Source organism: Chryseobacterium sp. T20 (genome assembly GCF_047345655.1).
Taxonomy (GTDB): Bacteria; Bacteroidota; Bacteroidia; order Flavobacteriales; family Weeksellaceae; genus Chryseobacterium.
In genome coordinates, this window is record NZ_JBLFDU010000009.1 from 1 (window position 1) to 57,671 (window position 57,671).

Genomic DNA, 57,671 nt, shown 5'->3' on the forward strand with positions numbered 1-57,671 from the left:
GAAACCTCAAAAATTAAAAGACATGAAAAAGGCGCAAATAGTAATAGGACTTGGTTTTGGTGATGAAGGAAAAGGGATTACCACAGATTTTCTGGCTTCTCAGAATCCGGAGGCTGTTGTGATTAGATTTTCAGGAGGACAGCAGGCGGCCCATACCGTAATGATGGATGAAAGAAAGCATGTGCATTCCAGTTTTGCAAGTGGTGCACTTCGTGGTCTGCCTTCTTACTTTACCGAGCATTGTACCATTCATCCGGTTTTTTTACTCAATGAGAGAGAAGAATTAAAAGCAAAGAACGGAAACATTGAGCTTCATATTCATCCATTGGCAAAAGTTACCACTCCTTTTGATGTATGGCAGAACAGAACAAATGCCCGTAATCTGGAACACGGAACCTGCGGAAAAGGAGTAGGAGCTACGATGAAAAGAAACGAAAGTCCTTATAAGCTATTTGCCATAGACCTCATAGCACCTAAAGAAATGTTGATGGAAAAACTGAAAGGAATTGCCTATTACTATGGTTTTATAGATGAAAATGAGATCACAGAACTTTTGCAGCCTTTCTTAGATGCTATTGAAATGATTAATTGGAAAATAAATGATTATAACTACCTGGCTTCGTTTGATCACCTTATTTTCGAAGGAAGTCAGGGTATTTTACTCGATATGGATCATGGCATTTTTCCTAATGTGACCTATGCACATACGACTTCAAAAAATGCCTACGAAATCTGTAAGCTTTTAAAAATTGAAGATATTGAAATGTATTATGTAACCAGAAGTTACGCAACTCGCCACGGAAATGGGTGGATGAGCAATGAAAAGGAAATGAATCTGAAAAATAATGAAGAAGAAACCTGTACATTTAATGAATATCAGCAAGAATTAAGGGTTGGAGAAATAAATTATAAACTACTGAATTATGCTTTAAAGCTGGATGGAGCCTATGTATTCCCAACTAAAAAGAACCTTGTCATTACCTGTTTAGATCAGATTGATGAGCAATTTAAATTAGAAAATCTGGACGTTGAATTGAATACCGTTTATGGATCCTATTCTCCTTATTCAAAAGATTTTAAGCCAATTTTTAAATTTCAAAAAGAAGAAGAAAGGATAAGATAAAAGCATTAATTTTATATTTAATGATAGAATAGAAGAATGATAAATGATTGAAAATTAAGAACCATGAAAACGATACAATATTTGAAAGGAGATGCAACAGCGCCACAAGCCAAAGGAACAAAAATCATCGCCCATATCTGTAATGATATCGGAGGCTGGGGAAAAGGATTTGTACTGGCTGTTTCCAAAAGATGGGAAGAACCTGAAAAGAAATACAGAGACTGGCATCGCTTCAGAAGTAAAAATGATTTTGCATTAGGAAAAATTCAGTTGGTCCAGGTTGAAAAATACATATATGTAGCTAATATAATCGGACAAAAAGGAATAAAAACAGGAAGTCATGGAGTTCCTGTTCGATATGATGCTATTGAAAAAGCTCTCGAAAAACTTTCCAATGAAGCGTTGCTGCTGAATGCAAGCGTTCACATGCCGAGAATTGGATGTGGGCTGGCAGGAGGAAAATGGAAAGAAATAGAACCTATTATTGAAAGAACATTGCTTGCAAAAGAGGTGCAAGTATATGTATATGATTTTGAATAAAAAAGATTAGTAAAAAGCAAAGTTAAGCAAAACGATTAAATCCGTTGCTATACAATGTTTTATAAAGAAGTAGTCTTTATTTGGAACTCGGTGTCTGATAGGTTTTGGGCTTGAAATGACAAAGTTAAGTTACTAATTCGTTACCGATTAATAGAGGTTCCTTATTAGTTTAAACGGTTATATTTCAGTGTTTTGCACTTATTTTTATATTTCCTTGTAACTCAATGTAAATTAATTTTAAACATTAAACATTTGAGTTATGACGCAGACAAAAAAATCAACGTTCAAACTGCTTTTCTACTTGAAAAAGAACGAACTGAAAAAAAATGGTAATGCTCCGATTATGGCACGTATTACCATTGACGGAACACCTAAAACTTTCGGGACAAAGTTAGAAATTGACCCAAGCAATTGGGATCTAAAATATGGAAGAGTTGAGGGCAAAAGCGCAACAGCTTTAAATATTAATAAAAAGTTGGATAACATACGTGGGCGTATTGACAAAATTTATGAAGATATGCTGAAACACGAGGGCTTTGCTACTTCCCAAAAAGTAAAGCTCTCATTCTTGGGTGTTGGTGTAATGGATGATGCAATTCTAAAAGTCTTTAACGATAAAAATGAGGATTTTAAAAAATTAGTTGACAAGGAAGAACGTTCACAAAGCACCTACAACAAGTACATCACGGTTTATAATCATCTTACCGCTTTTATCAAAGAACGCTATCATCGTGATGATATGGCCTTTCGGGAATTGACTGGAGATTTTATTAGGGAATTTGATTTTTATCTTCGGTACGATTTACAGTCTACACATAATACGGTTTGGGTTTACACGATGCCTGTGCTAAGTCTGGTGGAATTGGCTATTAAAAAAAGTTTGATACGTGATAATCCGTTTCAATATTATGAAATTAATATGGAAGAAACCGACAGGGGTTATATTCTTAAAGAAGATGTAGAAAAACTGATGATGTGTGTACCGCCCCACCCACGGTATGAGCTTGTGAAAGATCTTTTTATTTTCAGTTGTTTTACCGGACTTGCTTATGCGGATATTAAAAAACTAACAAGGAACAATATTCAGTCTTTCTTCGATGGCCATCAATGGATCATCAGCAGAAGAAAAAAATCAGACATTGCTTCTAATGTTCGGTTAATGGAAATCCCAAAACGTATCATAGAAAAATACCTCGGTAGCACTCGTAACGAGTTTATCTTTCCAGTTCCAACTAATGTAACCTGCAATACTCACATTGGCAAATTAATTGAAAAAGCTGAAATTATTACAGAACAAAAAGTAACTTTTCACACCGCAAGACACACATTTGGAACGATGTTTTTGACCGAAGGCGTACCTCTTGAAAGCCTTAGCAAAATGATGGGACATAAAAACATTTCAACTACACAGATTTATGCTAAAATTACCAGCCAAAAGATTAGTAAGGATATGGATTTGGTAGCTCCTAAATTTAAGGAGATTGAAGAAGCGTTTTTACAGGTTATATAGTTAATCACAATTTGATAATTACTAGCAGAACTTAACGGTTCTGCTTTTTTTATGCCCATATTTTATAGCCAAAGCACATTTACTTCGCTCTGCTATTCCCTTTCTGTAAAAGAGCTTTTCGGCTACTTCTGGAACAGAAGATTAAAAAATGTTGCCATCTATGCCTCCCACACAAATACATTTTTCTAATCCTCTGTTAGTGTGGCTTTGATAGCCCCACCGCTTTAAAAAAGTGTTTTAAAAATTCAGCGAATTGGAAGTGTTATTTCAATTCACTTTAAACCATTTCTCAATGCCATCTTCTTGGCTTCCACATTCATTTTTATCCAAAGACCCGTATGCTTTTTTGTCCCATTTCAAGAGCAAAGGTATTTCCGTGTTCTTCACGCATCACAAAGGTCAAGCAAGTTTGGAAAATAATCTCCACCCGTTGGGTAGTATTTTTTTCCAAAACCTTGGTGATGCTAAACACGAACCTTTTATGCTCGTGAAACGAAACATAGCATACTCCGGCTCTTTAAACGAATAAAAAAAAATGTCAGATACGAAAATTAAAAACATTGGAAATGGTAATGAAACGAAACAGCACCTCCTCTCATTGCCGAATAAATCTAAAAAAAATCAAAATCAATAACTAAAAATTAAAGAATATGAACATCACAGGAAGACTGACAAGGGATGCGGAAGTACGCACAACGTCACAGGACAAACAAGTAGTAAATTTTTCAGTAGCGACCAACGACAGCTACCGTAACAAGCAAGGCGAACGCATAGAGCAAACAACCTATTTCGACTGCTCCTATTGGATAACCCCGAATGTAGCCAAGCTACTCACAAAAGGCACTTTGGTAGAACTATCGGGACGAGTAAGTACAAGAGCGTGGACAGGTAATGATGGAGAGCCAAGAGCAGGTCTGAATTTCCATACCTCACAAATCAAATTGCACGGAGGTAGTAAGAGAACCGAAAGCGTACAAGCTACTGCACAAACAGGAAACAACAGTACAGCAGGAAAAGGTACAGAAGACGACCTTCCATTTTAATCAAGAACATTCAATCCATTTTTTAATATCAAAATTTTAAGCATTATGGCACATAATATCAATTTCAACGAGAGAACAGGACGATATTCATTTTTCAGCGTTCAGCAAAAAGCGTGGCACGGTTTAGGGCAAATCGTGGAGCAATATCCAACAAGTGAGGAAGCTATCAAACACGCAGGATTAGATTACGAAGTCGTAAAATCCCCACTATTTACCAAAGGTTCGGGCATTATCGAAACCACCAACGGTATAGAGATAGGCAGTAGCGAATTGGAAGTACCTAACTATTTCGCCAACATTCGCACCGATAACAATAAAGTATTGGGAGTAGTCGGCAAGGATTACCACATCGTACAAAATCGAGAAGCCTTTAATTTCTTTGATGCCATTGTAGGCGGTGGCGAAGGCATTCTTTACGAAACCGCAGGAGCATTAGGCAACGGAGAACGCATTTTCATCACAGCCAAACTGCCTGACTATATTCGTGTGGGTAATGGCGATGATGTTACGGAAAAATACATTTTCTTAACCACATCGCACGATGGTAGCGGAAGTATCACAGCCGCATTTACACCAATCCGTATTGTTTGCCAAAATACCTTAAACGCTTCATTACGCAATATGACCAATGTTGTCCGTATCAAACACACTTCGGGAGCAAAAGGACGTATCGAGAATGCTCACAAGATTATGGGACTTGCCAACACATTGAGCAACCAATTAGAGGGAATTTTCAATGAATGGGCAAAAGTAAAGGTAACAGACCGAGAGGTTAAAAAGCTAATTCAATTGGCACTTTGCCCGAATAAGGAAACCTTTGATTTAATCAAAAAAGGTGCGGAAGATGAAATTTCAACCGTGTTCAAAAACACCGTTGAAGATGCTTTTGCATACGCAATGATAAGCGACACCCAACAAATGGATACGACAAAAGGAACATTGTTCGGAGCTTATAATGCGGTTACAGGTTACTATCAGAACGTAAGAAATTACAAGAATGATGAAGCCAAGTTGCAGAGCATTGTATTGGGTGGCACTGCTCAACTCAAATCACAGAAAGCATTTGAATTGTGTAATGGTTTTGCTTTAGATGGTGCAGAAACCCTAAACCTTAATTAAATAACAACAGGCTACCGCTTTAATCGGTGGTAGCCTACTAAAAACAAAAGTTATGGCAAATTGGTGCAGTAATACAGTTGTATTCGAGGGGAAACCCGAAACAATCACAGCAATACAGGAACTTTTTCAATCAATGAAGGAAAAGGAAGAAAAAACCGAAGAAGGGCAACTACCCGAATTTATTTCTAAAGATAATGGCGGTTATTTCTTCAATATCTATTGGAATGAAGGCGATGAAGGACAATTTCAGTATGAAACAAAGTGGTCGCCCAATATAGAAATCATTCAAAAGATAGCGGAACATTACGAAGTGAACTTTACACACGATTATGAAGAAATGGGCAATCTTGTATATGGCAGGGCAACATTTTATGATAAGCTACTCACAGATATTTATTTGGAAGACGTGGATTTTGAGCAATGCGAGTTTGATGAAGAAACCGATACCTACCATTTTGAGGGTAATGCTTACGAAAGCGATTACGAGATATTAGAAAACTTGTTGGAGCGAAAAATCAAAAATCAGCAACCTTAAAATCTACCGCAATGGAAATAGTAACAATAATAGCCACAAAGTTTGTACGCCACGATGTACCCGAATTGGCAACCCTGCAAAATGCAAAGGTTTACTTATTAAGGGAAAAACTGAACAAAGGCGAAAAATTGAACCGAGCCGAAAAAAAATGGCTTGCAGAAGCAGTAAACCGAAACGCCTATTTCAAAAGAGCTGTACCGCTTATGGGTTATCGCTTTGGATTTGAGGATGTTTTAAAATCCTATATCGTAAAGCAGTACGGTAGTTGGGCAGAATACAACGCTCCCGACAAAACAAGTCTTCGAAGTATCATCTATGGTAGGATTGACCAAATAGCAGAAATCAGTAAATAACACTTAAAGCCAAGTACGATGAAAATCATAGATAAAAAAGGGAATTGGGTTGAAATTACCGACCTCATAAAAGCTATCCAGCAAACTGGTTGGTATAAAGAATATCTGCACGCCCCACCAACAGAAACAGACAAGGAAAGACAGGAGTATTGGGCAGATATGCACGAGAAACTTAAAAAAGAAAAAAGTATTAACAATTAAAATTTTAGAACGATGAACACCAATTTTTTCAATCAGATACAGCAGTTAGACTTTACAGGAGTATTACAACTGAACATTTCAAAAGGAATAGAAAGCAACCTAATTGTAACAGTATTGCTCAATAACGAACAATGCGGAGATAGTGCAAAAAATCTAATTCCACCATTGACCTTTAACGCCACACCCCAGGAGTTTGACGAGGGATTTTTTGAGCAGATAACCACACCTATACAAAAGGTATCGGGCTTAATGGTGGATATGGAGAAATTTCAAAAGCAACTTGATGAAGCCAAAGCACAATCGGCAATCGAGAAAGCAAAAACCGAAAAAGAGAAAAAAGAAAAAGAAGTCAAAGACAAGAAGTTTAAAGATGCAATGGCAAAGGCGGACGAGTTGGAGAAAGAGGGCAAATTCCGTGAAGCGTGGATAAAAGTTCCCGATATAACGGAGTTTCCCGAAAAAGCAGACGAGATACGCAAACGCAAAACAGCATTATCCGACAAATTCGCAACACCGAGCCTTTTCGGAGCAATGGACGAAGCAAAACCCGAACCACCAATAGAGCAAGAAATTACTGCCGATTATCCTATTGATGAAACAGACGAAGATGAAAAGAATAGTAATCATTAAAACAGAACATTATGTTATTAGCAACGCAATTAGAAAGAGTTTTTATACTCAAAGATAAAGGACAGGACATAAGACTGACCGACCCCGAACCACGTTGGAGCGTGGAAGCCGTAATGAATTTTTACGCCAATATGTACCCGATTTTGACTACGGCAAAAGCATCTGCACCGCAGATAAAAGACGATGCAGTCGAGTACAAATTTGAGAGCGTAATGGGAACGAAAGGTTAAACCAAAATTTTAAAACAATGAATTATGCAACGCAACATCATATCGGGAACTATCAGCATACCCGAACAGAAACGACAAAGGCAATTGCACCGACAGTTGGGCGAGTTCGCCAATTGGCTACAAAGACCAAAGGACGCAAACCAAGTGCAGAAAGACAAGCAGAAATCCGTACCGATAGCAATGCTACCAATGGTATTCTAAAGTGTACGTTTCTGCCTAAACTGAAAGCGGAACAATCCGTACAGGCTTGTAAGAAAACAGCAAAAATGGAGAGGGATTTTTATAAGTCCCTTTCCACACTTGCCGAGCATTACAACATTGAGCCGATGCAAACCACAGAATTTGGTTTCCCTTACAATATCGTATTGGGTATGTGGGATATGGAAACCAAACTAAAACGCAACCATATCAATTGGGATGGTTTCAAATTGATACAGGATAGCGGTAAAACCTATTTTTTGAGCGAGGAACGATACCGCACAGGAACAACTTTGTATTATATTCCTATTGCTCCACTCTTTAAAATGCTCAAAGACCCGAAGCATAAAATGACTGCACAGCTTCTACTATCGGTGTATAGTTATCTGTACCACATTGCCCAAATTCCATATTACAGACAGGAAGAAAGCTATTTGTATTGGCTCTACGAAATGATGAACGATTGGGTGGAACAGGACGAGGAAACGGAAGAAACTGAAAGCTATAAAAGTGAATTGAAAAATGCCGAATACATTGGCGATAGAATAGAACAAAAGCTATTTAATCGAACTAATCTAAAGGTATTTGAACAGCGTTTGAACCGATTTAAAAGTGTTGATATGTTCGACAAGGAATGTTGGCAAGTGGCTCACAATGCGTTTGCTCTTTTTACGGAATATCCAAACGTAACCATTTTCAGAAACGCCACATTGCCCGAAAAAGACCCTTACAATGATGATTACGAGAATGAAATAATCGGAATGGAAAAATACATTTCATTTATCGCAGATACTAAAGGCTGGTTGTACGAAAGTCTTTCAGATACCATCAACAATGAATTTAACGAGTACGGAGCAATGGAAGAACCTACTATTTCCAAGCGATTTAACGGAAGTGAAATATCAACAGTCAATCTTGATTTTGAGAAGCGTTTGTTTGGTTTATTGAATGATTTGAGTGGAATATTATACGAATACAAAACGATAGAAAAATGAATACAACAAAAGATATAACAGACCATTTTGGAACCTTGTACTATGCAAAATCCGCTTTGGTTTTCTATGAAACCAAAGGAACAGAAAACGATATGTACGTGGAGCATTTTGATATGGACAGCAACGGAATGCCTATCAATGCCCATCCATTAACCGTAAAGGAAGCCAATATTTTAGCAAAGTCCTTACAGACCGATGAAGAAAAGAACCAAGCCTTTTTAAAACCAAAGGGAATTTTGCCTACCAATATTCTGCATATCAATCCAAATGCGGAAAAAGGTACGGTACTTTGGTACACCAAAACACAGCAACGGAAACTGTATTTTGTGGATAGTTTGGGCATATCCAATGGAAAAGCACAAGTACCACCAATGCTTTGGTTAGCGAGCAAAAGCAATCTTACGGTATTTGTTTTGGCAAGCGACAGAAGACCAACCGAGAAAGCACCTTTGCACTATGCACCTTTTTTCAATATTTATGAAAACGGCAATGTATGTATGGGTACGGTAAGCATAGACATTAAAAATTCGGCTTCGGTTGAGGAATTTATTCGCGCGTGGGAGCATTATTTTTTCAATTCCTATTTCAGCCATTCATTATGCGAAAACTTAACCAAAACAAACATTGTAAACCTTTGGAAAGACCTTGTTGGTACTAATAAACCCTTTCCTAAAGAGGTATTGAAAAAGAATAATAAAACCCTTAAAAATCTATTGTGATGAATACACAAAAAAAAGTAGTTCATTTTACGGATAATTACCTGCTCAGTCCGACAAACCCTATTTCGGTAAACCTTATCGGAGCAGGTGGCACAGGCTCAAAAGTATTGACCGCCTTAATGGAAATAAACGAAAGTTTGATAGCATTAGGACACGCAGGGTTCCAAGTCCACCTTTGGGATGATGATGTTATCACGAGTGCTAATTTAGGCAGACAGCGATTTGCAGAAAGTGAAACAGGATTGTACAAATCCGTTGCTTTAATCAACCGTTGCAACCGTTGGGCAGGAACAAATTGGAAAGCCGAAACGGTAAAGTTTGAAAAGGACAATTTTGGCAGATTGCCCGAAAAAGCAAGGGCAACAATTACCATTACATGTGTGGACAATGTACAGGCGAGATTTGGTGTTGCTGAAATTCTAAAAGAAATAAGCTACCGCAGACACTACCAAGATGAGCCAAAATATTGGCTGGATTTTGGCAACAGCCAAGATACAGGACAAGTGTTACTATCTACCATCGGAGAGATAAAGCAACCCAATTCAGAGAAATACCAAACGGAGGCAAGCCTGCCATTTGTTACCGATGAATTTGGCGAACTATTGAAGCAATCCGAACAAGAGGACAGCACGCCAAGTTGCTCACTTGCCGAAGCGTTGGAACACCAAGATTTGTTTATCAATTCATCGCTTACACAAATGGGTTGTTCTTTGTTATGGAACTTGTTTCGCAGGGGAATGACTGAATACAAAGGATTTTTTCACAATCTGAAAGATTTCCGCACCCACCCGATAAAAGTTGCCTAAAAGCCGAAATCGGCGGGCAAAAATGCAATTCCTTCCTACGGTCGGAAACGCATTTTTGCGGTTTAAAGCGGATGCAATCACTTTGCAAAAATGCACCGGCCCACAATTCCCTTTCCTTACATTTTACCAAACAGGTTGCGAGTTTTTTGCGTGGGATATTCAGTATCCCATTTTTTGTATTTGGTAATGACTTCTTTTCTTTTCACACAGCGACCAAAGAAAAGAAGCAAAAGAACGTCGCCTGATTAATGATGGTTTATAATAGAATATTTGCCATAACCCTAGCATCTAATTCATTAAATTTGTCCTTAAAACAAATAGACTAATTCCTATACAAAATACCCAAATTTTCTAAATTATGGGGTTAGCGGTAAAGCTATAATACAGGTCATAAAAGATGAAATACTTAGTAAAGGACGAGGAACTCGAATTGAAATATGAAGCAGGTAAAGGTGCTTGGACATATCACATCCAAGTACCTAACACTAAACATATCGTAGGAAAATGGGGTTCATTGAAAGTATCTGGTACAATTGACAACTACACAATTGACAGTATTAATTTGTTTACGATTGGAGGACAAGACAAGCTAATTTCAATTAATGACAAAATCAGGAAAGCAATCAGCAAAAGTGGTGGCGACACTGTAACTGTGACACTTTACTTATTGACTTCAAAGGAGCCGATTACAGAAAAAGAAATATTAGATACTTTTAGAAATTCGGGTGTTTTAAAATCGTTCAATAAATTACCAAAAGAAGATAGGATCAAAATTATTGAAAAAATATCCTCTACAAAATCCGAGGACAAACAAGTAAATCTAATTTTGAAATACATTGACCAATTGGGTGACGACAATGATTAAGCAGTCTTCACTTGATTTCCTTTCTACTCTCAAGCACAATGGTTTGAACAAAAAAATGGCATTACTTTAAAACTGTCAGTAAAAATAAATTTCAAAATGATTGAAACTGAAATCTCAATAACCGTAAACAGGAAATCCGATATTACCTTATTAGAGCAAACAATCGTCGGGAACAAGTTCCAATTTCCGGTTTACATTCGGGAATATGAATTTAGCTATCAAATAAATTTTACAAGTGATTATGAGGAATGGGAATTAGACACGGCTATTCTCAATTCTTTTCCTGGATATGAATTTACCACCGACCTCGAAAAAGGACGGAAGGAAATACGGATACAAATATCCCGATACCAATCTGAATTATCGACTGATGGCTGGGGAAGACGGATTGAAAATCCTTTGGATGAAACGAAATATCTTGTGAAAGCATCGGCAAATAAGTCTGAAAAATTCAACTCTAAAATCAAAGTTTTGTTCGAAGATAAAGAGCAGTTCTACTTTGTAAACATTGTGGATGGTGTTAACAGTACAACCGAAGAAAAAGGTTTTTTGCTTCTGGATCATTTTAAAGCCAATGAAACGGATGAAGCAACTTTTTTTAAAGATAGATTATACAAATCTCCATTAGAAGCTTTTCATTCAGGATACTATAAGTTATCTGAATTGGTTGACAAGGATTTTAGCACTTATCTTGAAAACAAAAAGAAAGAAATCAGAGAAATTCAAAAACAACCACGAAAAATCATCAGAGATTTTATAAACGCCTGTAACAGTTCCGATGAAAGTAGTATCCTGAAAAATCTTGACGAAAATATCATTTTTGAAGTTCGTAAAAACTGGAAAACATTATTTGAAATCGAAGGGCTTTCAAAATTCAAAGAGTATCTGAACTCATCCGATCAACAATTGTGTGGTAAGAATTTTAAAATCAGGTCATCTTGGAGTTTTAGTTTACCCAACGTGACTATTGGAATAAAATATTTTCCGCCAGCTACAGAACAGGATATGCACCCTATTCAAAAATATGAGCAGATAAGGTTTGTACTAAATGATAAAAAAATCGCTAGTATTTTGTATGAGAATTAGTGAATTTTATCCTAATTGATAACGGCTTCTATTACTTTTCTAAAATATTCCGCATCATTACCAATCAGCAAGTAACTTGAAAAACCAATATCTAAAAGATATTTACCCACTTTCGCATCATCAATATCACTATGTGCAATAAGTTTTATTGTTGGATATTTTGTTCTTAATTCTTGAAGTTCAACCAAAACATTCTTGTTGTAAAAATCAAGGTCGATAATACAAATTTTAGGGAGTTCATTTAATGAAGATAATTTTGATAGTCCATCTTCAATGCTTTCTGAACGAAATAAGACTTCAGTTCCTGAAGCAATGAGGTCTTTGCAAATTAAATCTAAAATTGGGCTTTTATCATTGATAAAGGCGAGTGTAATTTTTTGTTGGGATGTACCAGTTTTCATATCATCATACTTTTTTAAAGTTGATGTAGCCCTGCACAAAAAGAAAGCGCAGGCCACTACACTTACCGCACATTGAGGCACTGGTATACCCGACAACGAATAAGCGAGCGCCCACGCCTATGGCATGAGCGTTCTTCCTTATCGTCCCGTTGTCTAAAAATTACCAGTTTTCAATGTGGGACTTAAAGCAAAAACACTTTAAGTATTTCTATATTTTACATAGCAAAGATACTAAACTCTTGCTATTAGATGTATTAATGCAATAAAAAAGCTTAGTCTGAATTAGTTTTGTGATTGATATAATTCTGCTCCAATATTGTCATCAAATCTGTTTCCTTATAAATAATTTTGCCACCAATCTGAATATACGGCAGGATATTATCATCACGATATTGCTGTAAAGTGCGTTTGCTAATGTGTAACAGTTTGCATACATCTTCGCCCGACAAATAAATTTCTCCATTCATTACGGGACGATAGTTTTTTAATATGCTTTCAATACGGTCTCTCAATATCAAAATCATTTCTTGATGGGAAATGATTTCTTCATTATCATTCGTCAGTAAATCCATTATCATTGGTATTGTACGGCTGTCCAGCTTCGAGCAAAGCCCGTACGTCCGAGAGTTTATAATAATTCTTGCGGTTCAGTTTGGAATAAGGTAACAGCCCTTTATCCTTGTAGGTCTGCAAAGTCCGTTTGGTAATGTTCATCATCAAACACACTTCCTGGTTATCGAGCCATTTTTCTTCTTTGAAAATTGAAGTGTATTTCATTGTGGCATTTTCGGTCAATTCCAAAAGTGCTTTCAGTTCATTTGTCATTCCATCCAATGCGGATTTTTGTATTGCGATAACTTCCATTATTTGCTCAATTTTGCTGTGGAAGTCGAATTTATCAAGGATTTGTAAAGGCTTGGAAAATGTGGTATTGATTGTCGTTGAAAGGTAGTATTTGGCACTGGAACAACAATTTAGAAACGATTTATTTTGTAGATTTGGAGAAAATAATTTTGCCGTTAAACATACAAATTTTACATTTTGTATGTTTGAGAATTTAATAGCAAGTATAACCAAAAAATACCTAGCAAGAAACTATGAATAGAAAACTTACGACAAACTCAAGGTTAGTCAATGAATTATTTGCTAATTACATCAGCACATTCACTGCTTTTTGCGAACTATTAAACAACTCAATTCAAGCAAAGAGTAAAAACATTTGGATCGACATAGATTACACTTTAGAAACTGAAATACATCCTCTTTTAATCAAAAAAATATCAGTAAAAGATGATGGTAACGGAGTTCATATGTCTGATATCGAAAAAAAATTATTGGATATTGGAACAGCAAATAAAGATGGCGGAAAAGGAATTGGAAGATTTGCCAGTTTTCAAATTGGACAAGAAATCGAAATTGAAACTATTGGATATTCACAAGAAGAAAATACTTTTACTGAAACATACATTCCGTTATCATTTAATAGTTTTGGTAAAAACATCAATGTTTCTGAAATTGAGTTAGCGACAAAAGAAAATATTCTAAAAGGAAATAATCATAATACTTACTACAAAGTAACTATTTCAAATTTGTATCCACATACGACAACAGAAAATGAACCAAAAAAGAAAATAATTGATAAATTTCTTAAAGATAATATTTCAGATGCTATTTTTGAGAGATACCCTTTAAAAATTTTCAACAAAGAAGTTACATTTCACATTAATGGTAAAGCTTTAAACCCTAATGATTTCGTAATTGACAAACCTATAAAACTAGCCAAGACTTATACTGACACTAAAGGCAAAGAACACAAAGTTCTTTTTGACTTTATGCAGATTAAGAAAATGGATAAAATAAAAGTTTTTTTAACTGCACAAAATGCTGGTCTAAATACAATAGCAGGAAGTCTGGAGTATGATGCCAGTTGGTTGAGCCCAAAAATAGGAGGATGGTTTATTTATGTATCTTCATCTACGCTCTCATCTGATATTTATAGAAACATAGATTTAGATGATTTAGACCCAGATTGGAGAAAAGTAAGAGAATTTATTAAAGACAAATTAAACACATTCTTCAAGGACAGAAACTTTGAGTTTGACAATTTTTCTGACAACCTTAAAAATGACGATTATTATCCATATAAAGAACGGGCAAGCTCAAAATCAAAAGTTATACTCTTTGATAAGTTAGCATATTTAGTGGAAGATAAATACCATATTTTAAAAGATAATAATCAATTAAGAGAAATCATTTATCCGCTTATAGATAGAACAATTTCCAATGGAGAATTGAATAATATTTTAAGAAGCGTTCTAAAATTAAACAACAAAATGATTTCTAAATTCTCGGATTTATTGGAAAAAACCGATTTAGATAATATTGTTGAATTTTCTGATAAAGTTGCTTCGAAAATTGAAGATATTGAATTTCTTGAAAAACTTGTTTATAGCGAAATATCTAAAAATGTGAAAGAACGAAAAGAACTTCATAAGTTTTTAGAAAGGATGTTATGGGTTTTTGGAGAAGAATATTCCGAAAGTACCAAACTATTGTCAGATAAAAATTTAGAAAAAAATCTAACTCAATTAAGAGACGATTGCTTAATATTTAAACCATCAAAAGATGGAGATAACATAAATGTCATTGATGAAAAACCGGTAAAATCTATTACTGACCTATTTATGTATAATGAACGGGTTTTAGACGCTAAAAGAAGAGAAGTTTTAGTTGTTGAATTAAAAGCCCCAAAAGTAAAAATTAGCCCAAAAGAAATTGAGCAAGTAATGAAGTATGCCAGAGAAATCGAAAAACTTGATGCTTCAAGTTCAAATATTCATTACAAAATTTTATTGATTAGCTCAAAGATTAATTCTGATGCAGAATTTCAAATAAAAGGTAATCAAAGAAACGAAGACAATCCTTACTTCTATTTTAGGAATGAAAATAAAAATATTGAAATATGGATAATGAAATGGTCGGATTTATTGGAAAATGTAAAAAGAAAGCTAAAATATATGTCTGCTATCTTAAATACCAAAGATATTGATGTTCAAGAAAAAGCAGAAAAAGATTTTGCAGATATTGAGTTCAGTAAAGTGAGCTCCTCTCTAAAAAGAGTGGCGATGTCTTAAATTATAAAAAAAGTAGTAAATAGAAAATGTTATCATACAGTACAAACGAAAAAGCTAGTACTTAAAGTAAAACAAGAAAATTTGTATCAGCGTTGTGCAGGCTGTTCCGTTTTTACTTCAGTCTGTTGTTTTTCTTTCATCTCACGAGAATAAACCCATAATGATAAAAGTCCAAATATAATCAATCCATAAGCTATCCATTTACCAACCTTTTCAATAAATTTAATGAAAACCGAACTTTCATAAGATGAAAAACCTTCGGCTCCCATCGGACCACGCCTGTAAAACTTTCGTCGGTTAAGCCAATAGCGAAGTCCTAAACCTGCAACTAAAAATATTATCCCTATAACCAATGATGCAACCATAACAATAAGCTATTATATTCTACTCTTTGAATTTACGAAAAATATTTGTTCCTCTATTCAATTTCAAACTCTTTTGGGTACTGAACGATACCACTGATATTTAGTAAAGCATTTTCATTTAGCTCTATTGCCATACAGTTGGCATCAGGAACATCAAAAGGCAACTTAATTCCAAATTCTTTTGTCAGTTTATAACCGAACTTTGGATAATAATTTTCGTGCCCTAACAATACCACAGAACCAAAACCAAATTCTTTCGCTTTATGATGTGCAGCTTCAATCAGTTTTGCACCGATACCGTTGCCTTGAAATTCCGGTAACACAGCAACCGGAACCATAGCAAGTGAGGTATTTATGTTCCTGTATGCATCTACGATATTGATTTTGGTAAGCAATATATAACCGACAATCTGATTGTTCACTTCTGCAATGAGCGACAATTCAGGAACGAACGCATCGGAACTTCTTAACCGTTCGACTAAATATTGCTCTTTGTGGTCGCTATATTCCTCGTTCTCAAAAGCGTTTTTTATCAGCTCAAAAACAGTTCCGAAATCTTCCTTTACTTCTTTTCTTATCTCCACTTTCATAAGCGTAAAGGTATAAAAAAACCTGCCCGATTGGCAGGTTTTAACTCCTTATTCACTACTGTTAAACTGAAAACTTATTTGCTTTTCATTCCCGAAGCTGTCCGAAATCCAAACCTCAAAGGATTGTGATACTGCAGACGTTGACGTATAGTACAATCGAAACTGATCTGTCGGTAATGGGTATAAATCGTTCGGTAAATATGGTTGCTCATCGTAATACCGCAATGTGCCTTGTCCGTCAAATTGGAAATAGCGGAGAAAATACTGCGTGTCGCTGTAATTGCCTTTACGCTGTATACTAATGCGTATTTCTACGGTCTGCCCGTTGGCAACATCTTTAGGTACTGGCATTATATTGACCTCGAAAGGAAAATCGTTCTGTATTTCGAGTTCATCATCTTTGTTGCAAGATACCAAAGAAACCGAAGCTGTGAGGATTGCCAGCATTACATATATAGGCAGTAATGCTATTCTGAATTTATTGAAGATTGCTATCATTGTTTTTACGTTTTAAAAATTAAACCTTAATCCCACACCCGCTGACGGTCGGAACTGTTGTAAATCTGTACCCCAAAGCACTTTTGTACGTCCTTGCAGAACCAATACAAAACGGTCGGACAGGTACGTTTCAAAAGTGAGGCGACCGCCCGCTCCGTAGATAAAATTATCCTCGCTCAATATTTTTGCTCCGTCATACAACATCGTTTCGCCCCGGTTGATGGTTTCGTAACCGACTACACCTGTTATTCCAAAGTTCAGCGTAATGTTTTTACGGGCATCGCCCAAAAGGAAAAAACTGTAACCGCCTTCAGCAGTGTAGGTTTCCTGCGGTATGCGGAGGTCTTTGTAGTCGTGGTATTGGTGTGTATATTCCAACGCCCAAAGCTGGTAGTTGCCATTTTTGCCGTTCACGGTCATTGCTGCACTGATGTAATAATCATTACCGATTTTATCATTGGATAATATACCTGCACTTATTTCCAATCCTTTCTGTTTTGGGAGCATCCTTTGTGCCTGTGTAACCGTGATGGCCATCAAGATGAGCATCACGGTATAGATATACTTTTTCATATAGTTACTTTAAAGGGTTATTAAAATTTCAGGTGCATATCATTAACCAAACGAGCCTTGATTAAATCGTAATTTTCTATCTGGAGTGTTTGATGCCTGCCCCCGTTTTTCTCGAAAATCTCAATCAACAGTACCTTGTCATCGGCAATGGTAAATTGGTCTAACAGGAACACATTTTGTTCGGTCGATTTACCGCCAATCTCGTCCAGTGGCTTGTAAGTGCGTAATGGTATCATCGGGCGTTCCTGTACAACTGTACGTTTGGCTACCTTTTTATCCACTACTTTGAAATTGATAAAATCAATCTGAAACGGCACATTGGTACGGTTTCTCAATTCCGTATGGAAATAGTATTTGCCGTTGTGGATGTAAATGCCTTTAAGAATAAACTGAATGCCGAAACTCTTTGCCCCAATGTGCTTTACAATACGCTTATCATTTTTGTAAATCGTTTCCAAAAGCAATCCTGCCAGTGAAGGCGAATTATTGCCCAACTCTTCAAAAAGCACATCGTTACCGTTAGCTTTGTCTACTGCCTTTTGCATTGTGAGCAGGTCATAACTCAATGCCTCGGGATAGGAACTGTAATATACATTGAAACTGTAAAAACGTCCATCATTGGTAATGACCGAAAAATTGGTTTCAGGTTCGAAATCCCTTACAGATGCTTTTACACGCAAAACATTTTCCGCATCTTCTGCTTTTCCTGCAATCAGATATTCGCTTCCCAAATCCACATAACGGATAGCGGTCGGAAAAATCAAGTGCGAAGTTTTATCGTAATTAACTTCCATTTTATACGGTTCTATCTTGCCTAATGCAAGCGGAGTTCTGATGCTGTCTTGTGCAAAAGATTGTACGGCAAAGCCGAGTATGAGGGCAATTGCCCAAAAGGTTTTTAAAATATTTTTCATTGTTTTATTTGTTTGAATTCAACATTATTGTTTATATACAAGGAAGACCTGATGTCCTGCTTTCAGCGTAACTTTTGGGGTTCTTACCTTTTTAGCAAAATAGCCCGAAATTCCCTGTACCACACCACGACTAAGGTCTGCGGCAACCTGCTGTCCAGCATTTTGCGTGAGCATTACGCTTGTCCCGCCTGTCTGGCTCATATTGCCTGCCATTTCGGTAAGGGCATTCATTTCCGGCGAATACGGAACGTACAAGCCTTGCTGTCCGTCCAAATCGTAAATGGTTATATCTACCGGGATGATATTGCCCTCCAGTTCTATCGAGGTAACTTTTAGTTGTAAACGCCCTCCCTGAAATTTCGCATTAGCCGTTAAAATCGTTCCTTTTGGAATGGTACGGCTCGGTGTTTTTGCAGGCTCTAATAATCGTAAACGCACACCTGTTTCGCCAACTACTGTTTGGGCATCGTGTACACAGGCTTTGATACTGTTTTTGGGTTGTGCCATTTGTTCCAAAGAACCAGCGGTATAAAACCCACGGTTCTTTGTTTCGCTCCAATCCGCTAAAAAAGCACTGTCCAATGGTTCACGGTAAAGGGCTGATACTGTATTTTTTCTTGCTGATGTGAACGATACAAAATGCTCTTTTTGGTTAGTAGCCATAGCACTAACATCATCCGGAACAGCACCATTAGCAGGTGTTGAATTTTCGGTATTCGCATTTTTTGGCAGATACTTTGCTGCCATTTCATAGGATTTCTCCATTAGCTTCAATTGGTCATCAACTGTGGCCACAGGTGGCACATCCTTTTCTGATAATTTTTCTTTCAATTCGTCCACCTGCTTACGCAGTTCCATTGTTTCAGCGTTATCATCTTGATAAAAGGAACTCAATGCGCTTTGGCTATTTCGATAGCTGTTCAAAGCAGGATTACTGCTTCTTGCCGAATTTCTCCCACTACCGCCAAAGCTGTTGTTTTCCTCTTCTTCATTAAACGGTTCGTCGGTTGGCTCTTCTTTGTCTTCTGTATTCCAGTAGTCTGAAAGTGTAGCCAATGCATTGCGTTTTTCCTGCTCTTTGCGTTCGAGCATTTCCTGTTCATACGCCTTGCCTTTGTCGGCAGGCATTCCAGTTCCAGTAGCCTCAGGTACCGCATCGTTCAGCCCTACATTTTCAATTGTCTTTTTGTCTTCGGATGGTTTAAATATGAGGTACATACAACCCACGAAAACAATCGCCATTAAGCCGAAAATTAAGGGCTTTTTGAGCTTCTCCTTATTATTCTGTGTGCTGTCTTGTAACACATCAGCAGTTGCAGGTGGATTACCTTCTGTTATCCGAACAACTGATTTTTTGTTCTCATTTTCTTTCATAAATTTGATTTTTTAAAATTCTTGATACACTATCCTGCAATCTTGCAGGACTTCCATTTTTTTTGAGGACAGGGTTTTCGATATGCTCTATGATCATATCGTTTCCGGACTTTGAGGTATCGTACCAGACTTTGAAAATTACACCTGCGGTAAGCAGTAGATATCCCACAAAAAAGTACAGGGTATATTGGTGCTGCTTGCGCACTGGCAATGCCTGCCAACGTTCGTCGAGCTTATCAAAATACCTATCCATATTTGCTCTTAGTTTTTTCATACTCTTAATTTTTTATGATGATGTTAGAGCTTGAACCGCTTGGAGATTTTACCCACATTTTGCTTTTGTTCATCATTAACCAAAGCAATTACCTCAACTGCATTGGGTACGACTATTAAAGAGAGGTTTGTCAGTTCCGATTTTTTCAGCAATTGCCCAAATTGGTCTTTTCTTGCTACCTCCATTCTGTTGAGTGAGAATTTGCCGTTCAGATAATTTACCCACATACTGCATTCTACACTTGGCTTGTCTTCTCCCGACCATTGTAGGTAGCCTGTCAACAACAAGTCTTTTTTAGGCAAAGTATCTGCACCTTTTTGGCAGCTTTCAAGGTAATCGCTGATACTTTCTTTCAGCTTTCCAGCATACGCACCCTGCGTATGGAAATAGCCGTTATATCCTTTTTCTGTAAGGATTTTTGCGAACGTGTTTAAATCTGATAATACTTCCATAAGATTATTTTTTAGCGTTCGATGACTTCTATATCCCTGTTTTCCACGACTGCAAATTTTTCGATATTGAAGCCTTGTGGGTTGTTGTCAGAGCGAACGGAGTTGACTAGGTAGCAGGAAGTAATCAGGTTACGCCTGGTTACATTGCTTGACCGGATAATAAATTGTTTGGCATAGGTGCGCACCGCATAAGGATGGGTGTCGAAATTGCAGACCACGCTATCGACCTCGATACGTTGCTGAACATTCCCTGAAATAATTCTGTTGTAATAACCCTTTTCAGATAAGTCTTTGTAATAGTCAAAAGCACTTTTATCCGCAAGGTTAAATGCCCTGCTCATATTGCTTTCGATAGCATTTTTATCAGGTGCCAGTGTAAAAAAAAGCTCGTGAAAACGTCTGACGTGTTCCCTTGCTTCCACAGGTCGGTTGATACTCGCATCTTGCGATAAGGCAAGCATCAAAGATTTGCCGTTATCAAGTACATAGATCTTCTGGCGTTGTTCTGCTGCAAAGCGGTAGGACTGCCATACGGCATATCCTACCACGCCAATGCAGAGAACCGCAAACACAATGGCATATAATCTTATTTGCCTAAAGCTGCTTTCGATATTTCTTAGCGTTTTAAATTCCATTTTTTTAATGATTTATTGTTATTTATTCATCAGTTTACCGCCGATGTTACCTACTGTAGATCCTGTACCTGCTCCAGCAAGATTTCCGGCTTTCATTGCTGTTTGGTTTACATTTCGGGTAAAATTCCCTGCACCTCCGGCTTGGATTACCCAACCTGTTACTGTTGGAATTGTGAAGTACCCGATAATGCCGATAATCATAAAGATGATGTACACCGTATTGCTCGTATCAGGTATATAGGTCGGGTCGGCAAGCATTGCTATATCCCTTTCCAAAATGAGGGATTGTATTCTTGCCAACATTGAGCTGAACAAATCCGAAACAGGAAGCCAGAGATATACGCTGACATACCTCGTGATCCACTGTGTGAGCGTGGACTGAAATCCGTCCCAAACGGAAATAGCAAAAGCTATTGGTCCGAGTATGGAAAGGACTATCAGGAAAAATGTTCGTATGGTATCAATAACCAAAGCCGCCGCCTGAAAGAGTATTTCCAATAGATTGCGAAACCAATCCTTTATGGCTTTCTCTATCTTGTATGCTTGCCTGTCCATATACATACCCGCCATTGTACCAACATCTGATGGCGACCATCCTAATTCGTCCAGCTTTTTATCAAACTCTTCGTCTGATACCATATAGGCGGTTTCGGGATTTCGTACCATTGCTTCGTATTCCAATTGGTCTTTCTGTTGTTGGAGCTGGTTAAGATCAAGCACCTGGTCTTCAAGTATAGTGTGGGTTCCTGTAACCACGGGACTTAGTACCGCATTGATGGTTCCCAAAACAATAGTTGGGAAGAACATAATACAAAGCCCCAAAGCGAACGGACGCAACAACGGGAACACATCAATAGGTTCAGCACGGCTTAAAGCCTGCCAAACCTTTAATGCCACATAGAACAATGCACCCAATCCCGCCAATCCCTTAGCCACCGCTGCCATATCGCCTGCAAGTGGCATCATATCGTCATAAAGCGAACGCAGGAGTTCGTGAAGATTATCCCATTCCATTTTTACCAGTATTTTTGATTAGAGGTTCCGTATAGTTCAAGCACTCTTTTGGCATCGTTTTTCTTTTTCGCTCTTAGGTAGCTTACAGAAATGTTCTTATTGGTGTAATAGCGTACAAGGCTGTGGTAATCCTTTACCTCTTTGTACACACGATCAATAATATCCATACGCTCTTTGTCGTTTAGCGAAAGGCTTGAAGAGGTTATAATCTGCTTCAATTCTTTTAGCAGTTCGGTACTTTCATTGAGCAGTGACGAATAGCCATTGCCGATGGCAACCAATTCCTGCGGTGTAAAATTTGGGTCGTTCATCATCTTGCCAAAATTCTGCACGTATATTTCGGAGACGTCGCCTACTAATAGCACGGTTTGTTGCACTTTTCGAGCATCTTTCACAAGGTTGTTGATAGCTTTTAGCTTGTCGTAATATTCCTTGCCCTGGTCGTACACTTTTTTCACTTCGTTGAAGTTTTTTACGACATTGCTCACGGTGGAAGAAGTCTGTATGATTTCGTTCGCACTGTTGATAATCCCTGATGCCAAATTTGCAGGGTCAGTTACTACAAATTGAGCTTTCGCTGATGGTGCTATGGCGAGCATTAATGCCGTACACACCAAATACATTAATTTTTTCATTTTCTTGAATTTTAAAATGTTATTGATTATTGATTTATTTTATCACGTCGCTGTATTGCGATGTGCTTGATGGCGAGTTCTACGTTACCGTCGAGTTCAGCAGCAAGCTGCATCACTTCCATTTTTTCGGTTTCTTCAGTGGTGTATGCGAGGTATTCCTCCAAACTAACTTCGGTGGCATAGACTGCCGAGTGCGTACCACCTAATCCAATCCAAACCTCTTTGTAAAGTCGGCTTGCATCGTTGTTCATATTGATGGAAAGTACTTGTCCTTTTTCCTTGTCGGTAAGCCCCAACATTGCCTGTATATCATCAAACTTGTTCATATACTTTCGTTGATCTAAAAGGATTTTACAGTCGGAATTATTGATGATACTTTCTTTCACGATGGGCGATTGGATAATGTCATCAACTTCCTGTGTTACGACTATTGCTTCTCCAAAAAATTTACGGACAGTTTTAAACAAATATTTGATGTATTCTGCCATTCCTTCTTTGGCAATCGCTTTCCAAGCTTCTTCAATTAAGATGAGTTTTCGAATACCTTTAAGTCTTCTCATTTTATTAATGAAAACTTCCATAATGATGATGGTTACAATCGGAAAGAGGATTTTATGGTCTTTAATAGCATCAATTTCAAACACAATAAAGCGTTTGGAAAGCAGGTCTAATTGTTTATCGGAGTTCAGCAAATAATCATACTCGCCACCTTTGTAGTAAGGTTCGAGTACGTTGAGAAAATTGGCAATGTCAAAGTCCTTTTCCCTTACCTGCTTTTCCTCCAATACCTTACGGTAGTCGCCTTTTACATACTCATAGAAACCGTTGAAAGATGAGTAAACATCTTCCTGTTTGATGCGTTCGATATAACCGCTTACAGCATTGGAAAGGGCAACTTCTTCTGAACGGGTTGGCGGTTCATCGTCCCGTTTCCAAAGCGTAAGTATCAAAGTCTTGATACTTTCACGCTTTTCAATATCGAACACGCCATCATCGGTATAGAAAGGATTAAAAGCAATCGGGTTATCTTCGGTATAAGTGAAGTAAACACCGTCTTCGCCTTTGGTTTTCCCTTTAATGAGTTCGCATAAACCCTGATAGGAATTACCCGTATCTACGAGCAGGACGTGAGCACCCTGTTCGTAATACTGTCTTACCATATGGTTTGTAAAGAACGATTTACCCGAACCCGATGGACCAAGTATAAACTTGTTCCGGTTCGTGATAACCCCACGCTTCATCGGTAAATCCGATATATCCAAATGGATAGGTTTTCCGGTCAGGCGGTCAGCCATTTTGATACCAAACGGAGAGGGCGAATTGTGGTAGTTGGTTTCTTCTGTGAAGAAACACAACGCAGGCTCAATGAACGTATAAAAACTTTCCTCACTCGGAAAATCGCCTGCATTGCCCGGCATTCCTGCCCAATACAGAGTAGCCACGTCCGTAGTGTTGTGGCGAGGCTTACACTCCATTAGTGCCAACGCACTACCGCAATCGTTCTTTAGCTGTTTGAGTTCCGCAGGGTCTTCCGACCACGCCATAATGTTGAAGTGTGCCCTTACAGAAGAAAGACCGAACGAATGTGCTTCGTTCAGATACTTTTCTATCCACTCTTTGTTGATTTGGTTGGCACGGCTGTAACGAGCCAGTGAGTGCATATTCCTTGCGGATTTCTCAAACTTTTGCAGGTTGTCTTCGCTGTTATCCAAAAACAGATATTGATTGTAGATATGGTTACAGCTTAACAGCAAGCCCACAGGTGCAGCGAATGACAGACGGCAGTCGCTACGGTCGGTAGATAGCTTTTCAAAACGGGTATCTGCCGATACCGTTCCGGGTAGGTCGTCCGTGTCCGAAAGCGTGTGCAGGCTTAACCTTTTGTTCCCGATACGGACTTCTTCTGTTCCGAGTGCGATGTCCTGCATAGGTGTTCCAGCATCCCTCGATAGCGTAAGGTATTGTTCCAGTAATCCCTGCTTTTCGTCCGTTCCGATAATATCATCTTCGGTAAGGCGTTGCAGGGTTATAAAACCGCTATCGTTTACGATACGCTCAAACTGTGCCACCGCTTCCATAAAGCGGTGTATCGTTTCCTTGTTCCTTATTTCCTTTGGTATCAGCGAACCTTTGCAAAGCGATGAAAAATTACTTTGCATACGCATACGCTCTTTGGTTGTCTTGGTTAAAAAGAGGTAGCAGTAATGGTTTAGGAACGGTCGCTCATTAAAATGGCGTTGGTAGGATTTTGCCAAAAAACTTTGGTTGTCTTCTGCCAAATCGGGCGCATAGCTTTCTTTGATATACCAATCCTGTTTGTGAATGACCGTAAAATCCGGCAAGGTCTTAATAGCCTTATGCCAGGCGGAGTGAATGGCTTCATATTCCGCAGAAGCTACGGTAAACAGTTCCGGCAAACGCACTTCAAAACAGGCGGTAATGTCTGCATCTTTGGAAAGGATGCAGTTGTTTTCTACTGCCAACAACGGAAATTTGTTTTCCAGCGTTGTCGTTTTTGCAACGTTTCTCATAGGGCATTCGATTTAGGAGTGAATTTTAAATAGCGGTGTACTGGCTTGCGACAAATGATATGGCGGGGATGCCTTTTACTAGCCGCTATCTTCATTAATCCGTGTTCGCCGTACTTCCTGTTCAGCGAAAAGGTTTGCCACACAATCAGCGAAGCACCGCCTGCTCCGAGAAACAGGCAGATGTAAGAGTTTACGCCTGCCATATACAGTATCATCACGAAGATGAGTGTACCGAGTAGTCCGCCAGCGAAGATGAAAAGGTATTGCGCTTTCAAACCTTTAAATTCCACCGTTCTTCCGATGCCTTTGTTTATGTTGTAATTGTTCATAAAGCAAAGGATTAAAGGAAGAATGAACGCAGGATAGTAGCAGCCACGATTAAGAAGATACACGCACCGAACCAGCTCGCCGCAGTTTTCGATGTATCGGGGTCGCCCGAACTGAATTTGTTGTACACCTTAACACCTCCGATTAGCCCGACCACCGCACCGATGGCGTAGATTAATTGGGTTGCGGGGTCGAAATAAGACGTCACCATTTGGGTTGCCTCGTTGATACCTGCCGAACCGTTTCCCTGTGCGAACGCACCAATTCCTGACAGCATAGCCACGGCTGCCAGCAAAACTTTTTTTCTCTGTTTTTTCATAATTGAAACACATTAATTTGTTACTGTTATCCCGCACCTTGCGGTCTTTCGGGACAAAGGTGTTTCAGAAATGAAGGCGTTATAACAAAGTGGCAGTCAGAGGAAGTGTTTGGCGGTGAGTGGCTTTATTGGTTTAATTCGAATTACTTCGTAATAAAGTTTTTCCACAATTTGGATTGCTATGAAATATTTGCATAAATTTGACACAATATGTCAACGGAAGTTATGTCAACAGAAACAATAGGAGAAAAATTAAGACACATCCGAGAGGAAAGGGAACTACCTCTGCGGAAAGTTGCAGCCTTACTGGATATCGATGTTGCTATTTTAAGTAAAATGGAACGAGGGGAACGGAAAATAACAAAGGAGATAATACTGAAACTTGCAGATATATATCACTGTAACTCAGATGAACTAATGGTTTCATTCCTAAGCGACAAAATCCTATATGAAATTCAAGATGAAGATTTGGGTATGAAAGCACTGAAGGTGGCAGAGGAAAGAGCAAAATATATAAAACAGAATAAGAAGAAATGACAATAAACCAACTCATAGAAAAATATTCTGCTGACAGAAAATATTACTTAACAAACAAGTATAACGAAACACTGCTTCGGAGTGATTTCTTAGACCCATTTTTCGAGTTGTTGGGCTGGGATATTAAAAATAATGCAGGAAAATCAACTAACGAAAGAGAAGTAATTTTAGAAGAAGCATTAAAAGCAAATGCTTCCGAGCATTCAAAAAAACCAGATTATACTTTCCGCTTGTTTTCTGAAAGGAAATTCTTTTTGGAAGCAAAAAAACCTTGCGTAGCAATTGAAGCAAGTAACGAAACAGCTAAACAAGTAAGGCGGTACGGCTTTACTGCCAAATTGAAAATTTCCGTTCTTTCAAACTTTGAATACTTAATCATTTACGACACTTCGGTAAAAGTCGATGAAACCGACAATTACAATAAGGCATTAATCAAAAAATATCATTATACCGAATATGAAAGTAAATTTGAAGAAATCAAAAACCTATTGGGTAAGGACGCAGTGTATTCAGGTGCGTTCGATACCGAATGGCAAACTATTGAAAACAAACTAAATCAATATTCAATTGATACACTTTTTCTACAACAATTTAACGAATGGAGAAAGTTATTAGGAAGTGAGATATATAAACACGACCCTAAAATAAAAGAGCAGGAATTAAACGATATTGTTCAAAGCTATTTGAATAGGATTTTGTTCTTGCGTGTTTGTGAAGACAGAAATTTAGAAGATTATCAAACGCTTTTAGCCTTTGCCAACAAAAGTGATTTTAAAGCATTAATCAAAAAATTTGAACAAGCTGACAAACGCTATAATTCAGGATTATTTGACCAGTTACTTAAAGATAAAATTGTAGAAAATATTAGCTCTGCATTTTGGACAATTATCAAACAATTGTATTATCCAGAAAGCCCGTACTCATTTAGCGTATTTTCGTCCGACATCTTAGGTAGTATTTATGAGATTTTCTTATCTGAAAAACTGACTGTACAAAACGGAATAGTTGAATTGGTAAAGAAGCCTGAAAATGTGGATAGAGATATTGTAACTACGCCAACATTTATCATCAATGATATTTTGCGGAATACGGTTTTATCAAAATGTAAGGACAAGACCGACAAAGAAATTCTGAAACTGAAATTTGCAGACATCGCTTGCGGTTCAGGTGCATTTTTATTGGAACTTTTTCAATTGTTGAATGATATTTTAATTGACTACTATTTAAAAGCAGACAAAACAAAACTTATTCAAACAAATATCAACACTTACAAACTTCCTTTCAAAATAAAGAGAGAACTATTATTGAATTGTGTTTATGGAGTTGATAAGGATTACAATGCAGTAGAAGCTGCAAAATTTGGCTTATTGCTCAAATTATTGGAAGATGAAAATACATCATCTACCAACACAAGCAAACCAGTTTTACCTGATTTATCAATCAATATTTTCTTTGGAAATAGTTTATTAAATCCAACACAAGTTGAAAAGAAAAACCAAACAATCATCAATCCGTTTGATTTTTCAAAGCTTCGTTTTGATGTAATTATTGGTAATCCGCCTTATATGAAGTCGGAGGATATGAAAAATATTACACCGCTTGAATTACCGCTTTACAAAGCAAATTATACGTCTGCTTACAAGCAGTTTGACAAATACTTTTTGTTCCTTGAACAAGGTATAAACTTGTTAAATAATGATGGTGTTTTAGGTTATATTGTTCCAAGTAAGTTTACTAAAGTTGGTGCAGGTAAAAAATTGAGAGAAGAGCTTTCAACAAAAGGTTATTTGCATTCAATCGTTTCGTTTGGTGCTAATCAGGTTTTTGCAGACAAAACAACTTATACTTGTTTGCTGATTTTAAACAAAACATCGCAAAAAACTTTTCAATATGCAGAAGTAAAAAGCCTGAAAAGCTGGAAAGTTCGTGAACCAGAAGCTGTAAAATATGCTTCTAAGAAAACTGAAGAATTAGACAATGAAGTCTGGGTTTTAGTTCCACCCGAATTAACCAATGCTTACAACAACATCATTGCCCAAAGTTCCAAACTGATTGCTTTAGTTGGTAGCGAAAATATTTTTAATGGTATCCAAACAAGTGCTAATGACATTTACATCTTCATTCCAACGAAAGAAGATGCGAAGCATTATTATTTTTCCAAAAAGGGAGTTGATTACAAAATTGAAAAGGCGATTACCAAACCTTATTTTCAAACATCATCAGGAGAAGACAACCTATATACCTACAGAACTTTCAAGCCAAATGCGAGAGTTGTTTATCCTTACCAAAACACGAAAAAAGGTATTGATATAATTCCACTAACAGAAATTCAAATGAAATACCCGCTTGCTTTTGGCTATTTACAGAAACATAAAGCAAATCTGAACAATCCGAAAAGAGATATTAAACCAGAACCTGCAACAGCAAACGAATGGCACCGTTTCGGAAGACAACAAGGACTAAGCATTTCGGATAAAAAAGAAAAGATAATACTTGGTGTATTGTCGAGTGGCGACAAATATGCAATAGATAATTACGGAACGCTTTTTACATCGGGCGGAACAGCAGGCTACTGTGCAATTACAATGCCTGATAATTTCGATTATTCCACATATTACATTCAGGCAATACTAAACTCAAAATATGTTGAGTGGTTTGTAATCTTAACAGGCGAAGTATTTAGAGGAAGTTATTTTGCAAGAGGCACTAAAGTCCTCAACAATTTGCCTATTCGCACCATTGACTTTGCGAATGCGACAGAAAAAGCACTTCACGACAAAATTGTTGAAACACAAAAAGAAATTATCCGCATACAAGACCAAATAGACGTGAATGTAGGAAACAAAAGGACTTTGACACCACTACAGGGACAATTTACAAGAGAAAAAGCAAATTTAGAAAAGCTGTTAGCCAAATTATATGATTTAGGCGATGACGATTTATTAATCCCTTTAATCAAAGATTTGTATGAAACTAATTGAGAACGCAACAGCCGAAAAATTAAGGGGTGGATTTTATACACCTGAACCCATTGCGGAGTTTATTTTGCGTTGGGGTACTAATGGTAGTAACAATTTTGACATACTTGAACCGAGTTGTGGCGATGGTGTATTCTTGGAACAATTAAAGAATTTAAAATCAAAATACAATTCCATTACAGCCATTGAGTTTGACGAAGTAGAAGCAAAAAAAGCCGATAAAATTGAACTTAAAAACAAGCAGGTAATCAATGATGATTTTCATACCTACTGCAATAACACAGAAAAGCGTTTTGATTTAGTGGTGGGTAATCCACCTTATATCCGCTTTCAGTTTTTCGACAGAAATCAGCAAGCAGAAGCAGAAAATATTTTTGTTAGAGCAGAATTAAAATATTCCAAATTGACCAACGCTTGGGTTTCATTCGTGGTTGGTTCATCCCTTTTGTTGAAAGACAAAGGTGGAAAAATCGGCTTTGTTTTACCAGCAGAAATCTTACAGGTTTCCTTTGCTTTGCAATTGCGAAAATTCCTTGCTCATTTCTACAACAAAATCAATATCATTTCTTTTGAAAAATTAGTTTTCCCTGATATTCAGCAAGAAGTTGTTTTATTGCTTTGCGAAAAGAACGGAACACAGGAACACAACATTGAACACATCGAATTAAAAGATGCAAACGAATTAAAAACGCTTGACACAGCAAGATTAAAAAGTCCTCAAAAGAAAATTGATTTCAAATCCAACAAATGGACTTTCTATTTTTTAGAACAGGAAGAAATTGACTTTTTAGAAACCATTGCGAAGAAAAGAAACATTGCAACACTTGGAAAGTACGCAAACGTTGAAGTCGGTATTACTACAGGAGCAAACAATTATTTTACAGTTCCGCTTACTACCGTTGAAGAATATAATCTTTACGACTATGCCAAACCGATGGTGGGGAGAAGCGTGCAAGTAAATAGTGTTATTTTCACAAAAGAAGATTGGGAAAAGAATAAATTTTCCAAAGCCAAAGCACATTTGTTAGCGTTTCCTGACAGGCAAAACCTTGACCAAAACAACGGAGCAGTGAAATATATTGCTCACGGAGAAAGTTTGAATATCCATAAAGGTTATAAAACAGGGATTAGAAATAATTGGTTTGTAGTGCCGTCCTTAAAAATTTCCGATGCTTTGTTTATCAGGCGAAACAACCTTTATCCAAGGTTAATCATAAATGAAGCAGAAGCCTACACAACTGATACTATGCATCGTGTTTTTGTAAAGCCTGACACCGATATTAAGGCATTGACTGCAAGTTATTACAATTCGCTTTCATTAGCATTTACAGAAGTTTCAGGACGAAGCCACGGAGGAGGCGTATTAGAATTAATGCCCAATGAAGCAGAGAAAATATTACTTCCATATCATAAAGACAATGCAGAAATGTTGTCAAGAATTGATGAATTAATCCGAGACAAAACAGACATTGAAGAGGTATTAAAAATAACTAATGAAGTAATCTTAAAACAGCATTACGGCTTGACGCAAAAGGAAATTGATTTGGCTCATAGTATTTGGAAAAAATTGTCTAAACGTAGGTTAAATAGAGGAAAAAAAATATAATAAAGGGCAAGCATCAGAGTAAGGAGATGAGAATATAAACTAATCAAATACTATAACCACTATTATGAAGATAAAAAAAATAGAAGTTGAAAATTTTCGATTACTGAAGACTTTCTCAATGGATCTTGAAAATGAACTTTCTCTTGTTATCGGGAAAAACAATACAGGAAAGACTTCTATTCTGTCAGTTCTTGATAAATTTATAAATGAGAAAAGCAAATTTTCTTATGATGACTTTAATATTGATTTTAAAAACGAATTTGAAGATTTAATTAAGTCGGCTGATGTTCCCGACGAATTCCTACCCAAAGGCATTAAACTGAAAATTTATATTGAATATAACGATACAGATGACTTATCTAATGTTAGCAGAGTATTAATGGATTTAGACCCTGATAATAATAATATTGTTTTAGGTTTTGAGTACACTGTAATCTATGATGATTTTTTAAAAATTAAAGCTGACTATGCAGTCTTCGCAGCCAGTGAAAATGCCAAAAATGTTAAGAAGAAAGAATACAAGCCAAGGGAACTAAAAGATTTTTTAAAGCAAAACTTAGAAGCTTATTTTAAAATTCATAAATTCTCTTTCGAATATGATACAGCTACAAGCGACATTACCGAAACTAAACCTATTGACCTTATTAGTGAAAATATTAATTTAAAAGATATCATCAGCTTCAAGTACATAAGTGCAAGAAGGGATGTGACAAATAAGGAAAAGGAAAATACGCTCTCAAAACAAACTTCAAGCCTTTATAAAAAGAAAGAAGATAGTAGCGATAAGACCCAAGCTACAGAAGATTTTAAAGACCAGCTTTCAGAAACCGACAGTACATTAAGCGACATCTATAAAGACTTATTTAAAGATGTAATAAAAAAAGTACAGGATTTTGGTGGCGTTAAGCTGAATGACACTGATATAGCAATTATTTCAACACTGCAACACCGAGAATTGCTTGAAGGGAATACTACAGTGGTGTACACTCACGATGACCACAAGTTACCAGAGCATTATAACGGTTTGGGTTATATGAACCTAATAAGTATGATTTTTGAAATTGAAATTTTGGTACAGGATTTCAAAAAAGATAAAGATAAAAAGCCCGCAGATATTAATTTGCTTATTATAGAAGAACCGGAAGCTCATACCCATCCCCAAATGCAATATGTCTTTATAAAAAATATAAAGAAACTGCTTGGAGAAGGCATCAAAAGAGATGATGGTATAAACAGACCATTACAGTACATAATCACAACGCATTCATCACACATTGTCGCAGATAGCGATTTCGATGATATTAAATATTTGAAAGCAATAGCAAAGAATAACGTAACTGCGAAAAATCTGAAAGATTTAAGAACTCAATATGATGCTGACCCAAAACAGTATCAATTCTTAAAACAATATCTAACGATTAGTAGAGCTGAAATCTTTTTTGCTGATAAAGCAGTTCTTATTGAAGGAGATACAGAAAGAATTTTGATACCAACTTTTATGCGAAAAGTTGATTTGGAAGAGGCTTCACGTTTAGAAGCTGAAGGAAATGAAGATACCTTCTTACCGCTTCTATCACAAAATATATCAATTATCGAAGTTGGGGCATATTCTCAAATCTTTGAGAAATTTATTGACTTCTTGGGTATTAAATCAGTGATATTAACAGATATAGATGCTATAAAGGTAACAGGTCAAAATGCAAAAGGGCAAGACGAATGGGGAGCGTGTCCTGTAAATGAAGGCACTAAAACAAGTAACTCAGCAATTAATCATTTCTTGAATGCTGTAACTTGGGACGATTTAAAATCCTTACCTCTTGCTAATAGAACAATTATTGTCGGGAGTTCCACAGTTTGTATATGTTACCAACAGGAAGAAAGCACCTATCACGCAAGAAGTTTTGAAGATGCCTTTATACACCTAAATAGAGCATTCGTAAAAGAAAATAGAGATACTTTCCAAGGGATAAAAAATGCTACTGATTTTGATGATGATGCGAAAAGTCCTTACGTTTTAGCAGCGAATTGTGTTAAGAAGAAAACTCATTTTGCCTTGGATATCTTATACCACAGTAATGAAAAGTTTAGTAATTGGAATATTCCGGCTTACATTAAAAATGGTTTGTTATGGTTGAAGGAAGATTAAATTTAGAACCAGAAGTACGGGAAATTTTTCAATCTATTGATAATGGCAGAAACTTTTTATTAAGCGGGGGTGCAGGCAGTGGAAAGACTTACTCCTTGGTAAACGTAATTAGGCAGGCAATAGCTGAAAATCCAACGGCTAAGGTTGCTTGTATGACTTATACTAATGCAGCAGTAAAAGAAATTGAAGAAAGGGTAAACCATAAAAATCTTAATGTATCTACGATACACGATTTCTTATGGGATAGTATTAAACATTTTCAAAAAGAGCTTAAAGAAGCACTTATTGCCTTAGCAAACAATGAGGAGGTAACCAGAATTTCCATTGAAGAAGTCAATCCTGTACCGGAAAATTATTATGCTGTTTTACCTGATGGTGTACAGTACAAAGAGTTTGTTAGAATACGTGAAGGAATTATATCTCACGATGAATTACTCATAGTAGCCAACTATCTTTTTGAAAAATATCCCAAGCTTAGCAGCATCGTAAAAGATAAATATAAATTCATATTCATTGATGAATACCAGGATACAAGTAAAGCTGTTGTAGAAACATTTCTTACACATTTTAAGAAAAGTAAAAGAACGAATATCATAGGCTTTTTTGGAGATGCTATGCAATCAATTTATGAAGATGGCATTGGCAACTTAGACGATTATAAAGGAGATGATGCAGAAAAAGTAAACGAAATTCCAAAGAAACAAAATAGAAGAAATCCACAACTTGTAATTGACTTGGCGAACAAACTTCGTACTGATGGCATAATTCAAGAGCCATCTGCCGACCCGAAAGCCCCTAATATGGTTGGTGGTGTAATAAAGCAAGGAACTGTTTTGTTTCTACATTCCACTGATGGATACATCAATAAGGTTGAGGCATTTTTAGAAGCTAATTATGCTTGGGATTTTAATAATTCAAAGGAAACTAAAGAACTTAATCTTACTCATAATTTAATAGCAGGTAAAGCGGGTTTTAGAAATTTGATGGATATTTATGATAAAGACCACATATTAAGTTTTAGAGATAGAATTAAGAAGTATATTAAAGATAACAATGTTGCTGCTGACTTTTCAGAAAATACATTTGGAGAAGTAATTGAAGCATTACAGCAAGGAAAAGGTGGTAGAGAGTTAAACGCAGTTCGTCCTACAAATACAATGCAGGTTTTTATTGATGGTAATGCTGAATTGTATAATTATGCGAAATCATTAAAATACTCTGAATTTTCCAAAATGTATGTTGACAAAGACCAATTACTTGATGATAAAAAGCAAGACAAAGATGATGAAAACAAGAAAGGTTCAAAAAGAGATAATCTTGTAAAACACTTATTTAAAATTCAGAATAATATTTCTCTGTATCAAAATAAAAAGTACAATGAGTTTTTAAGAGCCACAGATTATCATTTTAAAATAACAAGTATCGCAAGCAAAAAAGCCTTAAAAGAAAATATTGAAAGCCTTGTGAATGTTGGAGATAATACAATTGAACAAGTCGTTAATGATGCTAACGAAAAGAGAATTTGTTTGATTGATGATAAGCTAATTGCCTTTAAAGAGAACAAAGAGTATTTGTATAATCGAGTGAAGGATGTTAAGTTTAGTGAATTTCAAAAACTATATGAATACCTTGAAGGACAAACACCATTTTCAACACAGCACAAAACCAAAGGAACAGAATTTGATAATGTTTTGGTTATACTTGATAATGGTGGTTGGAACAATTATAACTTTGGAAATCTATTCTTAGGTACAGGTTCTGCAAGTGTATTGGATAGAACTCAAAAAATATTTTACGTTTGTTGTACAAGGGCAAAAGAGAACTTAACAGTTTTTTTTCACAATCCTGATGCAGACGTAATAGCGAAAGCCAAAGTATGGTTTGGAGAGGACAATGTAATTGATATTAGTTAACCTTATTCTTAAAAAAACAATAGGGAGTTTGCTCATACAAACTCCCCAATGTCAAAATCACTCAAATCATTTTTCCGCAAAGTGGAAGAACTGTCTTCCGTTTCAGATGAAAGGGTGCTATCCAAAAGCTCGGCTATTCTTCGGGAAGCATCTTCCATAGAATTTTCCAATAGGCTGAATAATTCGGTTCCCTGTATTTTTTGAACTATGGCTATCGCTGTTTCCTTTTGGGCTGGTTCCAATTCTTCTTTTTGGAGCAACATCCCCACGGAGCTTAGTTCTTCAAAGGTAACCCCTTGGGCAAAACCGTCATCGCCACCGGATATTCCGTACCTGTTCCAATCTTCTTCCTCTTCCTCCAAATCAGGCATATTACTGAAAACTTCGTCCAGCTCTTCCTGCGGAATTTGAGCACTTACGTTTTCATTTTCGTCGTATTCAATGTCTAAATTAGCAGGGTTTATCTCCGGTTCCTCAATTTGGCGTTCATTGGCAGTGTTTGGCACTGAAAGGCGTTCTACAGGTTTGGGTTGCCCCATAATATCGGGCAGGTTCGGATTGACTTTCTTCTGCGGAGGTTCTTGTTTTGACCTTTTATGAATGACAATCTTATCTTGTAAAAGCAGGACAATGACTATCAGCAGGCATATCACAATTACTATTTCCATAGCTACAAAATGGGTTTAAAATGGTCGTTGAAATAATCTGTAATATCTTCCCCGAACTCCTTGAAGTGGTGGTCAAGAATATTGTCAATGTATGAGTAGAGCGTTGTTCTTTCCTCCCTTGTTAATTGTACAATACGCAGCAATCTTTCGTGGTATTCAGGGCGTATGTAAACGACCTTGCCGTTACGACCGGACGGAAACCGATTGACCAAAAACGTTTCCTCATAGTCCGCTTTCTTTGATAAACTGTTACGGGCTTTTTCCCTGGGCTTGTTTTCTTTTGGTACGTCCTGCTTTTTGTTAATGGTCGGTGGAGCAACAGGCTCATCGCCGCTTATGACGTTCATAAGGTATTCCTCATCAACATTGGGCTTTTCAAAATCGTTGTTTTTGTTATCTGAACTCATAGTTTAATGCTTTTATAGATGAGTGATTTTTAAAAATTCCTCGACAAACAAATCCATTTTGGTTGCTTTCATTAACTGTGGTTCGGCAGGCAGCAAACTTGATCGGAACACATAACTGCCTGTGTCGTCTGTTTCCTTTCGGAAACGTTTGCTGTCCATTATTCTTGTTTCCATTATGGGCAGGTTGAGTTCTTTGATAACATTTTGATAAGCATCATACAATCCTGTTCTTTCCCTCCCGTCCACTTGGTTCCAAAATAGCCACATCTCTTGTTCGGGATTTCCCTCGTCCGTTTGGGGAAGTCCGAGAAAGGCCTTGGTAAAGCCCAATGTACTTTCCACTACCAAACGATCGGCAGTAATGGGCGAAAAGATAAAGTCCATTTTTTTCAAGGTAGTCAGTACGCCTTTGGTATTGGCTGTTCCGGGCAGATCGAAGAAAACCACATCCGGTTCAACCGCCGACTGGCTTGTATATTCCGATGCTTTATCCAAAGCCGTTTCAGCCTTGCATTTAATAATCGGGTACGCTTTTTTGTTGATGGTTTGAAACTGCTTCATTGCTGCCTTTTTATGGTAGTCGTTCTGCATTATGGTTCTCTTATCCCTTTCACGCATATTGGTCAGGCTGTGTTGTGGAAAGTCGCAGTCCATCACCAGTACATTAAAACCTAAACGGTAATGAAGCACACTTGCCAGCAAGGTGGTCATCGTGGATTTTCCCACACCGCCCTTTTGGGTGGAGAAGCTGATTTTTAAAGTTTTCTTTGTTGTTTCCATTATTTAAAAATTTATTGTTACACACTTTATCTGTTTTGTAGGATTGAATATTGGTTTATCTGATTATTACCTCATTCCTATATTCCTGCATTCCCTTTTGGGTACTTTCCTGCACAGGTATCTGCTTTCATTTTTGCCTTGTAAGGCACATTCTTTGGCAAGTGGCAAACCTTGCAACAGGTAAATTGCTTTACCGCTTTTATGCTTTTACATTTTTATTGTTTTATGCTTTTAAAACCTTATGCTTTTATTCCAAACTGCCTGTTTGCAAACCTGATTTTCTTCTTTGTTTAGATACATTTTTTACTACCTGCACTAAAATTATACGGCAAATAAAGCGATTGATTTGCTTGCTGATTGCGGTGTGGCAGTGTTTGGCGTTCAAAGGCAGTGTTTGGCACTGCTACGCAGTACAATGCTTTCGTAAACAGGGCTTTACTTTGTACAATGATTTTTATTAATGGATTTATGCAAAATTCTTTTGACAAATCGAAGGGTAACGGGAACGGCATCGAGCCGTTTTTCCCTGTTACATTTAATCCGTCCCGCAGGGCGGATTTTTGTGTTCAACAGAACACGGCAAGTTGTGTTTTAAGGCACTCGAAACCGAGTTAGTGCCTCAAAACAACTTGCCCTGCTTGGAGCTTAAAAAACGTCTTTCCGAAGTCAGCGTTTTTGTGTGAATTTAAAATGAATTAGTGATGAACGAGAACAATAACAAAAAACAGAATAAGGGCGGACGGAGAGCTAAGACCGACCCAAGCATCCACCGCCACGTTTTCCGCCTTACGGACGAAGAAAACGCCAAACTTTTATCGCTTTTTGAAGCATCGGGAATGCCCAATAAAGCAAAGTTTATTATTTACCTGCTGTTTAGTAAGGAAATGAAATCGGTTAAAATTGACAAGGGAACGGTTGATTTTTATATGCGACTGACTTCTTTTCACAGCCAGTTTCGTTCCGTAGGTATAAACTATAACCAGATTTTAAAGCTGCTGTACAAGAATTTTTCCGAGAAAAAAGCCGCGGCATTCCTGTACAAATTGGAAAAACAGACGGCTGAAATGGCGATGCTATGCCAAAAAATCATTCAGCTAACCGAAGAATTTGATGCGAAGTATATGAAAAAATAGCCTTAGAAATGATAGCGAAAATCGGAAAAAGCGGAAATTTACACGGGGCTTTGGCGTACAATCATCTTAAAGTGGTAAATGAAAACGGAAAAATTTTGTTTACCAATAAAATGATAGAAACACCTCACGGCCTCTATTCCGTTGCCCAATTAGCACAATCTTTTGCACCTTACCTGATATCCAACCGCAATACCGAGAAACATACGTTGCATATTTCACTCAATCCCGACCCAAAAGACAAGGTAAGTGATGACAAGTTCAGGGAAATGGCAGAGAAGTATATGCGTGAAATGGGTTACGGTGAACAACCTTTTATAGTCTTTAAACATACTGATATTGACCGCAGTCATATCCATATTGTATCAGTTTGTGTGGACGCGGAGGGCAAAAAGATTTCGGACAAGTTCGAAAAAATGCGGTCTATGAAAGTGTGCCGTGAACTCGAAAGGAAACAAGATTTGATACCCGCAACGGAAAAGGAGCATCGGCAGAACGACAAGGTTTTCCGGCAGGTAGATTATAAAGCAGGCGATGTGAAAAGTCAGATAGCTTCAGTAGTCCGACACCTGCCGAACTATTATCAATGCCAAACTTTGGGAGAATACAATGCTCTGCTTTCCCTGTTCAATGTTACCACCGAAAAAGTAGAGGGTGAATTGCAGGGGCAGTTACGGCAAGGTTTACTGTACATTCCCTTAAATGCAAAAGGGGATAGAGCCGGGCATCCGTTTAAGGCTTCGCTTTTCGGAAAGAACGCAGGGTTACCGACTTTGGAATTACATTTTGCAAAAAATAAAGAGGCTTTAAAAGCTCACCCGACAAAGCCAACCATTAAAGCTGCCGTTACCATTGCCCTAAAGTCAACAAGTGATGAGCAGGCTTTTAAAAAATGGTTAAGCGAACAGGGCATTAATGTAGTGGTTCGTAGAAATGACACAGGACGTATTTACGGAATAACTTTTATAGACCATAATTCTAAAACGGTTTGGAACGGCTCACGATTGGGAAAGGAACTTTCTGCCAATACATTTAATGATTGTTGGAACAATAATATCAAACTGGAAATTAAAGAGCCTGTTGAACCACAATCGAAAATATCAGGACCTCATGAAGCAGAACTACCTACTGAAGAACCACATCATTTGTTCGACTTCCTGAATACTTCTGAAAAACACGAAGACGGCTTGATTGAGGCGTTAGGTGGATTGTTGCCCGAAGACCGGGGCGAAGATTACGAGGAACAGGATTTTGCCAACAAAATGAAGAAGAAAAGAAAACGTCAAAGATAGAAATAAGCCAAACACGGCCACGCACTGCCATTAACTGCCACATTCTTATAGTAACTATTTAGAGCCATTAAATTCACGCCCGAACATTAAAACTAATAAATAATGCAGGGAGAAGACGATTTAAGAGGTTTAGCCAAAATAATGGCTTTTATGCGGGCAGTAAGTATCCTTTTGGTACTGATGCACCTTTATTGGTTCTGCTATGGTTTCTTTATAGAACGTCACTGGACTTTAGAAGTAATCAACAAAATATTAGGTAATTTTCAGCGTACGGCTGGACTATTTTCGCACACCTTATATACCAAACTGTTTGCCTTGGTAATGTTGGCATTAAGCTGTTTAGGTACAAAAGGCGTAAAGAATGATAAAATAACCTGGTCTAAAATTTATGTGGCTTTGGGGATTGGCTTTATCCTGTTTTTTCTGAATGCACCTTTATTAAGGCTATCAATAAACACCGCCACAATCCTTTATATCCTTACCACAAGTTTAGGTTATATCTTTTTAATGGTAGCCGGAGTTTGGATGGGCCGATTGCTCCGTACCAATCTGATGGATGATGTTTTCAATAATGAGAACGAGAGTTTTCATCAGGAAACTAAATTGATGGAAAACGAATACTCCGTCAATCTTCCCACAAAGTTTTATTACAAAGGAAAATGGAACAATGGCTGGATTAACATAGTCAATCCTTTTCGAGCCTCGATTGTGTTGGGAACTCCAGGTTCAGGAAAATCGTACGCAATCGTAAACAACTATATCAAGCAACAGATTGAGAAAGGGTTCTCAATGTACATCTACGATTTCAAATTTGACGACCTTTCTACCATTGCCTACAATCATCTATTGAAGCATCGGGATAAGTACAAAGTTCAGCCCAAATTCTACGTGATAAATTTTGATGACCCACGCAAGAGCCACCGTTGCAATCCACTCAATCCCGACTTTATGACAGACATTTCTGATGCTTATGAAGCAGCATATACCATTATGCTGAACCTTAATCGAAGCTGGATACAGAAGCAAGGGGATTTTTTCGTGGAAAGCCCAATTATCCTATTGGCAGCAATAATTTGGTATCTGAAAATATACCAGAACGGTAAGTATTGCACTTTCCCACACGCTATCGAATTGCTAAATAAAAAGTATTCGGATGTATTTACTATTTTAACTTCATATCCTGATTTGGAGAATTATCTGTCTCCCTTTATGGATGCGTGGCAAGGAGGGGCACAAGATCAGTTACAAGGACAAATAGCATCGGCAAAAATTCCTTTATCAAGAATGATTTCGCCGCAACTCTATTGGGTAATGACAGGCGATGATTTTTCGTTGGACATCAACAATCCAAAAGAGCCGAAGATTTTATGTGTAGGTAATAATCCTGACCGCCAGAATATTTATTCGGCTGCATTGGGTTTGTACAATTCAAGAATTGTAAAGCTCATCAACAAAAAAGGGCAATTAAAGAGTTCCGTTATTATAGATGAGCTACCCACGATTTACTTTAGAGGGCTGGATAACCTTATCGCAACGGCAAGAAGTAATAAGGTGGCAGTTTGTTTGGGCTTTCAGGATTTTTCGCAATTAACAAGGGATTACGGCGACAAAGAGAGCAAAGTTATTCAGAATACAGTAGGTAATATTTTCAGTGGTCAGGTGGTTGGCGAAACGGCAAAGAGCCTTTCGGAAAGGTTCGGAAAAGTGTTGCAGAAACGCCAAAGTCTGACTATTAACCGTAACGATAAATCAACTTCTATATCCACACAGTTAGACAGCCTTATTCCGGCTTCCAAAATTTCAACGCTTACTCAGGGTATGTTTGTTGGATCTGTATCAGATAACTTCGATGAACGTATCGAACAAAAAATATTTCACGCTGAAATCGTGGTGAATAATGAAAAGGTAGCTTCCGAAGCAAAAGCCTATCAAAAGATACCGCATATTTTATCCTTTGTAGATGAGCAGGGCGATGATAAAATGAAACAACAGATTGAAAGCAATTACCGTCAAATAAAACAAGACATTGTACAGATTATCGAAACCGAATTGGAGCGTATCAAAAACGACCCAAATTTGCAGCATTTGGTACAAAAAGAATAGCCAATGGAAGTATATGAAAAAAGCTGGTCATTATTTGCCAGCTTTTTTATTTTGCAAATACAGTACAAGTCACAATACACCCCTGGGTAATTGAATACCTTTTGTCTGTACAATACTTTCAGAAACCTTTGGGGCTTCTTTCTGTTTTTCGGTTTGTTCCAGTGGTTCTTCTTTAGTTTCAGGCGAGATAGACAATTGTATCTTCCGCTCAACGGCAGCCAGTTCTGTTTTGAGTTCACTCAATCGGTTTTCCTTAGACCACGTACCGTTTACCACTTCATGAAGAACAGGCAGGTCTTTTTGTGTTTCAGTAATTTTCTTTTGTTCCTGTTCGATATAAGCAGGTAGTTTTTCCAACGCATTAAGGAAATTCAAGGACGCTAATTTTTCATCTTTGGCAATGATACCATTATTGTAAGTATATTTTATGTTTCCTTCGCCTTCAACCAAGAAACGGTTTATCCGAATATCCAAGCCTTCTTTTTCAGACATTTCGGTTTTGACCAACAAAGTAAATCCGTACAAGCTGCCAATTTCTACATACTGACCTCCTGTACGGGCTTTGTCCGCAAGCTGATTGAGTTTTGCACCGATTTGTTTGATATCCGCATTGGGCGGCAAACCATCCAACTGTACAGGATTTGCCATTGTACCGTCCGAACGTTTTTTGATTCGCCCTTGCAGATTATTCCAATCAAGGCTCATTCGGTCAAAGCGGGATTGGGCTTTATCAAGTTCAGCCTTATAGTCTTCCAATTTGTACTTCGCACTATACTTTGAACGGTTGAACGCCTGTTTTTCGCTTTCCAATCCGGCAATCTGTTTTTCTAATTTGGCTTTATCCAACAGGTCGGTATTTCCAGAAAGGATAGCCACATATTCCGAAAAATTCATTCCTGATTTTTCGTCCATACTGCCCTCGTCAATAGTCCGTTTGCCAAGATTATTGTTTTTTAATTGGTCAATGAATAGCTGTTTATTGTACAGCAGGTTAAACTTATAGCTATCCAATGATTTTTCTACAGCATAGATAATCACATCTACTTTATTGTCTGCAAAGAATTTGGCAATCTCATTGCCTTTACGAACAGCTCTGCCATCCCTTTGGGCAAGGTCGCTTGGTCGCCACGGCGTATCCAGATGATGAACGGCAACGGCTCTTTTCTGTGCATTGACACCTGTGCCCAACATACTTGTAGAACCGAACAGCACACGGATTTTTCCCTCGTTCATTCCTTTGATAAGCTCCTTACGCTGTTTATCATTTTTGGCTTCCTGTATAAAACGGACTTCGTGCATAGGCAAGCCGTGGTCTTCCACGAGCTTGCGTTTGATTTCGGAGTACACATTCCATTCGCTGGGCTTATATGTTCCCAAATCAGAGAAAACGAACTGCGTCCCTTTTTGTGCGTTGTATTGGTTGTAGTACTTGGCAATGTTTGCCGCACAATGCGAAGCCTTGTTGTCGGGGTGGTCATCATACGCACCGCTTACCATACGCATATCAAGCGACATTTTACGGGCATAATCCGTAGCGATGAGCATCTTTGCTTTTTCTTCACTTTGTGATAAAGGTTCTCTTCCTAATAAGGTCGCATCGCCTGTTTTGGCAAACTGCATCAGGTTTTGGATAAATTCTTCCTGGTCAGGTGTAGGCGGTATATTGTAAAGTACCTCGTTCTTGTTGGGGCGGTCAATACCTATATCCTTTGCTGTTCGGTAATCCGTAATTTCAGAATAGAATTGGGCAAGCTCTGGTACTTTGATAAAGTATCTGAAACGCTCTTTGGCTACGATATTGTTCGCTACCGAAAATTCATAATCGGTCGTTTTTCTTGCGTAGATAGCTGCCCACGCATCAAAAGAGTGAATACCCTGTTTTTCCAATGCTCTTGGTCGCAGGTATTTGAATAATAAGTACAGTTCCGTCAACGAATTACTGATAGTTGTGCCAGAAAGGAAAGTTGCCCCCATATCCGCATTGATGCGTTCCTGAATGGTACGGATAGCAAAGAGCAAGTTCATCGCCTTTTGGCTTCCGTCCACATTGCCCAATCCGGCAACCCTCGTATGCCGTGTGTTGAACATCAGGTTTTTGAATTGATGACTTTCATCTACGAACAAATGGTCAATGCCCATCATTTTAAAATCTACCACATCATCTTTGCGGTTTTCAATATCGTGTTGCAGGGTTTTGAGTTTGACTTCAAGGTTTTCTTTCCGCTTGATTACTCCGGCAAGCATTCCTCTGGTCACTTCTTTGCCTTGCGATTGTAACGCATCGAGGTTTCGTTCCACGCTGCCCAGTTCTATTTCGAGGATTTCCTTTTGAATTTCGGGCGATTGCGGTATCATCCCGAATTGGTCGTGTGTCAGTATCACACAATCCCAATCGTTATTTTTAATATCGCCAAATATCCGCTGACGTTTTTGTGGTGTAAAATCTTCTTTGCCCGGAAACAGGATCTTGGCGTGTGGGTAAGCAGTGCGGTAGGCTTCGGCAATTTCGTGAACATTGCTTTTCAGCCCTATAATCATCGGCTTGTGAGCCAATCCCAAACGCTTCATTTCCTGTGCGGCGGTACACATTACCAACGTTTTTCCTGCACCTACTTCGTGGTCGCAGATAGCACCATTGTTCAGCTTTATAATCCAAACGGTATCCTTTTGGCTTGAATACAGGTCTTCGATGCCCAATGCTTTGCGGTCCAGTCCCGGAAAATCCTGATGGCTTCCGTCATAGTTTGGTCGGACGAAACAATTAAAAGTGTCGTTGTATTGGCCCGTCAGCCTGTTTTTAAACCCATCGTTTTGGGCGTGGAGCCATTCGGTAAAGGCGGTACGGATTTCGTCAATCTTTGTGTTCGCCATTTGTATGGCTTCCATATCCCGTACTTTGACCTCTTGGTCGCCAACCGTGATTTTTTTGGTAATATCGGGGGTGGTATTGACAAGGGCGTGTTTGAGCAAGGCAATCCCGTCAAACGTCCGGCTTTCAGCTTTGACAGCGTATTTTTCCCATATATGCAAATTCTTACGGTCGCACTTTACTGAAAAGTCATCCGAACTTTCAGAATAATGAACCAGTACGTCCGTATCAAAAAGATGTGAAGCAAAGCGGGCATAAATACCAGTGGGTATCCAGCGTTCGCCTAAATTAAAATCGAGTTCCTCAAACTCAATTCGTCTTGGTCGGGCTTCTTCCAAAACGGTAAGGCTTGTTTTGGCTTCGGTATCATTGGGATTGTTTTCAATGTAGTTCTGTACCTCTTGAGCTTTCTCTACTACGTTTCCTGCAACCCAGCGTTCGGCTATTTCATATTCCTTTTGCAAAGGATTGTAGTAAATACGACTGTGTAATGCTTCTTTCAAAGCATCATCGGTCATACCGCTGATTTCGGACATATAGTCCAAATCCACATTTCCATATTTGTTCAGCGAAGCCGCTAACGCTTCTTCGGGATTGTCCGTTGTTATTGTTAAGGTGGAGAAACTTACCGGACGGCTGAATATATCCGCTTTGTGTACCACGCCACCAACGACACGCTCCAAATAAGGGATTTCCTTGCCGGAACTATCCATTTTAATGAGCTTGATATTATTGGCACTATTGAGGTTTCCATACCTTTTGACAAAGGCATCATAAAGGAGGTTAAGGTTTTCCCTTTCTTCTTTTTGTTCAGTCTGCAACGTTGCCTCTTTATTGTAAAGCTCTTGGTAAACATCACGTACAGCTATGTACGCTTCGGCTCTTGCTCTTTGTAAAGGTGGTAGCTGCAAAGGGTGGAAAACTGCCATACCGTCTGATGTATCTACATCTTGCAGATGACCGACCCAACCATTATCCACAACAAGGCAATCGTTACGGTGGTACGATTCCAGTTCGCCACTATAAGTAGCAGATTCGGGAATGGTATCGGGAACGGCTGGCTTATCAGCTTGGCCATTCCCGTTTATTTGTGAAAACAGGTCGCCGATAGCTTCCTGTTTTTTACCATTGATAGATGTATTTCCATTGGTGGCTCTATTAGTAACAGGCGGCGTAAAAGGTTGCTGCATCGCACTACTGAACAGGTCAGGTTGGCGACCTACTGCACCTCTTCTCTTGTTGGTGCTTTGTCTTTTAACTTGTGGTGTTCTTTTGGGCGTAGCAAGAACCATTACAGGTTCGTCCATATTTTGAAACAAGTCAAAAATGCTTAGTTGCTTTAATTCCTGCGGACTTTCCCGATTTATTATCGGAACTGATATAGGTTGTATTTCCTGCCGAATGGTTACAGGTTCGACAATTGGAGGTCTAACTTTGGGAGTAGCGGGAATTTGTGTTATTGACTCATCGTTCAGTTCGCCTTTATATAAACTCAAATTCAGATGTTTTCCAAAATCATCCGAAAGCATTCGTTTGAGGTCTTTGGCAATTCCGGCAACCCCGCCTTTATGCATATAGATGAGTGCAGGCTGTCCGTAAGGGTCGGTATCTAATTTCCGGTCGGTATGTACAATTCTTGTATTGTCCTGAAAGAGTGCATTGCCCGGAGTATTATATTCTGTTTGCCTGCTTTGGCAAAACAGATCTTCCCTTTCGGTCAGATTTTGTTTTGCCGTATTCTTTTGCAGGATAATCAGGTCGCTTCCGACTTCCGTACCTGCATATTCCGTAAACAGGCTGTTGGGTAAGCGGACAACCGAAACTAAATTATTATCCTGCATCAACGCCCTGCGTATCGGCTCGTTCTTTGGGCTATTCAGAATGCCCTGCGAAGTAATGTAAGCCAACAAACCACCCTCACGGAGCATATCAGCACCTTTCAGGAAAAAGTAATTGTGTATGCTTCGGGCAGCCAGTACTTTTGCACTGTCCTTGCTTCGGGAATAGGAAAGGTCAAAAACGGAAGTGTCTCCAAACGGTATGTTGCTGGCGATTACATCATAGCTGTTTTGTTCCTTGTCGGGGATTTCTTCAAAACCACTTACACGGATATTGCTTTCGGGATAAAGCCGTTTTAAAATCTTGCCTGTCAGCAAGTCTTTTTCATAAGCGGTAACACTTTGTTGGTTTTCCAAAAAGGATTGTATGAATGAGCCGATACCTGCGGAGGGTTCGAGGAATTTATCGATGTTCAGACCGCTTTCACGCAATACGGAGGAAACCGCATCTATGACCTGTGGCGGTGTATAAAAAGCTGTCAGTACAGAGCTTTTCATACTATCCACATACCTGCGGTATTGCTTTTCGTCTTCGGAATTTTCTTTGAGTAGCTGGTGTAGTTCCTGCGTAATCGGGAAAAGGTCGTGTTCTGTTTTTCTCCAATTATTGATGTCTATTTCGTTCGCTATGGGGTTCAACACGAATTTAAGACCGCCAAATCCGCTGTATTGCATCATTAGCAGTCTTTCGCCTACGGTGGCTTGTCGTTTCTCCTTTTCCAGTTTAAAAGCAATTCGCAGGGCATTAATATTCTGTTGGAGATGTTGCTTTTTACTGAAGCCCATTTTCGGTTATCCATATAGCGATGGTTCCTGTTATTTCGGTATAGAGCAGGTCAAACTCATAACCGTATGCGAAGTCATCGGTTAGTTTATAGTTGGAGAAAACAGGCTCGCAAACTGGGAACATTTTAAGGGCAAACGGTCGCAGTTCCTCGTCTGCCATTATAGAGTCGAACTCATTGCATACCACCTGAAACACGGTATCGAATTTGGAGAAATGCAGTTTTTCAAACAGGATATAATTGGCTATTTCGTTGCATTGCTCAATAGTATTTCCAGAACGAAAAGCACCCTCGTAGGCATTGGCGGCCCACGAGGAACGCTGGTCTATAAACTTTTGGTCGTATGCTTTTTCGGGAAAGCTGGTGTTTAATAACCCTTGCAGTCGTAACCTGAAATACGATAGGTCTTTTTGTTGTGTATCCATACTATAATTTTGTTTAGAATTTTAAAATTATAGCAGTTTAGAAGAGCCTTTGTTAAAGTGGTAGGGTTTGGCTTTGAGAGGAAGAGTTTGGCGTAAGTTCGTAAATGAAGGAGGAATTAATTCGTATTTTTGTGGTTGACAAATGAGCTTTTTAAGTTTGCATATAAAATATACGCATTGCTTATATTTAAAGATTACATGTAATAAAAAAAACTCGAACTCGAAAAAATTAATTCAGAATCTCTATCTTTGTAGTCTGATTTACTAATTAACATATTATCTGTGTCTTTCTCAAAAAGACAAGCTCGACAAAACGAGCAATTAATGCATAAAATCTTCTGATTTTTTAATGCGCAGATAATCATATCCAGTTATTTCATCCAATCTTAAACAAAAACAATTGATTACAAATCGATTGCTTTATCACTTTGCAATGTGTTCAATATTTCAATAAGTGATGATAATACAATGATTAAAAATGAACAGTAAACAGTTAATAAGCAGAAATATAGAAGTATTTTATAATAATGCATCAGAAGAAAACAGACTTGATAAAGGAATGGGCATATTTGAATTTGAAAGAATTAAATCACTTATAGAAAAATATATCCCATCTACATCGTCAAAAATAATTGATATTGGAGGCGGTACAGGAAAATATTCAGAATGGCTTGCAAAAAAAGGACATCAAGTTCATTTAATAGAACCAGTTCCTAAACATATTAAGTTAGCCCAAAATAGAGCGAATAAATTAAAAAACAAATTTTCTGTTCAATTGGGTGAATCTCGGAAATTAGAATTTAAAAATAATTTTGCCGACTTAATAATACTTCACGGACCACTTTATCATCTTCAAAAAAAAGAAGACAGAGCTTTAACCATTAGTGAAGCTAAACGAGTTCTGAAAAATGACGGAATTATATTAGCTTTTGCCATTAATTATACCGCATCAACTTTGGTCGGTCTTTTAAATGGACTAATTCATAAAAATTCATTTTTTGAAATGTGCAAAGAAGAATTGACATCAGGAATACATAATCCACCAAATGATTTCCCTTGGCTTTTAGCAGAAGCATATTATCATAAACCTGAACAACTAAAAGACGAGTTTATAAATCATGAATTAACCCATATTAATACTTATGCTGTTGAAGGAATGGCTTGGTTGGATAAAGAATACTTTGCAAGTATGTTGAATAACAAAAAGAAAAAAACATTATTAGAACTTATTAAAATCACAGAAAATGACAGTTATCTTTTACCTTTTAGCCCACATATGATGATAGCTGTTCAAAAAAAATAACTTATGGAAATTAAAGAAGTATATTACAAAGCACTAATCGAAAATGATGGTCAACTAAATGAAATTGACCTTGGCGAAAAAATTGGACTTGGTGAAGATAAAACAAGAGAAATAATTGTACAGCTTCTATCTGAACATAAAATCGAATATGTCGAATATAGGTCTTGCAATTACAGATTGAACAAACTCAAGAAAAGGAAAAAATAACTGCAGCTAACACCTTAATAATTGCTTGTTTTAGTGTTAAACAAAGGTAGTTGCTATTTTGCTACATCTGATTTTTCTGTAGAAAACACTCGTACAACTTATTAATAAGGATCAATTCAAAACGAAACCCTCTTAATTATCAGAGGGTTTATTGTTTATACAAAATTTGTAACATCCTTCCAACCTCAATATCCATTCTCGAAAAGGCAAACCATTTTTTGCCCAAATCTTTCAGTGATGCTCCAATATGGTAAAGTTCCGTATCGTCAATTATCAAAAAACGATCGTGAGTATCAGAGAAAATTTCAATTTCAATCTGGGGATATTGGCTGTTGTACCTTTGCAAATCCAGCCGTAACTGATTGTTGATATTTTTGGTATAGATGGTGGCAGTTATATTGGCATTCCGTTTGCCCAATAAAGTCAGTACTGTATCATCCACATAATTATCCAAAAGGATAATGGAGGTTTTGGCACTTCTGATAATATCGGAAACAAAGGTATAGGCATCAAAAATTTGTCCGTTGTAGAAAATTCCCTTTTCGTTATGGAGTTTATCGCTTTCCAAAGCCTTAAAGATTTCTTCAAATTTCTGGTCGGCTTCCAGTTGTTTAATTTCAATCTTATCCAAACGATGAAACAAAGAAGCGTTGCTAATAAGCATTCTTCGCATTTCTACAAAAGCTTCCATAATTTCAATACTGACTTTGACCGCTATATCTGAACGGAGTATAGCAGAAGCCATTGCAATGCCTTGTTCGGTGAAAACATAAGGCAAATAACGTCTTCCTCCATAGCTCAAACTTGAGGTTCCAAATTGGAACCTCAAGTTTTCAACTTCCTCTTCGGTCAGTTGAAAGCAAAAAGAAGCAGGAAACCTTTCAATATTTCTTTTTACGGCTTTGTTGAGGTTCTTGGTTTCCACCTGATATAATGAAGCTAGGTCGCTATCCAGCATCACTTGCTTGCCACGTATGGTATATATTAGGTTCTTGATTTCCATCTGGCTAATGGTAGGCTTATTTTCCATTACTTTTTGTAGCTTTTATTTTTGGCAAATTCAAAGGAAGTTTTGTAATCCTCATTCAACACGATGTATGCATCGAATTTCTTTCCGGCTTTGCTTGTCATTCCTTTGATGAGTGAAGTTTTCCCTTTGCTGACAAGGCTTTCAATATCGGCTATACCGATTTGTATGGCACACACATTGCGGAACTGTATCCAATTACAATCCTCATCAGAACATTTGACAATCTTATCACGGATAATGAGTTGTTGACTTCTGCATTTCGGGCAAACCAATTTAGGCAGGTTGTTTTGAGCAATGGAAGTTTGCAACAATTCATTTGTAATGGATGAAGCATAGTTTTCCATTTCCTTTTGAAAAGCCTCTGCATCCGCTTCGTTGTTTTCGATTTTTTGCAATGCGAGTTCCCATTCGGCAGTCATTGCAACGTCTGCAATTTTACGTTCTTTGACCAACTCATAAACCTGCAATCCCTTTTCAGTCGGGATTAAAGATTTCTTATCCCGTTGGATATAATTGCGGGTAAACAGGGTTTCGATTATTGCGGCTCTTGTAGCCGGAGTGCCAATACCTATATTTTGCAATACTTTCCGTTCGTCTTCATTTTCCATTTCCTTTCCGGCAGTTTCCATAGCCGACAAAAGCCCTGCTTCGGTATAAAGTACGGGTGGTTTGGTTTTCTTTTCTAAAACAGAGGCTTCTTTGATTTTAAGTTCATCACCTTTTTTTAGTTCTGGCAAATCCTGTACAGGTTCGGTATCATCATCGGAGAAACTGCCTTTGATGGAACGCCAGCCTGCTTCTAAAACCTTACAACCCTTTGCTGTAAAATCATAATGCAATGCCTGTAAACCTACATCGGTTATCGCTTTGATGCAGGCTTGTGAAAGGGCTTCGAGCAATCGAAAGGCAATCATATCATAAATGGAATTTTCCTTTGCGTTCAGGGCAGACGGGATTTTATCAGTAATCAATAATCCGTGGTGGTCGGTAACACGCAGGTCATTTACAATACGTTTATTGAACCGTCCCCATTTCATTTTAGATACGGCTTGCTTGTAGGTTTCCCTATCCTGCAAAGCCCTTACGAGGTTGGGTATTTCAGCCCAAACATCTTCGGGAATATATTTGCTTCCAGTGCGTGGGTATGTGATAAACTTCTTTTCGTAGAGGCTTTGGGCAATATTGAGCGTTTCTTCGGCAGAAAGGTTCAGCTTTTTGTTGGCTTCCTTTTGTAATCCGGTAAGGTCGAACAATAAAGGAGGTTGCTCTGTAACACTTTTGGTTTCTACGGACGTAACCGTTGCTGTTTCGTTTCGCTGAATGGCTTTAAGCGTATCATCGGCAAGTTTTTGGTCTTCCCATTTGGTTTTGGAAATGCTTTTAAAATCTATCAGCTCTTTGTTGTGCGATAACTGTATATGCCAATATTTCGTTACCGAGAAATTTTTGTTTTCCAGATAGCGTTTGCATATCAATGCCAGCGTAGGTGTTTGTACTCTTCCGAGCGAATAAATTCCATTTCCTGCGGCTATGCTCAATGCTTGTGTAGCATTGATGCCCACGAGCCAATCGGCACGGCTTCTGCCTTGCGCCGCCTGATACAGTCCGTCAAATGCTGCACCGTCTTTTAGATTGTCAAACCCTTGTTTTATAGCTTTTTCAGTTAGTGAGCTTATCCAAAGACGTTCAAAAGGCTTGTTGCATTTCAGGTATTCATAAATATACCTGAAAATGAGTTCGCCCTCACGACCTGCATCGGTGGCTACAATGATACTGCTGCTACGGTTAAAAAGCTGTTCGATGACTTTCAGTTGCTTTAACGCTCCTGTATCGGCTGTATAACCTTTGTCTTTTTTCACTTTCCGGACGGTCAGCAAAAAAGTATTTGGGAGTATTGGTAATGATGCCTTATCAAACCCCGAAATGCCGTACTCTTCGGGCATTCCCAATCCTATTAAATGACCGAATGCCCACGTAACAAAATAGCCGTTCCCTGTCAGGTAGCCGTCCTTTTTATCGGATGCTCCCACAAGTCCGGCTATTTCTCGGGCTACGCTTGGTTTTTCTGCGATTATTGTTTTCATACTTTACTACATTTTTCTGCCTTTGGACTTTGCAGGTGTTTCGGGTTTTTCCTGTTGCTCCTGCTGCTGTTTGTTTTTCGGTCTTTGCTGTCCCGACTTCAAAGGCTCATTGATATTTTTGGTTGCTTCATTAGTCTTGCCCTCCGAATTGACGGCAATTTGCGTTTTGTGGGCTTCGATGGGCTGCATTCTTTCTTTATATTGATTAGGAAACTCAAAGCCTGTTTTTCCGGTATCTTTGTCGAAAGTGATATAGCCGTTGTAGGTTTGTCCTTTCTTATCAACCAGCCCTGCCATATAAACGGTTTGTCCGGCTTTGAAATCCTTATGTTGCTCATCGGTCAGTTCTTTACCTCTGAACGTTTTTGGAGCTTCCTGCGGCTGGCTTTGTTGATTACTTTGTCCGTTGCTTTGGGTTTGCCTGTTGGAATTATTGCGGTCAAACAGGAACTCTACATAACGCTTGTCTGCATTGAACTGTACCGTTGCCGAGAACTCCGTTCCTTTAGTGGAAATCATACCGTCTAACTTTAGCGGTTTACCCTCCATTAAAGTTTGCTTCTGCTCATCGTTCAGCTTTACACCTTTAATTTCATCGGGAATTTTTATGAAATCCGTCCTCAATGCAATTACGTCATTGGTTAGCCTATCTATACTGATAATGGACGGCATCAGTTCGCCAGTTTTAGAATTGGTCAAGTTAACCACACGCCCCATATTACCCATTTCGAGCAGGTTCTTTTTGTCTTCATCGGTAAACTTGTGTCCGAAAAACTCAAAATGCAGGTTTGGTTCTTTTTTGATACCGTGTATTGCTACGATAACATTTCCATCTTCGGCTTGCTGTAAAGACAATCGGGCATCTGTGCGAAGAACAGAACCTCCGAAATTAATGCCTATCGGCAAGAGTTCATTGGTTTTGTAACCTCGTAACAAAGGGTCAAGCAGGTTTCTTTTTTCAAGGTATTCCTTGCTTAATCCGAGGTTTTTCATTGTGTCCCAATCAATCTGCTCGGGCTTGTAGCGGTACTCGCTGGTTTCCGGTGTTGTTTGTGTTGTTGCCATATTATTTTGATTTTCTTGTTTCTTATCTTGTTGCAGTTCTGTTTTTACTTCGTGTTCCTTCATCACTTTTTCGCCTTCGGGAGTTGGCTTATCTACCTGCTTTTGCATTTCCTGTGCTTTTTCAACTGCGACGGGTGCAGGCACTTTGAAGAATGAAAAATTGGTAGGGTTCTTTAACTGGCTGAAAAAATTAGAGAAGAAGTTGGAAAAAACGTCACCATTTTTATCCACACGCATAAACTGGTTTTGGTTTTTCTTCGTGGGGTCAACGGTTTCCATTTTCCCATTCTCGTCAATACTCTTTACGGCTTGGATTTTCATTTTTTCTTTATCCAGCACTAATAGTATGTCCGATAATTGTTCGGGCATTTCCGGGTTGTTTGTGATTTCTTTGCTCATATTTTTGAAAATTTAAAAGTTCACTGCCGAATGTAAATTAAGCGTTGGCTGTATTGCCCAATGTGGCACTCAAAGGCAGTCTTTGTCTTTCATTGTCGTTCATTTTGAGAGTGGGTTAAAGCTCTCTCTAATGAACTGATGTACATCAGATAGCTTGTAATACAATTTTCCGCTTATGGTATAATAGGGCAGCCTCCCAATAGAGCGATACCGTTGCAGGGAACGGTTACTGATTTTAAGCATTTGAAGTAAATCCTGGTTATCGAGCAATTCCTCGCCGTCAATACTATTGCGTTTCTTTTGCAACTCATTTATATTGTCGCCCAGCATATCAAGACGACCCATCAGGCGTTCCATCCACGCTAAAAATTCCATTCTGTCAATATTCATAGGGATATACTTTTAGGGGTTCATACCTATTTTTTGTCTGTCTTTAGCTTTCTGCCTTTTTCGATATAGCTTTTGCCTTTTGCCATAAGCTCCTGCACAAACTGATCACTGCTCTGTATGGCATTGGCATTGAGCATATCCTTAATTGCTCCAATAGTGTAGAAATATTGACCGTAGATTTTTGAATAAGCAATCTCGCCTTTGGTGCGCATACGCCACAAGGTCTTTTCGCTGATGTGCAGGTATTGGCATACCTCGTGGTTATTGAGCCACAGGTCATCATACCCCGTATCATCCAATCTTTTCAGATAGTCGGCAATGGCATTAATACGGCTGTTGAGCTGTTGCCACGCTTCTTCTTCAATGGTTATTATTTTCATTGCACAGCTTTTTAAAGTTCACTATGCAAAATTGTTTAGAGTGGCAGTGTTTGTCTGCCAAGCCTTGCCAATTGGTTTGGCGGTTTTTTGAAATTTTTTACAATTAGGAAAAACCCTTGTTTAATAAGGAATTCAGGCATTTTGAGTATTTTGTAACAGGGAATTGCCGACATTTGCTAATTGGCAGATATGGGCAAAAAAAAAAGCAGTACATTTTGTGTACTGCTTTGAAATTACTGTATTAAAACAGCTAAAGGTCTTTATCCATATATTCTTCGAGGGATATTTTGAGCTGGTCTAAAAATGCCGTTCTTGAACCAGTACGGGTTTTCATCCGGTGAAACGCATGATGCAAATCGCTAAGCGGAATACGGAAAAGCACCTGAAACATCAGACTGATTTTTCGGATTCCAATTTTACCGTGAGAGATCACACCCGAAGCATATAGGGCATAAATCAATTCGACGAGTGCATTTTTGCTATCTGTCCAAAATATATCTTTTGAACTTTCGGTTTTTTGTAAATTCGTATCTAGACTTTCATCAGGATTGATTTTGGTAAGCAGGTAAGTGTAGAGCAGTTCATTAGCGATAATCCTTGAAACTTTGTAATCGAAGAAGGTTGAGAATGCTGGATCTATTTCAAATACAATGCTGTTTAGTCCATCATGATAATTGATATTGCCACGTTTGAAATAAATGTCATCTCGATCAGTTCGTCCCGAACGATAATACCTGTAAAAATCGGCATTGCAGATATGTTCAATATACTCCCGTTTAAGATTTGCCAATTGGCTAGAAAAATAACTATAATACATTTTACCATTACTGACCGGACAAGTAGTCTCTATACGATAAACCTTATTGTAATAAATTAGTTTGCCAAGTATTTGAGGTTTTATGGTACGGAAGAAATTGATTTCTTCAGCTTCATCATTAAATCCCTTTTGGGTAATTGACTTTTTGACTGAAAATAAAATATCTTGGAGATACAGGATCATTTCGTAAGCTTCATCAAGCAGGCTCTTGCTCTGAGATGAAATCTTATCCTCTTTGTTGTGTATCTCTAAAAGAATGTTTTGTAGAGAATTTTTCATAGCTCATGATTTTTTAGAACAGTTTGACTTTCCAGAAAGTGTTCTTCAATTAAATCACAAACCTTATGAATTCTAGCGATAAATTCCCCACAGTTGGGGGTAACTTGGGTGATATTTTTTTATTTTCCTTCTTGTTCGTCCATTTTTTTTATTAAGGAATCTTTCAAAAGATCTAAAAATTTTGTTCGATTATTCTTTCTATTTCTTAGCTCCAAATATGTATGATAGAAATCGCCTAAATCAATTCCAAAGGTATTTTCAAATATTCTTACAATAACCTTTATTTCGGAACTACCGTCATCAAAAGCTTTGAAAGCATGCAACGCATAGATTAATTCTATTAGGGATGTTTTGCTTGCAGTCCATTTTAATAATGAACTACGTATTTCTTTGGATTTTGCTCTAGAAAATTTATTCATGTTTAATATCTGATCTTCTAGATATACTTCTATTAAATCATTTGCAATAACTTTAGCTACCTTATAATCATGAGAAGTTGAAAAACTATGATCTGATTTGAAATAAAATGTGTCTAAACTCAATTTAATATCAAATTTTCCTCTCACAAAATACTTCTCATCGAGATACGTGCTATTAGTTCGATAGTATTTATAAAACTCTAGATTATTATCGAAAAACCGCTTTAATTTCGCCAATTCATTATTCAGATATTTTTTAATTATTCGTTGGCCTCCATGAGGCTTTTTCATCTCTATTTTGTAGATCGCATTGTAATAAATAAGTTTTGAAACAATCTTGGGTTTCAATTCTTTAAAAAAGATAATTTCATCCTCGATTGTCTTGAACTCATTTTCGTTAATAAATCGCTTTAGTTTCGTCAATTTTTGTAAGGTAATTTCAATCATAGACTCGCATAAACTTATTTGGTCACCATTATCAATATAGCGTATACCAATTTCCTCTTCAAGTTCTCGAATAATTTTACAATAAAAGTCTCTCACAGAATTTTTTTATTTTTTCAATTAGGCTTGATTTAATTTGATTGTTTTTTATTTTATTTTTTGCTGGTTTTATAATACTGTATCCCGCATTCTAGAAAATTTTTAAAATCATCTTTTGACATATAGCCTGAAACAGGGGAGTTAATAACTTTTCCATCTGGTGTTACCATAACATAATGTGGTTGCGAATTATTGTTAAAGTTTATTTGTTGAAACATAGACCATTGGTCTCCAACTGTTTTAATTTTTTTCTTCTGTCCATTCCCCATATCAATTGATCTTTGTTGTTCTTTTGGTAACTCTTCGCGATCATCTACATATAAGGAAGCCAATACAACCTCGTTTTGAATTAGAGGTAAAACATCTGGTTCACTCCAAACAAATTCCTCCATTTTACGACAATTCTCGCACCCGTATCCGGTAAAATCTATAAGAACAGGTTTATTTTTTTCTTTTGCTACTTTAATAGCTTCATAATAATCATGTTCTGGATGTATTCCAAAAATGCCGTCCTCTGGGGAAGTATAGAAGCTTACATTTAAAGGAGGCAGAATGCCACTTAGTAAAGATAAACGTGGTTTCTCTGAGTGTAATAAGCCCGGTATCAAATACAATACAAACAAAATACCTGCGATCCCAAAACTTTTTCTAACAGTTGTTATCTTTTCATTTTTATCATCATGTGGGAATCGGATTTTACCAAACAGGTACAAAACTAGACCCACTGTTACTATAATCCACAGTACAATAAATACCTCTCTCTTTAGCAAAAAAGTCTTGGAAACTAAATCCGCTTTTGATAAAAATTTTAATGCTAATGCTATTTCTATAAAGCCCAGACATACTTTTAATGTATTCATCCAGCTTCCTGATTTTGGAAGTGATAATAATACTTGCGGAAATAAAGCTAAAAATCCAAATACAAATGCCCAGGCAAGTCCAAATCCTCCAAGAGCAAATGACAGTAACGTTGGGACATCTTTAGAACTAGAAGCAACTCCGCCTAAAAGACTACCTAAGATAGGGCCGGTACACGAAAAGGAAACAATTACTAGTGTTAATGCCATGAAAAATATCCCTACAATTCCCCCAGCTTCTTCTGCTTGGGAGGATCTATTGACAATCCAAGTCGGTAACGTTATATTATAATATCCAAAAAAACTTAATGCAAAGAATAAGAATACAACAAAGAACACTAAGTTCAACCATATATTTGTTGCTATCTCATTGAAAACATTTCCACTGATACCATCTAAAATATGGAAAGGAATACTTAGTACTAAAAAGAT

General features: G+C 37.7%; 56 protein-coding genes (1 of these 56 running past the window's edge). 26 read left to right on the forward strand and 30 right to left on the reverse strand.

What is annotated here, in order from left to right; translation table 11 throughout:
- The 15 genes from ACMA47_RS18145 to ACMA47_RS18215 form a co-directional block, all read left to right on the forward strand.
- Positions 1 to 1,123, forward strand: a 1,123-nt coding sequence (locus ACMA47_RS18145; protein ID WP_413930928.1) for an adenylosuccinate synthetase, incomplete at its 5' end; no start/stop codon positions are given.
- A gap of 63 nt (positions 1,124 to 1,186) precedes the next feature.
- Positions 1,187 to 1,663, forward strand: coding sequence for a macro domain-containing protein (locus ACMA47_RS18150; protein WP_413930929.1), 477 nt, complete (start codon positions 1,187 to 1,189; stop codon positions 1,661 to 1,663).
- 259 nt (positions 1,664 to 1,922) lie between these two features.
- Complete coding sequence (locus ACMA47_RS18155; RefSeq protein WP_413930930.1) at positions 1,923 to 3,173, forward strand: site-specific integrase; 1,251 nt, start codon at positions 1,923 to 1,925, stop codon at positions 3,171 to 3,173.
- Positions 3,174 to 3,823: 650 nt separating this feature from the next.
- Positions 3,824 to 4,216 carry a single-stranded DNA-binding protein gene (locus ACMA47_RS18160; RefSeq protein WP_003002511.1) on the forward strand — a complete coding sequence of 131 codons (393 nt, stop codon included), beginning with the start codon at positions 3,824 to 3,826 and terminating at the stop codon, positions 4,214 to 4,216.
- 45 nt (positions 4,217 to 4,261) lie between these two features.
- On the forward strand, positions 4,262 to 5,335 hold the full coding sequence (locus tag ACMA47_RS18165; RefSeq protein ID WP_413930931.1) for a DUF932 domain-containing protein: 1,074 nt from the start codon (positions 4,262 to 4,264) through the stop codon (positions 5,333 to 5,335).
- A 52-nt stretch (positions 5,336 to 5,387) separates the two neighbouring features.
- A complete protein-coding gene (locus ACMA47_RS18170; protein WP_413930932.1) occupies positions 5,388 to 5,870 on the forward strand; it encodes a hypothetical protein in 483 nt (160 codons plus the stop codon).
- An 11-nt stretch (positions 5,871 to 5,881) separates the two neighbouring features.
- Positions 5,882 to 6,223: a molybdenum ABC transporter ATP-binding protein gene (locus ACMA47_RS18175; RefSeq protein ID WP_413930933.1), complete on the forward strand. Its 342-nt coding sequence runs from the start codon at positions 5,882 to 5,884 to the stop codon at positions 6,221 to 6,223.
- A gap of 18 nt (positions 6,224 to 6,241) precedes the next feature.
- On the forward strand, positions 6,242 to 6,424 hold the full coding sequence (locus ACMA47_RS18180; RefSeq protein ID WP_413930934.1) for a 3-isopropylmalate dehydratase: 183 nt from the start codon (positions 6,242 to 6,244) through the stop codon (positions 6,422 to 6,424).
- Positions 6,425 to 6,436: 12 nt separating this feature from the next.
- Positions 6,437 to 7,054, forward strand: coding sequence for a PRTRC system protein E (locus ACMA47_RS18185; RefSeq protein WP_115050559.1), 618 nt, complete (start codon positions 6,437 to 6,439; stop codon positions 7,052 to 7,054).
- Between the two features lie 11 nt (positions 7,055 to 7,065).
- On the forward strand, positions 7,066 to 7,284 hold the full coding sequence (locus ACMA47_RS18190; RefSeq protein WP_002978317.1) for a PRTRC system protein C: 219 nt from the start codon (positions 7,066 to 7,068) through the stop codon (positions 7,282 to 7,284).
- 17 nt (positions 7,285 to 7,301) lie between these two features.
- Complete coding sequence (locus ACMA47_RS18195) at positions 7,302 to 8,477, forward strand: hypothetical protein (RefSeq protein ID WP_413930935.1); 1,176 nt, start codon at positions 7,302 to 7,304, stop codon at positions 8,475 to 8,477.
- Positions 8,474 to 9,196 (forward strand): PRTRC system protein B, encoded by a 723-nt coding sequence (locus ACMA47_RS18200; RefSeq protein WP_413930936.1) that lies wholly within the window; start codon positions 8,474 to 8,476, stop codon positions 9,194 to 9,196. The genes ACMA47_RS18195 and ACMA47_RS18200 overlap by 4 nt, the downstream gene beginning before the upstream one ends.
- Positions 9,196 to 10,002: a PRTRC system ThiF family protein gene (locus ACMA47_RS18205; RefSeq protein ID WP_413930937.1), complete on the forward strand. Its 807-nt coding sequence runs from the start codon at positions 9,196 to 9,198 to the stop codon at positions 10,000 to 10,002. Before ACMA47_RS18200 ends, ACMA47_RS18205 begins: the two co-directional genes overlap by 1 nt.
- Before the next feature lie 397 nt (positions 10,003 to 10,399).
- Positions 10,400 to 10,867, forward strand: a complete 468-nt coding sequence (locus ACMA47_RS18210) for a DUF1905 domain-containing protein (protein ID WP_065719241.1) — start codon at positions 10,400 to 10,402, stop codon at positions 10,865 to 10,867.
- 96 nt (positions 10,868 to 10,963) lie between these two features.
- The gene (locus ACMA47_RS18215; protein ID WP_413930938.1) at positions 10,964 to 11,953 is read left to right on the forward strand and encodes a hypothetical protein; all 990 of its coding nucleotides are present in this window, start codon (positions 10,964 to 10,966) and stop codon (positions 11,951 to 11,953) included.
- Positions 11,954 to 11,964: 11 nt separating this feature from the next.
- Here ACMA47_RS18215 and ACMA47_RS18220 read toward each other — a convergent pair whose 3' ends face one another.
- The 3 genes from ACMA47_RS18220 to ACMA47_RS18230 all read right to left on the reverse strand — a co-directional run bounded on the left by ACMA47_RS18220 (position 11,965) and on the right by ACMA47_RS18230 (position 13,218).
- Positions 11,965 to 12,354 (reverse strand): response regulator transcription factor, encoded by a 390-nt coding sequence (locus ACMA47_RS18220; RefSeq protein WP_002978285.1) that lies wholly within the window; start codon positions 12,352 to 12,354, stop codon positions 11,965 to 11,967.
- Between the two features lie 272 nt (positions 12,355 to 12,626).
- Complete coding sequence (locus ACMA47_RS18225) at positions 12,627 to 12,926, reverse strand: helix-turn-helix domain-containing protein (protein ID WP_041461439.1); 300 nt, start codon at positions 12,924 to 12,926, stop codon at positions 12,627 to 12,629.
- Positions 12,907 to 13,218 carry a helix-turn-helix domain-containing protein gene (locus ACMA47_RS18230; RefSeq protein WP_002978282.1) on the reverse strand — a complete coding sequence of 104 codons (312 nt, stop codon included), beginning with the start codon at positions 13,216 to 13,218 and terminating at the stop codon, positions 12,907 to 12,909. The genes ACMA47_RS18225 and ACMA47_RS18230 overlap by 20 nt, the downstream gene beginning before the upstream one ends.
- 233 nt (positions 13,219 to 13,451) lie before the next feature.
- Here ACMA47_RS18230 and ACMA47_RS18235 point away from each other — a divergent pair, with 233 nt between their 5' ends.
- On the forward strand, positions 13,452 to 15,488 hold the full coding sequence (locus ACMA47_RS18235; protein WP_219071559.1) for an ATP-binding protein: 2,037 nt from the start codon (positions 13,452 to 13,454) through the stop codon (positions 15,486 to 15,488).
- An 86-nt stretch (positions 15,489 to 15,574) separates the two neighbouring features.
- Here the strand turns inward: ACMA47_RS18235 and ACMA47_RS18240 are convergent, their stop codons facing one another.
- Genes ACMA47_RS18240 through ACMA47_RS18305 form a run of 14 tightly spaced genes read right to left on the reverse strand, consistent with a single transcriptional unit; the run spans position 15,575 to position 25,989 of the window.
- Positions 15,575 to 15,853 carry a molybdenum ABC transporter permease gene (locus ACMA47_RS18240; RefSeq protein ID WP_413930939.1) on the reverse strand — a complete coding sequence of 93 codons (279 nt, stop codon included), beginning with the start codon at positions 15,851 to 15,853 and terminating at the stop codon, positions 15,575 to 15,577.
- A gap of 53 nt (positions 15,854 to 15,906) precedes the next feature.
- Entirely contained in the window at positions 15,907 to 16,443 is a 537-nt protein-coding gene (locus tag ACMA47_RS18245) for a GNAT family N-acetyltransferase (RefSeq protein WP_413930940.1), read from the reverse strand.
- 48 nt (positions 16,444 to 16,491) lie between these two features.
- The gene (locus tag ACMA47_RS18250; RefSeq protein ID WP_413930941.1) at positions 16,492 to 16,941 is read right to left on the reverse strand and encodes a DUF3872 domain-containing protein; all 450 of its coding nucleotides are present in this window, start codon (positions 16,939 to 16,941) and stop codon (positions 16,492 to 16,494) included.
- Between the two features lie 12 nt (positions 16,942 to 16,953).
- Complete coding sequence (locus ACMA47_RS18255; RefSeq protein ID WP_413930942.1) at positions 16,954 to 17,514, reverse strand: conjugal transfer protein TraO; 561 nt, start codon at positions 17,512 to 17,514, stop codon at positions 16,954 to 16,956.
- A 20-nt stretch (positions 17,515 to 17,534) separates the two neighbouring features.
- Positions 17,535 to 18,428, reverse strand: coding sequence for a conjugative transposon protein TraN (gene traN, locus ACMA47_RS18260; RefSeq protein ID WP_413930943.1), 894 nt, complete (start codon positions 18,426 to 18,428; stop codon positions 17,535 to 17,537).
- Positions 18,429 to 18,452: 24 nt separating this feature from the next.
- Complete coding sequence (traM, locus tag ACMA47_RS18265) at positions 18,453 to 19,802, reverse strand: conjugative transposon protein TraM (protein ID WP_413930944.1); 1,350 nt, start codon at positions 19,800 to 19,802, stop codon at positions 18,453 to 18,455.
- Positions 19,789 to 20,076: a nitrogen regulatory IIA protein gene (locus tag ACMA47_RS18270; protein WP_413930945.1), complete on the reverse strand. Its 288-nt coding sequence runs from the start codon at positions 20,074 to 20,076 to the stop codon at positions 19,789 to 19,791. Before ACMA47_RS18270 ends, traM begins: the two co-directional genes overlap by 14 nt.
- 23 nt (positions 20,077 to 20,099) lie before the next feature.
- Entirely contained in the window at positions 20,100 to 20,528 is a 429-nt protein-coding gene (locus ACMA47_RS18275) for a hypothetical protein (protein WP_413930946.1), read from the reverse strand.
- Positions 20,529 to 20,539: 11 nt separating this feature from the next.
- Positions 20,540 to 21,163 (reverse strand): conjugative transposon protein TraK, encoded by a 624-nt coding sequence (gene traK / locus ACMA47_RS18280; RefSeq protein ID WP_413930947.1) that lies wholly within the window; start codon positions 21,161 to 21,163, stop codon positions 20,540 to 20,542.
- An 18-nt stretch (positions 21,164 to 21,181) separates the two neighbouring features.
- Positions 21,182 to 22,177 (reverse strand): conjugative transposon protein TraJ, encoded by a 996-nt coding sequence (traJ, locus tag ACMA47_RS18285; protein ID WP_413930948.1) that lies wholly within the window; start codon positions 22,175 to 22,177, stop codon positions 21,182 to 21,184.
- A gap of 2 nt (positions 22,178 to 22,179) precedes the next feature.
- Positions 22,180 to 22,812 (reverse strand): DUF4141 domain-containing protein, encoded by a 633-nt coding sequence (locus tag ACMA47_RS18290; protein WP_413930949.1) that lies wholly within the window; start codon positions 22,810 to 22,812, stop codon positions 22,180 to 22,182.
- A gap of 26 nt (positions 22,813 to 22,838) precedes the next feature.
- Complete coding sequence (locus tag ACMA47_RS18295; protein ID WP_413930950.1) at positions 22,839 to 25,343, reverse strand: TraG family conjugative transposon ATPase; 2,505 nt, start codon at positions 25,341 to 25,343, stop codon at positions 22,839 to 22,841.
- Positions 25,340 to 25,672 carry a DUF4133 domain-containing protein gene (locus ACMA47_RS18300; RefSeq protein WP_078764756.1) on the reverse strand — a complete coding sequence of 111 codons (333 nt, stop codon included), beginning with the start codon at positions 25,670 to 25,672 and terminating at the stop codon, positions 25,340 to 25,342. The genes ACMA47_RS18295 and ACMA47_RS18300 overlap by 4 nt, the downstream gene beginning before the upstream one ends.
- A gap of 11 nt (positions 25,673 to 25,683) precedes the next feature.
- On the reverse strand, positions 25,684 to 25,989 hold the full coding sequence (locus ACMA47_RS18305) for a DUF4134 domain-containing protein (RefSeq protein ID WP_034867769.1): 306 nt from the start codon (positions 25,987 to 25,989) through the stop codon (positions 25,684 to 25,686).
- Between the two features lie 210 nt (positions 25,990 to 26,199).
- Between ACMA47_RS18305 and ACMA47_RS18310 the strand changes: the two genes are divergently transcribed.
- The 5 genes from ACMA47_RS18310 (at position 26,200) to ACMA47_RS18330 (ending at position 35,169) form a co-directional block, all read left to right on the forward strand.
- Positions 26,200 to 26,526 carry a helix-turn-helix domain-containing protein gene (locus ACMA47_RS18310; protein WP_201443582.1) on the forward strand — a complete coding sequence of 109 codons (327 nt, stop codon included), beginning with the start codon at positions 26,200 to 26,202 and terminating at the stop codon, positions 26,524 to 26,526.
- Positions 26,523 to 29,507 carry an Eco57I restriction-modification methylase domain-containing protein gene (locus ACMA47_RS18315; RefSeq protein WP_413930951.1) on the forward strand — a complete coding sequence of 995 codons (2,985 nt, stop codon included), beginning with the start codon at positions 26,523 to 26,525 and terminating at the stop codon, positions 29,505 to 29,507. Before ACMA47_RS18310 ends, ACMA47_RS18315 begins: the two co-directional genes overlap by 4 nt.
- On the forward strand, positions 29,494 to 31,110 hold the full coding sequence (locus ACMA47_RS18320; RefSeq protein WP_132776736.1) for a class I SAM-dependent methyltransferase: 1,617 nt from the start codon (positions 29,494 to 29,496) through the stop codon (positions 31,108 to 31,110). Before ACMA47_RS18315 ends, ACMA47_RS18320 begins: the two co-directional genes overlap by 14 nt.
- Positions 31,111 to 31,174: 64 nt before the next feature.
- Positions 31,175 to 33,256 (forward strand): ATP-dependent endonuclease, encoded by a 2,082-nt coding sequence (locus tag ACMA47_RS18325; RefSeq protein WP_078781141.1) that lies wholly within the window; start codon positions 31,175 to 31,177, stop codon positions 33,254 to 33,256.
- On the forward strand, positions 33,238 to 35,169 hold the full coding sequence (locus tag ACMA47_RS18330; RefSeq protein ID WP_413930952.1) for a UvrD-helicase domain-containing protein: 1,932 nt from the start codon (positions 33,238 to 33,240) through the stop codon (positions 35,167 to 35,169). Before ACMA47_RS18325 ends, ACMA47_RS18330 begins: the two co-directional genes overlap by 19 nt.
- Positions 35,170 to 35,201: 32 nt before the next feature.
- Here the strand turns inward: ACMA47_RS18330 and ACMA47_RS18335 are convergent, their stop codons facing one another.
- The 3 genes from ACMA47_RS18335 to ACMA47_RS18345 are packed head-to-tail and all read right to left on the reverse strand — an operon-like array spanning position 35,202 to position 37,024.
- Positions 35,202 to 35,837 carry a conjugal transfer protein TraD gene (locus ACMA47_RS18335; protein WP_078781139.1) on the reverse strand — a complete coding sequence of 212 codons (636 nt, stop codon included), beginning with the start codon at positions 35,835 to 35,837 and terminating at the stop codon, positions 35,202 to 35,204.
- 2 nt (positions 35,838 to 35,839) lie between these two features.
- Positions 35,840 to 36,244 (reverse strand): DUF3408 domain-containing protein, encoded by a 405-nt coding sequence (locus ACMA47_RS18340; RefSeq protein ID WP_026706460.1) that lies wholly within the window; start codon positions 36,242 to 36,244, stop codon positions 35,840 to 35,842.
- A gap of 12 nt (positions 36,245 to 36,256) precedes the next feature.
- A complete protein-coding gene (locus ACMA47_RS18345) occupies positions 36,257 to 37,024 on the reverse strand; it encodes a ParA family protein (RefSeq protein WP_059136912.1) in 768 nt (255 codons plus the stop codon).
- Between the two features lie 701 nt (positions 37,025 to 37,725).
- Between ACMA47_RS18345 and mobA the strand changes: the two genes are divergently transcribed.
- The 3 genes from mobA (at position 37,726) to mobC (ending at position 41,549) form a co-directional block, all read left to right on the forward strand.
- A complete protein-coding gene (mobA, locus tag ACMA47_RS18350; protein WP_072996064.1) occupies positions 37,726 to 38,157 on the forward strand; it encodes a conjugal transfer protein MobA in 432 nt (143 codons plus the stop codon).
- 8 nt (positions 38,158 to 38,165) lie between these two features.
- Entirely contained in the window at positions 38,166 to 39,446 is a 1,281-nt protein-coding gene (gene mobB, locus ACMA47_RS18355; protein ID WP_413930953.1) for a conjugal transfer protein MobB, read from the forward strand.
- A gap of 102 nt (positions 39,447 to 39,548) precedes the next feature.
- On the forward strand, positions 39,549 to 41,549 hold the full coding sequence (gene mobC, locus ACMA47_RS18360; RefSeq protein ID WP_070562173.1) for a conjugal transfer protein MobC: 2,001 nt from the start codon (positions 39,549 to 39,551) through the stop codon (positions 41,547 to 41,549).
- Positions 41,550 to 41,618: 69 nt separating this feature from the next.
- Here the strand turns inward: mobC and ACMA47_RS18365 are convergent, their stop codons facing one another.
- Both ACMA47_RS18365 and ACMA47_RS18370 read right to left on the reverse strand, forming a co-directional pair.
- Positions 41,619 to 47,042, reverse strand: a complete 5,424-nt coding sequence (locus tag ACMA47_RS18365) for an N-6 DNA methylase (RefSeq protein ID WP_413930954.1) — start codon at positions 47,040 to 47,042, stop codon at positions 41,619 to 41,621.
- Positions 47,029 to 47,466, reverse strand: coding sequence for a DUF1896 domain-containing protein (locus tag ACMA47_RS18370; RefSeq protein WP_072996058.1), 438 nt, complete (start codon positions 47,464 to 47,466; stop codon positions 47,029 to 47,031). Before ACMA47_RS18370 ends, ACMA47_RS18365 begins: the two co-directional genes overlap by 14 nt.
- Before the next feature lie 478 nt (positions 47,467 to 47,944).
- Here ACMA47_RS18370 and ACMA47_RS18375 point away from each other — a divergent pair, with 478 nt between their 5' ends.
- A complete protein-coding gene (locus ACMA47_RS18375; protein ID WP_072996056.1) occupies positions 47,945 to 48,769 on the forward strand; it encodes a class I SAM-dependent methyltransferase in 825 nt (274 codons plus the stop codon).
- A gap of 3 nt (positions 48,770 to 48,772) precedes the next feature.
- Complete coding sequence (locus ACMA47_RS18380; protein ID WP_072996054.1) at positions 48,773 to 48,976, forward strand: hypothetical protein; 204 nt, start codon at positions 48,773 to 48,775, stop codon at positions 48,974 to 48,976.
- Positions 48,977 to 49,124: 148 nt separating this feature from the next.
- Here the strand turns inward: ACMA47_RS18380 and ACMA47_RS18385 are convergent, their stop codons facing one another.
- The 8 genes from ACMA47_RS18385 to ACMA47_RS18420 all read right to left on the reverse strand — a co-directional run.
- Positions 49,125 to 50,006: an ORF6N domain-containing protein gene (locus ACMA47_RS18385; protein ID WP_072996052.1), complete on the reverse strand. Its 882-nt coding sequence runs from the start codon at positions 50,004 to 50,006 to the stop codon at positions 49,125 to 49,127.
- Entirely contained in the window at positions 50,006 to 52,090 is a 2,085-nt protein-coding gene (locus tag ACMA47_RS18390; protein WP_072996050.1) for a type IA DNA topoisomerase, read from the reverse strand. The genes ACMA47_RS18385 and ACMA47_RS18390 overlap by 1 nt, the downstream gene beginning before the upstream one ends.
- 6 nt (positions 52,091 to 52,096) lie before the next feature.
- Entirely contained in the window at positions 52,097 to 53,554 is a 1,458-nt protein-coding gene (locus ACMA47_RS18395) for a DUF3945 domain-containing protein (protein ID WP_072996048.1), read from the reverse strand.
- A 99-nt stretch (positions 53,555 to 53,653) separates the two neighbouring features.
- Positions 53,654 to 53,944, reverse strand: coding sequence for a helix-turn-helix domain-containing protein (locus ACMA47_RS18400; protein ID WP_072996046.1), 291 nt, complete (start codon positions 53,942 to 53,944; stop codon positions 53,654 to 53,656).
- A 26-nt stretch (positions 53,945 to 53,970) separates the two neighbouring features.
- Complete coding sequence (locus tag ACMA47_RS18405) at positions 53,971 to 54,324, reverse strand: helix-turn-helix domain-containing protein (RefSeq protein WP_072996044.1); 354 nt, start codon at positions 54,322 to 54,324, stop codon at positions 53,971 to 53,973.
- A gap of 250 nt (positions 54,325 to 54,574) precedes the next feature.
- Complete coding sequence (locus ACMA47_RS18410; RefSeq protein WP_072996042.1) at positions 54,575 to 55,420, reverse strand: RteC domain-containing protein; 846 nt, start codon at positions 55,418 to 55,420, stop codon at positions 54,575 to 54,577.
- 119 nt (positions 55,421 to 55,539) lie between these two features.
- Complete coding sequence (locus ACMA47_RS18415) at positions 55,540 to 56,382, reverse strand: RteC domain-containing protein (protein ID WP_413930955.1); 843 nt, start codon at positions 56,380 to 56,382, stop codon at positions 55,540 to 55,542.
- A 53-nt stretch (positions 56,383 to 56,435) separates the two neighbouring features.
- Positions 56,436 to 57,671, reverse strand: partial view of a protein-disulfide reductase DsbD family protein gene (locus ACMA47_RS18420; RefSeq protein ID WP_072996038.1) — the 3' portion only. It continues 768 nt past the right edge of the window; 1,236 of the gene's 2,004 nt are visible here — the last part of the coding sequence; its start codon lies beyond the right edge, outside the window; it ends in the stop codon at positions 56,436 to 56,438.

Bases quoted from the DNA above. Each gene is read 5' to 3' on its own strand.
- ACMA47_RS18155 (WP_413930930.1), top strand. From the start codon at position 1,923: ATGACGCAGACAAAAAAATCAACGTTCAAACTGCTTTTCTACTTGAAA.
- ACMA47_RS18330 (WP_413930952.1), top strand. From the start codon at position 33,238: ATGGTTGAAGGAAGATTAAATTTAGAACCAGAAGTACGGGAAATTTTT.
- ACMA47_RS18310 (WP_201443582.1), top strand. From the start codon at position 26,200: ATGTCAACGGAAGTTATGTCAACAGAAACAATAGGAGAAAAATTAAGA.
- ACMA47_RS18305 (WP_034867769.1), bottom strand. From the start codon at position 25,989: ATGAAAAAACAGAGAAAAAAAGTTTTGCTGGCAGCCGTGGCTATGCTG.
- ACMA47_RS18225 (WP_041461439.1), bottom strand. From the start codon at position 12,926: ATGGATTTACTGACGAATGATAATGAAGAAATCATTTCCCATCAAGAA.
- ACMA47_RS18195 (WP_413930935.1), top strand. From the start codon at position 7,302: ATGAATTATGCAACGCAACATCATATCGGGAACTATCAGCATACCCGA.
- ACMA47_RS18300 (WP_078764756.1), bottom strand. From the start codon at position 25,672: ATGAACAATTACAACATAAACAAAGGCATCGGAAGAACGGTGGAATTT.
- ACMA47_RS18230 (WP_002978282.1), bottom strand. From the start codon at position 13,218: ATGGAAGTTATCGCAATACAAAAATCCGCATTGGATGGAATGACAAAT.
- ACMA47_RS18395 (WP_072996048.1), bottom strand. From the start codon at position 53,554: ATGAGCAAAGAAATCACAAACAACCCGGAAATGCCCGAACAATTATCG.
- ACMA47_RS18180 (WP_413930934.1), top strand. From the start codon at position 6,242: ATGAAAATCATAGATAAAAAAGGGAATTGGGTTGAAATTACCGACCTC.
- ACMA47_RS18205 (WP_413930937.1), top strand. From the start codon at position 9,196: ATGAATACACAAAAAAAAGTAGTTCATTTTACGGATAATTACCTGCTC.
- ACMA47_RS18270 (WP_413930945.1), bottom strand. From the start codon at position 20,076: ATGAAAAAACTAAGAGCAAATATGGATAGGTATTTTGATAAGCTCGAC.
- ACMA47_RS18295 (WP_413930950.1), bottom strand. From the start codon at position 25,343: ATGAGAAACGTTGCAAAAACGACAACGCTGGAAAACAAATTTCCGTTG.
- traK (WP_413930947.1), bottom strand. From the start codon at position 21,163: ATGGAATTTAAAACGCTAAGAAATATCGAAAGCAGCTTTAGGCAAATA.
- ACMA47_RS18175 (WP_413930933.1), top strand. From the start codon at position 5,882: ATGGAAATAGTAACAATAATAGCCACAAAGTTTGTACGCCACGATGTA.
- traM (WP_413930944.1), bottom strand. From the start codon at position 19,802: ATGAAAGAAAATGAGAACAAAAAATCAGTTGTTCGGATAACAGAAGGT.
- ACMA47_RS18190 (WP_002978317.1), top strand. From the start codon at position 7,066: ATGTTATTAGCAACGCAATTAGAAAGAGTTTTTATACTCAAAGATAAA.
- ACMA47_RS18320 (WP_132776736.1), top strand. From the start codon at position 29,494: ATGAAACTAATTGAGAACGCAACAGCCGAAAAATTAAGGGGTGGATTT.
- mobB (WP_413930953.1), top strand. From the start codon at position 38,166: ATGATAGCGAAAATCGGAAAAAGCGGAAATTTACACGGGGCTTTGGCG.
- ACMA47_RS18185 (WP_115050559.1), top strand. From the start codon at position 6,437: ATGAACACCAATTTTTTCAATCAGATACAGCAGTTAGACTTTACAGGA.
- ACMA47_RS18400 (WP_072996046.1), bottom strand. From the start codon at position 53,944: ATGAATATTGACAGAATGGAATTTTTAGCGTGGATGGAACGCCTGATG.
- ACMA47_RS18365 (WP_413930954.1), bottom strand. From the start codon at position 47,042: ATGGGCTTCAGTAAAAAGCAACATCTCCAACAGAATATTAATGCCCTG.
- ACMA47_RS18335 (WP_078781139.1), bottom strand. From the start codon at position 35,837: ATGGAAATAGTAATTGTGATATGCCTGCTGATAGTCATTGTCCTGCTT.
- ACMA47_RS18405 (WP_072996044.1), bottom strand. From the start codon at position 54,324: ATGAAAATAATAACCATTGAAGAAGAAGCGTGGCAACAGCTCAACAGC.
- ACMA47_RS18235 (WP_219071559.1), top strand. From the start codon at position 13,452: ATGAATAGAAAACTTACGACAAACTCAAGGTTAGTCAATGAATTATTT.
- ACMA47_RS18345 (WP_059136912.1), bottom strand. From the start codon at position 37,024: ATGGAAACAACAAAGAAAACTTTAAAAATCAGCTTCTCCACCCAAAAG.
- ACMA47_RS18160 (WP_003002511.1), top strand. From the start codon at position 3,824: ATGAACATCACAGGAAGACTGACAAGGGATGCGGAAGTACGCACAACG.
- ACMA47_RS18150 (WP_413930929.1), top strand. From the start codon at position 1,187: ATGAAAACGATACAATATTTGAAAGGAGATGCAACAGCGCCACAAGCC.
- ACMA47_RS18215 (WP_413930938.1), top strand. From the start codon at position 10,964: ATGATTGAAACTGAAATCTCAATAACCGTAAACAGGAAATCCGATATT.
- ACMA47_RS18220 (WP_002978285.1), bottom strand. From the start codon at position 12,354: ATGAAAACTGGTACATCCCAACAAAAAATTACACTCGCCTTTATCAAT.
- ACMA47_RS18165 (WP_413930931.1), top strand. From the start codon at position 4,262: ATGGCACATAATATCAATTTCAACGAGAGAACAGGACGATATTCATTT.
- ACMA47_RS18255 (WP_413930942.1), bottom strand. From the start codon at position 17,514: ATGAAAAAGTATATCTATACCGTGATGCTCATCTTGATGGCCATCACG.
- ACMA47_RS18250 (WP_413930941.1), bottom strand. From the start codon at position 16,941: ATGATAGCAATCTTCAATAAATTCAGAATAGCATTACTGCCTATATAT.
- traJ (WP_413930948.1), bottom strand. From the start codon at position 22,177: ATGGAATGGGATAATCTTCACGAACTCCTGCGTTCGCTTTATGACGAT.
- ACMA47_RS18380 (WP_072996054.1), top strand. From the start codon at position 48,773: ATGGAAATTAAAGAAGTATATTACAAAGCACTAATCGAAAATGATGGT.
- ACMA47_RS18275 (WP_413930946.1), bottom strand. From the start codon at position 20,528: ATGGAAGTATTATCAGATTTAAACACGTTCGCAAAAATCCTTACAGAA.
- ACMA47_RS18200 (WP_413930936.1), top strand. From the start codon at position 8,474: ATGAATACAACAAAAGATATAACAGACCATTTTGGAACCTTGTACTAT.
- ACMA47_RS18375 (WP_072996056.1), top strand. From the start codon at position 47,945: ATGAACAGTAAACAGTTAATAAGCAGAAATATAGAAGTATTTTATAAT.
- ACMA47_RS18340 (WP_026706460.1), bottom strand. From the start codon at position 36,244: ATGAGTTCAGATAACAAAAACAACGATTTTGAAAAGCCCAATGTTGAT.
- traN (WP_413930943.1), bottom strand. From the start codon at position 18,428: ATGAAAAATATTTTAAAAACCTTTTGGGCAATTGCCCTCATACTCGGC.
- ACMA47_RS18315 (WP_413930951.1), top strand. From the start codon at position 26,523: ATGACAATAAACCAACTCATAGAAAAATATTCTGCTGACAGAAAATAT.
- ACMA47_RS18290 (WP_413930949.1), bottom strand. From the start codon at position 22,812: ATGAAAAAATTAATGTATTTGGTGTGTACGGCATTAATGCTCGCCATA.
- ACMA47_RS18240 (WP_413930939.1), bottom strand. From the start codon at position 15,853: ATGGTTGCATCATTGGTTATAGGGATAATATTTTTAGTTGCAGGTTTA.
- mobA (WP_072996064.1), top strand. From the start codon at position 37,726: ATGAACGAGAACAATAACAAAAAACAGAATAAGGGCGGACGGAGAGCT.
- ACMA47_RS18410 (WP_072996042.1), bottom strand. From the start codon at position 55,420: ATGAAAAATTCTCTACAAAACATTCTTTTAGAGATACACAACAAAGAG.
- ACMA47_RS18210 (WP_065719241.1), top strand. From the start codon at position 10,400: ATGAAATACTTAGTAAAGGACGAGGAACTCGAATTGAAATATGAAGCA.
- ACMA47_RS18370 (WP_072996058.1), bottom strand. From the start codon at position 47,466: ATGGATACACAACAAAAAGACCTATCGTATTTCAGGTTACGACTGCAA.
- ACMA47_RS18245 (WP_413930940.1), bottom strand. From the start codon at position 16,443: ATGAAAGTGGAGATAAGAAAAGAAGTAAAGGAAGATTTCGGAACTGTT.
- ACMA47_RS18170 (WP_413930932.1), top strand. From the start codon at position 5,388: ATGGCAAATTGGTGCAGTAATACAGTTGTATTCGAGGGGAAACCCGAA.
- mobC (WP_070562173.1), top strand. From the start codon at position 39,549: ATGCAGGGAGAAGACGATTTAAGAGGTTTAGCCAAAATAATGGCTTTT.
- ACMA47_RS18390 (WP_072996050.1), bottom strand. From the start codon at position 52,090: ATGAAAACAATAATCGCAGAAAAACCAAGCGTAGCCCGAGAAATAGCC.
- ACMA47_RS18325 (WP_078781141.1), top strand. From the start codon at position 31,175: ATGAAGATAAAAAAAATAGAAGTTGAAAATTTTCGATTACTGAAGACT.
- ACMA47_RS18385 (WP_072996052.1), bottom strand. From the start codon at position 50,006: ATGGAAAATAAGCCTACCATTAGCCAGATGGAAATCAAGAACCTAATA.